Source organism: Flavobacterium limi (genome assembly GCF_010645075.1).
GTDB lineage: Bacteria > Bacteroidota > Bacteroidia > Flavobacteriales > Flavobacteriaceae > Flavobacterium > Flavobacterium limi.
Map to the genome: position 1 here is coordinate 115,343 of NZ_JAADZV010000001.1, position 57,671 is coordinate 173,013.

Consider the following 57,671-nt stretch of genomic DNA (forward strand, 5'->3'; position numbering starts at 1 on the left):
GTTTTTCGAATATACCAGAGTTATTGCCAGGGGTTTTTGCAGACAGGTTTGGTTTTATTATTCTGCTTTTTATGGCTCCGATATTGGTTAAATTGGTGATAATTAGTTTTTTAATTTTTAAAGGATCAAGCAATCTAAAATATTATCTAATAATTGTGCCGGCATTATTGTTAAGCTTGCTGAGCTATAAAAGAAGTCTGGAATGGAAAGATTCAGAGACATTATTTGAAGCAGATCTTAAATCTTATCCGGAAAATTATAAATTACTGTTAGAATTGGGGAATTTTTATTTTGAAAAATCACTAGCTGAAAACGATTTTAACGAAAAGGAAAAATCACTTATTTTAGGGAAGAAATATTATGAAAGATATGCAAAGATTCCTTTTGACAACCATGCGATAAAATCAAATTTGGCTGTAATAAATTGTATGCTGGGTAAAGAAGCAGAGTGTAATGATGTTATTTCAGTCAGCTTGTCCAATAGAGAAAAAGAGCAGTATTTAATGTATTTACATGAATATTTTTTTAATAAAAATGACACTTTAAAAGCAATACAATATCTGGAGAAAGTTTTGGTATTTAATCCTGATTATCAAAAAGGGTATGAAACATTAAATCGTCTTTATTTTAAATCCGGGTATAGGCAAAAGGGAATAGCAATTCTTTCAAAGTTTATTTCAAAATATCCCGAGTCTCCGTTAGGATATGCTGAGATGGCTAATTATTTGTTAACGCAAAAGGATACTCTCAATGCATTACCTTACATTGAAAAAGCAGCTATCAGGAAACCTTATAATCCGGGGGTATTATCTTTTTTGATTGATTACTATCAAAAAAAGGGTAATCATGCCAAGGCTGGTTATTACAATTCGATGCTGTCAGAAAGGGAGTAAATTGCCTAAAGTTTTTTCTTATAAATAGTTGATTATCATGTAATAATTTATTGTTTTTAACTAAAATTTAAGTTTTGTTTAGGGTAATTTAGTTCTAAATATTATTTTTGCCACAATCTGTTTTGCCACATTATATCCATTTAGAATTCAGTACTTATATGCAGAAACTCTACTTTTTTGTACTCTTATTTTTCCTTTTTATAGCCGGTAATAAAATTACTGCACAAACCTTTCAATATGATTGGACAAATGCACATGGAGAAGGTGTTTCCACACCTTATACCGGAAGTTGTTGGGCATCTTCCTATACCTATCCGTGTACTCAATATGATTCGCCGCAATACAATTTGAAAAAATTAGCGTCAGATCAATCCAATAATATATTTCTGGCAGGTAGAACAAACAGACCTTTTGATATAAATTCTGGGACCGGAACAAACATGATAACACCTTCGACTTATCTTTATAATTCCGGTTATGGTGCTTCAACTCTGTATCATCACGCTAGTTTTATTGCAAAACATGATAAAAATAGCGTTTTACAATGGGCAGGTAATATTAAAGCACCAACCAGTTCAGATTATGCAGATATAATTTCTATAATCCCTATGGACGGGAATAATCTTCTTGTAGCCGGAAATTTTTATGGGACTGTGAACTTTGACATAAATGGTACAAATTCTCAACTCAGAACTACAATTGGTAGTTATGATGTTTTTTTTGCTAAATACAATAGTTTAAATGGTGACCTGATTTGGGTAAAAACAATGGGAGGAACCAACCAGGATTATTTGACAGATTTAAAAACAGACAGTTTAAATAATATAATACTGGCAGGTTATACTTATTCAACAAATCTTGATATTGATGCTGGCGCAGGAGTTTCCTTAATTAATACTGCAGGCGGACAAGGCTCATTTATTATTAAATATGATGCTAATGGAAATCTTATTTCATCTTTAGAAAGAGTTTCCACTACTAATAATACTAAAATTGGTATCGATTCAGGAAATAATATTTATGAGTTATCCAGCTTTTCCGGCACCAGGGATTTAAATGGAACCGCAGGTACAACAAATTTTACGGCAAATGGAACCCATACTTTTGTTTCAAAATATTCCTCTTCCGGAAGTTATCTTTGGACAAGAGAAATCAAAAGAGATAATAATGCATCAACATCTAGTAATCCAGTTGATTTTGTGGTTAAAAATGATCATTTGTATTTTATATTGTTAGCATCCTCATCAATCGTAGATGTGGATCCAAACCCTTCAGCTGAGGCTTTGTTAAGTACCGGTGGGTATGGTAAAACATGTATAGTTGAATGGGACTCAAATGGAAATTATTTATGGAGTTTAATTCACACTGGTAATTTTTCTACAAATATTGAGCATATAGACGTAAATACTCAAGGACAAATAAGTTACATAGAAAAGTCTTATACTGGTTATGATCTAGATCCAGCTTCAAGCGTCATGAATGTGACAGGAAATGCATATTGGGCAAAATTAAACGCAGATCACAGTCTTAATTTTGTAGCTGCCCTTAATTTTCCGAGTAGTAAAGTATTTAATGATATTATTTATGACAATCACGGGAGTATAATTTTTGGAGGAAATTCAGCGACTGCAAGCGCTAATCTAAATACTTTCAATTTATCAGAAAATAGTTATTCAACTCAAAATGTAGGTGAACAGAATTATTTCATTACTAAATATCTGTTAGATTGTCCAACTCCGGCTCCATCGGCCACGGCAACCCAGCCGTTCTGCAGCGCAGCTACGGTAGCGAATTTATCAGCGACAGGCACCGCCATCAAATGGTACGATGCAGCAGCTTCAGGAGCACAATTACTGCCGACATCGGCATTGGTCAACGGCACGAAATATTACGCTTCACAGACCCTTAACGGCTGCGAGAGTGTATTGCGAACCGAGGTAACGGCAGTCATCAACACCACAGCCGCCCCGACTGCTTCAGCCACCCAGCCATTCTGCAGCGCAGCTACGGTAGCCAGTTTATCAGCGACAGGCACGGCCATCAAATGGTACGATGCAGCAGCTTCAGGTGCACAATTGCTGCCGACAGCGGCATTGGTGAACGGCACTAAATATTACGCTTCACAGACCCTTAACGGCTGCGAGAGCATATTGCGAACAGAGGTAACAGCAGTGATCAATACCACGGCAGCGCCATCGGCCACGGCAACCCAGCCGTTCTGTAGCGCAGCGACAGTAGCCAGTTTATCAGCAACAGGCACGGCCATAAAATGGTATGATGCAGCAGCTTCAGGTACACAATTATTGCCAACAGCAGCTTTGGTGAACGGCACTAAATATTACGCTTCACAGACCCTTAACGGCTGCGAGAGTGTTTTGCGTACAGAGGTAACGGCAGTCATCAATACCACAGCCGCCCCGACTGCTTCAGCGACCCAGCCATTCTGCAGCGCAGCTACGGTAGCGGATTTATCAGCAACAGGCACGGCTATCAAATGGTATGATGCAGCAGCTTCAGGAGCACAATTACTGCCGACAGCGGCATTGGTGAACGGCACTAAATATTACGCTTCACAGACCCTTAACGGCTGCGAGAGTGCTTTGCGAACCGAGGTAACGGCAGTCATCAACACCACAGCCGCCCCGACTGCTTCAGCCACCCAGCCATTCTGCAGCGCAGCTACGGTAGCCAGTTTATCAGCGACAGGCACGGCCATCAAATGGTACGATGCAGCAGCTTCAGGTGCACAATTGCTGCCGACAGCGGCATTGGTGAACGGCACTAAATATTACGCTTCACAGACCCTGAACGGCTGCGAGAGCATATTGCGAACCGAAGTGACAGCAGTCATCAATACCACAGCCGCCCCGACTGCCACAGCGACCCAGCCATTCTGCAACGCAGCGACAGTAGCGAATTTATCAGCGATGGGCACGGCCATCAAATGGTATGATGCAGCAGCTTCAGGAGCACAATTGCTGCCGACAGCGGCATTGGTCAACGGTACGAAATATTACGCTTCACAGACCCTTAACGGCTGCGAGAGTGCATTGCGTACAGAAGTGACAGCAGTGATCAATACCACGGCAGCGCCATCGGCCACAGCGACCCAGCCATTCTGCAGCGCAGCCACAATCGCGAATTTATCAGCGACGGGCACGGCCATCAAATGGTATGATGCAGCAGCTTCAGGAGCACAATTACTGCCCACAGCGGCATTGGTGAACGGTACGAAATATTACGCTTCACAGACCCTTAACGGCTGCGAGAGTGCTTTGCGTACAGAAGTGACAGCAGTGATCAATACCACGGCAGCGCCATCGGCCACAGCGACCCAGCCATTCTGCAGCGCAGCCACAATCGCGAATTTATCAGTAACAGGCACGGCCATCAAATGGTATGATGCAGCAGCTTCAGGAGCACAATTACTGCCGACAACGGCATTGGTGAACGGCACTAAATATTACGCTTCACAGATCCTGAACGGCTGCGAGAGTGCATTGCGTACAGAAGTGACAGCAGTGATCAATACCACGGCAGCACCATCGGCCACAGCGACCCAGCCATTCTGCAGCGCAGCCACAATCGCGAATTTATCAGCGACAGGCACGGCCATCAAATGGTATGATGCAGCAGCTTCAGGTACACAATTATTGCCAACAGCAGCTTTGGTGAACGGCACTAAATATTACGCTTCACAGACCCTTAACGGCTGCGAGAGTGTTTTGCGTACAGAGGTAACGGCAGTCATCAATACCACAGCCGCCCCGACTGCTTCAGCGACCCAGCCATTCTGCAGCGCAGCTACGGTAGCGGATTTATCAGCAACAGGCACGGCCATCAAATGGTATGATGCAGCAGCTTCAGGTGTACAATTACTGCCGACAACGGCATTGGTGAACGGCACGAAATATTACGCTTCACAGACCCTTAACGGCTGCGAGAGCATATTGCGAACAGAGGTAACAGCAGTGATCAATACCACGGCAGCGCCATCGGCCACGGCAACCCAGCCGTTCTGCAGCGCAGCGACAGTAGCCAGTTTATCAGCAACAGGCACGGCCATCAAATGGTATGATGCAGCAGCTTCAGGTGTACAATTACTGCCGACAACGGTATTGGTCAACGGCACTAAATATTACGCTTCACAGACCCTTAACGGCTGCGAGAGCATATTGCGAACAGAGGTAACAGCAGTGATCAATACCACGGCAGCGCCATCGGCCACGGCAACCCAGCCGTTCTGCAGCGCAGCGACAGTAGCCAGTTTATCAGCAACAGGCACGGCCATCAAATGGTATGATACAGCAGCTTCAGGTGTACAATTACTGCCGACAACGGCATTGGTGAACGGCACTAAATATTATGCTTCCCAGACCCTGAACGGCTGCGAGAGTGCTTTGCGTACAGAAGTGACAGCAGTGATCAATACCACAGCCGCCCCGACTGCCACAGCGACCCAGCCATTCTGCAGCGCAGCCACAATCGCGAATTTATCAGCGACAGGCACGGCCATCAAATGGTATGATGCAGCAGCTTCAGGTGTACAATTACTGCCGACAACGGTATTGGTCAACGGCACTAAATATTACGCTTCACAGACCCTTAACGGATGCGAAAGTGCATTGCGAACAGAAGTGACTGTAATTATAAATGTAGTTGCTGCTCCAACTGGAAATACAAATCAGGAGTTTTGTAACAGTGCTAAAATTGAAGATTTAGCTGCTGTTGGTTCAAATATACAATGGTTTGCTGGTGCAACAGGTGGAATAGCTTTGAGTAGTAATATAACATTAGTTAACGGAGTAAAATATTATGCTTCTCAGACAATTAATGGCTGTCAAAGTGCAAGCCGTTTAGCAGTTACAGCTGTAATAAAAACTGTTCCGAATCCAACAGGACCTGGAATTCAGCAATTCTGTTCAGAAAGTAATCCTACACTGGCAGATGTATATGTAAATTCAAATCAGGTAATTTGGTATGATTCATTCATCAATGGTAATATCCTGTCATTAGATTATCGTTTAACTGATGGTGAAACTGTTTATGCCGGAATTTATGATAGTACCACAAAATGTGAAAGTGCTTCAAGATTAGCAGTTACTGTAACAATTATGGACAGTAAACTGGAATATTATAATTTAATTACCGTTAATGGCAATAATCTGAACAATAAACTTACAATAAAGGGAATAGATAAATTTCCTGTGAATAATATTGAAATTTTTAATCGATATGGAAATTTAGTCTGGAAGACTGACAATTACAATAATGAAAACAATTTCTTTGAAGGAAAATCTAATTCAAGGGATGTGTTTATGAAGAATAATTTTTTGCCAACTGGAACATATTACTTTGTTTTAAAATATAGAACAAATTGTAAATCCAATCAATTAAAAGGATTCCTGCAAATTGACAACAACCAATAAAAATGAATAATTTTTTTAATTTAAAAATAGCAGTATTAATATTTGTTGTTTTTTCTAAAGTATCTGCTCAGGCAGATGCAAAATTGTCCAGTTATTTTTTTACACCTATGACGTATAACCCGGCCTACGCAGGAAGTTATGAAGGTATTTCCTTGTCAGGAGTTTATAGCTCCCAATGGGTTGGATTTGAAGGTGCACCTACTACACTTGTGTTTTCAGGTCATGGAACTTTTATCAATTCTCACACTGGTATGGGACTTGATGTTATTAATGATGAAATCGGAGCAAGTAAAGAAACGAGTGTTACAGGTAATTACTCCTATCATTTTAACCTAAACAGTAAATGGAAGATTGCATTAGGAATAAAAGCAGGAGTCAATAGTTATACACTTGATTATAATTTATTAGCCATTGAAAATCCTGAAGAATATAGTGGATTTTCAGGAACCGTAAACAATATGAATTTTAATTTCGGAACCGGTTTTTATATTCATGATGACAAATTTTTTGTAGGTCTTGGGATACCTAATATTTTAGCTGAAAAAAACCGTAATGATCAGGTTTATGTTTTATCGAATAATAATAAGTATTATATTACTTCTGGTTATAAATTCGAAATGAGTGAATATGTTTCACTACAGCCAACTATTATGACAAGACTTTCAAAGGGAGAATCTCAAAGTACTATGTTTGCGCTTAATTCAATATGGTCAGAGAAATTTTATGCCAGTTTAAACTTTGAACCAAGTGTTTCAGTTGGTTCATTTATTGGGGTAAGATTTTTAGAAAAATATATGATTGGTTATTCTTATGATGCATCCATCAATAGTTTTTCAAGATATAATGATGGTTCGCATTCTTTCTTTGTGAATTTTAGATTAGAAGATTTTTGGAAACGGGAACGATGCAGTTGTTATTCATTTTAAGTTCATCTTAAATATGAAATTGAATTATTTTCTGTAAAATACTCAGAAAAAAAACCGGTAAGTGTTAAAACTTGCCGGTTTTGTGTTTATATAAATGGACTCTTATTTTACAAATCAAATCCTAAATTCACACCTAATTTTGTAGCAATGATTTTAGTGATACGTTGTTTTAATTCCGGTATTTTGATGCTTTCGATAACGGCATTTGAGAATGCATACATCAATAAAGCTTTAGCTTCTTTTTTCGGGATTCCGCGAGACTGCATGTAGAACATTGCTGTTTCATCCAGCTGTCCAACTGTGCAACCATGAGAACATTTTACGTCGTCAGCAAAAATTTCCAATTGTGGTTTTGCGTTGATTGTAGCTTTATCGCTCAATAAAATGTTGTTGCTTTTTTGGAAAGCATTTGTTTTTTGAGCTTCTTTTTCTACCAAAACTTTTCCGTTGAAAACTCCTGTCGAACGATCAGAGAAAATTCCTTTATAATCCTGGAAACTTTCGCAGTTTGGCTGTGCGTGGTTCACCAAAGTATAATGGTCAACGTGCTGTTTGTCATTCAGGATAGAAATTCCGTTAAGCGTACTCGTTAATCTTTCTCCGAAATGGTAAAAGTTTAAGTTGTTACGAGTTAAGTTTCCTCCAAATGAAAACGTATGAACATAAGCATGGCTTTCCTGCTGTTGCGAAACATAAGTGTTATCCACTAAGTTTGCTTCGCTATTGTCATTTTGAATTTTGTAATAATCAACAATGGCACGTTTTTGAGCGAAAATCTCTGTAACAGAATTTGTCAAAACCGGATTTTCATTCAAACTTTGGTGGCGCTCGATAATCTGGACATGTGAATTCTCGCCCACAATAACTAAATTTCTTGGCTGAACCATTAAAGCGGCTTCGTTTCCTGTTGAGAAATACATAATCTCAATTGGTTTATCGGCTACTTTCTTTTTTGGAATATTGATAAAAGCACCTTCAATTGCAAAAGCAGTATTCAATGAAGTTAAACTGTCGTCTTTGCTCGCAATCTGATTGAAGTACGTATCAATAACCATTTTATATTTTGGTTTGGTCAATGCCGATGACATCAAACAAACATCGATTCCGTCGTGTGTTGTAGAAGACAAATGCGAACTGAAAACACCATCAATAAATACTAATTTATAGGTGTCAATTTCGTGTAAAAAGTATTTTTTTACCTGATTGAATTCGATTGCATTTTCCTGTTTTGGAAAAACCGTAAAGTCATTTTTTAAGATGGCGTTTAGCGATGTATATTTCCAGGCTTCTTCTTTTTTGGTTGGGAAACCTTTATTTTCGAAGTTTTTTATAGCATTTGTACGGATGTCATGCAAATCTGAATGCACATCAACACGCTCCTCAAAAGCCATAAAAGACGATACTAATTTTTCTTTTAAATCCATTTCTTTTTTAGTCTTAAAGTCGAAAGTCGAAAGTCGAAAGACCTCAGATTGTCGACTGTTTGGCAAAAGGTTAAAAGTTTAAATATAAAGTTTGAGACTTTATGACTTTAGACTTTATGACTTTTGACTTAAATATTTAATGAAACCGCTTAATAATTTCGATATTTCTGTAACCGACTCTAAAAGCATTTCAAATTCTTCTTTTATAATATATTCTAAATCAAAAGCTAAATACAATTGAGATCTAACTTCTCCGGCAGATGCTTTGGCGATATACAAAAAGTAAATAAACTCTTTGTCTGTATTTCTCCAAAGCCTTCTGCTATGTTTGATGATATAGAAAGCGATGCTCGTCTTATTTGTCTAACGAAATCAAAGTCTTTTTTAAAAGTAGAATTTTCAGTAGTCAGATATATTTTTTTATTGAAGATTCTTGATTTTTGCCAAGAATTTATTTCTTCAAAAGATCTGAATTTACTCATCTAGTTTTGGACTTTATGACTTTAGACTTTAAAACTTTACGACTCAGAATTAATTCTCTGCCTTAATCCAGTCGTATCCTTTTTCTTCTAATTCGTAAGCCAATTCTTTTCCTCCTGATTTTACGATTCTTCCGTTATATAATACGTGAACGAAATCCGGAACGATATAATCTAACAAACGTTGGTAGTGTGTAATTACGATAATGGCGTTTTTGTCGCTTTTCAGTTTGTTTACACCATTTGCCACAATTCTTAAAGCGTCGATATCAAGACCAGAATCGGTTTCGTCAAGGATTGCCAATTTTGGCTCTAACATCGCCATTTGGAAAATCTCGTTTCTTTTTTTCTCTCCTCCGGAAAAACCTTCATTTAAAGAACGGGATAAAAATTTACGGTCGATTTCTAATAATTCCGATTTCTCACGAATCACTTTTAGCATTTCGTTTGCAGGCATTTCTTCCTGACCGTTTGCTTTACGAGTTTCGTTGATAGCCGTTTTCATAAAGTTAGTTACGCTAACTCCAGGAATTTCTACCGGATATTGAAACGAAAGGAAAACACCTTTGTGTGCTCTTTCTTCCGGAGCTAAATCGCCAAGATCTTCTCCGTCAAGAATTACCTCTCCGTCTGTAACTTCGTAGTTTTCGTTTCCTGCAATAACTGCAGAAAGGGTACTTTTTCCGGAACCGTTTGGTCCCATTATCGCGTGAACTTCTCCAGCTTTAACTTCTATATTAATTCCCTTAAGGATTTCTTTATCACCAATTGCGGCGTGAAGGTTTTTTATTGATAACATCTTTTCTTTGTTTAAAGTTTCAAGTTTCAAGTTTTCAGTTCTGCTGAAAAACTAAACTTTGAAAAATCTTTTTATTTTAATTGATATAAAATTCTTTTTTTAATGGTTGTAAAGCATAAATTTTCAGATTAAAACCTGAAACCTGTGACTTTTTTAACCTACAGATCCTTCTAAAGAAATCTCTAATAATTTTTGAGCTTCAACAGCAAATTCCATTGGGAGCTTGTTCAAGACATCTTTACTGAAACCGTTTACAATTAAAGCAATCGCTTTTTCAGTCGGGATACCTCTTTGGTTACAGTAAAATACCTGGTCTTCTCCAATTTTACTTGTAGTTGCTTCGTGCTCGATTTTTGCTGACGGATTTTTACTTTCGATATAAGGGAAAGTATGTGCTCCGCAATTATTACCCATTAATAAAGAGTCACACTGCGAAAAGTTTCTTGCATTTTCTGCTCTTGGAGAAATCTGCACTAAACCACGGTAGCTGTTTTGTGATTTTCCGGCCGAAATACCTTTAGAAATAATAGTCGATTTAGTATTTTTTCCTAAATGGATCATTTTTGTTCCGGTATCAGCCTGTTGGAAATTATTGGTAACAGCAATAGAATAAAATTCTCCAACTGAATTATCTCCTTTCAATACACAAGAAGGATATTTCCAGGTTACAGCAGAACCTGTTTCAACCTGTGTCCAGGAAATTTTAGCGTTTGTCTCGCATAAACCTCTTTTAGTTACAAAGTTATAAACCCCGCCTTTTCCTTCTTTATTTCCTGGGAACCAGTTTTGAACTGTTGAATATTTAATTTCAGCGTCATCTAAAGCGATTAATTCAACTACAGCAGCGTGTAATTGGTTTTCGTCACGGCTTGGTGCTGTACATCCTTCAAGGTAAGAAACGTAGCTTCCTTCATCAGCAATAACCAGAGTTCTTTCGAATTGTCCAGTTCCAGCCTGATTGATTCTGAAATAAGTTGAAAGTTCCATTGGGCATTTTACTCCTTTTGGAATATAACAGAAACTTCCGTCAGAGAAAACAGCTGAGTTTAATGCTGCGTAGAAGTTGTCTTTTTGAGGTACAACAGTTCCTAAATATTTTTTTACTAATTCCGGATGTTCCTTGATAGCTTCAGAAATCGGACAGAAAATAATTCCTTTTTCTGCTAAAGTCTTTTTGAAAGTAGTCACTACTGAAACAGAATCGACCACAATATCCATTGCGATATTGTTCATTTTTTTCTGTTCATCAAGAGAAATTCCAAGTTTTTTGTACATCTCTAATAATTCCGGATCAACATCGTCCAGAGTTTTATTAGGATCTACTTGTTTTGGAGCTGAATAGTATGAAATAGCCTGAAAGTCCGGTTTTTCGTAACTAACGTTTGCCCATTCCGGCTCGATCATTTCTTTCCAGGCACGGAAAGCCTCGATGCGCCATTCAGTCATCCATTCAGGTTCTTCTTTTTTAAGTGAAATAGCTCTTACAATTTCTTCGTTTAAACCAATAGGAAATGTTTCAGATTCTATATTGGTATAAAATCCGTATTCATATTCTTTGGTTTCCAGTTCGATTTTTAAATCGTCTTCTGTGTATTTGCTCATTGTTTTTTTATTGAAAGATTTTAAAATTGAAGGATTTAAATATTAAAATACTTCTGTAATTAAATCTTTAAATTTTGCAATTATTTATTGTTTATAGAGAAAATGATTCGCCACATCCGCAAGTTCTGCTTGCGTTTGGGTTATTGAACACAAATCCTTTTCCGTTTAAGCCGCCTGAAAATTCCAGTATTGTTCCGGCTAAATAAAGGAATGATTTTTTTTCAACTGCGATTTGTATATCATTGTCTACGAATATTTTGTCATCATCGCCTTTGGTTTTGTCAAATTTCAAATCATATGACAAACCAGAGCATCCACCGCTTTTTACTCCTACGCGTACGTAGTCATGTGCGGCATCAAAACCATCATCAGTCATCAAATCGATGATTTTCTTTTTGGCTGTATCAGAAACTTTTATCATTGTTTATGGTATTTATATTTTTCTTCCGTTTTTCATCCAAATCCAAAAAAACAGGATTTTTTTAAGATGCTGGATTTCAATGCTGAAATGAAATTATTTGCAAAGATACGACTTAAAAACCTTTTTACATAACGGTTCACATTATTATAACAAATGTTAAAATAGATATAACTTATTTCTAAAAGGTTATAATTTAATTATCGCTGTATCCTCCCACTTTATAATTTTAATATTACTAGTTTTAATATTCGTCTGAAAAAACGTGATTATACGTGTTTTTAGTAGTAAAATATCGTTATTTTTGCACCAAAATAAAGAGATCTATGAATAAACAAAATAAAAATTGGGTAAAAGCTGTTATTTCAATATTACTTGTTTTTGGATTTGGTATTACATTTTATATTTATAATAATGTGTCGACTAATGATTTTGGCCTGTTTTATGGGGAAAAATTAACTGTTAAAGATAAAAATTCATATGCTCAAAAAAATATATTAGACTCTCTAAATACTTTAAAAATAGCTTATGATGAGGTTTTATCAGAAAGAACATCTTTGTCACAAGAACTGGAACTGGAAAAAAAGAATGTCGAAAATCTGATGGAAATCATAAAAGCTTCAAAAAACCCTACTTTCTCGCAATTAGAAGTGTATCGAAAGCAGCTTTCGGATTTAAAGATTTCATTACAATCAAAAATTTCGGAAATCAAAAAACTTAAAGATCAAAATAAAAACCTTCTAACCGAAATTGAAAGCCAAAATTCAGCCATGCATCAACAAAAAATCAAAAATGATACATTGGCATCGCAGCGAAAAAAACTTGAATATACCTTAAAATCAGCTTCTAAATTAGAGCTGGATAATTTTAAAGTTGTAGCAATTCATGAGAAAAAATCGGGAGAAGAATTTGAAACGGACAAAGCTAAAAGTACCAACAGGATTAAAGCTAGCTTCTCAATTGCCGGAAACCCTGTAGCTAAAACGGGCAAAAGAGTTTATTATGTTCAGGTTTTAGACCAGAAAAACACTGTTTTGGGTGCCAACAAACTCGTTGAATTTAGCAACGGCAAAGCATTAGTTTATAGTTTTATAGTTGGTATAGATTTTCAGGGACAGCCGGTAAATCTTTATGGTGTTTTAAATTCGGATGGAAACGGATTTGCAAAAGGAACCTATTTTATTAATTTCTTTGATAAAAACGAAATTATTTCCAGCACATCTATAACGCTGAAATAATTTATTTTAGTTTTTAATTAAATTTCAGCAATACAAAAATTGTATTTCCTAGCTTTGTTTCATCTTAATGAATTAGAAAATGAAACTTTATCCCATTGAATCAGGAAATTTTAAATTAGACGGGGGCGCCATGTTTGGAGTCGTGCCCAAAACAATCTGGAATAAAACCAATCCTGCTGATGGTAATAATTTAATTGATATTGCCGCCCGTTGCCTTTTAATCGAAGAGGGAAATCGTCTGATTTTGATAGATACCGGAATGGGAAACAAACAATCTGAGAAATTCTTTGGCTATTATTCACTTTGGGGCACTCATTCTTTGGATGGTTCTTTAGCAAAATATGGTTTTCACAGAGATGATATTACGGATGTTTTTATGACCCATCTTCATTTTGATCATTGTGGAGGGAGTGTTCAGTGGAATGCAGATAAAACCGGATATGAACCGGCTTTTAAAAATGCCAGATACTGGACCAATGAAAATCATTGGGAATGGGCAACAAAACCCAATGCCCGTGAAAAAGCTTCTTTTTTAGCAGAGAATATTTTACCAATGCAGGAAAGCGGTCAGTTAAATTTTATTGAAAGGCCAAATAGTGATTTTGGTTTTTCAGAAGAATTGGGATTCGAAATTTTTTATGCTGATGGGCATACCGAAAAGCAAATGATTCCACATATTCAGTATCAGGATAAAACAATAGTTTTTTGTGCCGATTTATTGGCTACTGCCGGCCATATTCCGTTGCCATACGTTATGGGATATGATACAAGGCCTTTATTGACGATGCCGGAAAAATCTAAACTGCTAACTGCTGCGGCTGACAAAAATTATTATTTGTTTTTAGAACACGATGCACATAACCAAATTATCACGGTAGAACATACTGAAAAAGGAGTTCGTTTAAAAGAGGTTTTTACCTGTGAAGATATTTTATAGAAGTTACTCAACTATAATTTTCTTAACAATAGTCGCCCCTTCATTTTCCAAATAAATATAATAGATACTATTTCTGAATCCTGTCAAATCAAAGGTGTTATTATTTGAATAATTTGTATATTTCTTTTTGTAATTAGTTTTACCAGCGCATCGTATACAGTTGCCTTCTCAAGAGGACTATTGTGAACATGTAGTTCTCCATTTACAGGGTTGGGATAAACCGCTATTTAATCAAAACCTGTTTCTGATAGTCCTAAAGTAGGAAAACTTAAATTATAAGATGTTTTGAAAAATATAATCTAAAAAAATCCCATTTTCATTTAGTAGAAAATGGGATAGTTTAGTTTTTCAATAATTTTAATTATTCCACTATTACTTTTTTAACTGTAGCAGCATCTTTATTTGTTAAGTATACATAATATACTCCTCTTGGCAAACCAGATAAGCTGATTGTGTTATTAGAATCGAATGAGTTCAAACTAAAGGATTTTACCAATTGTCCTAATGTATTATAGACTGTTGCTTTTTCTAATGAAATATTTGAAATAGTAACTTCATCTTTAGTTGGATTTGGATATAGTGCTACTTTATCAAAAACAGAATCTTCAACTCCTAAAGTACAACTCGTGGAATAAGTAGTGGAAGGCTCTTTAATCTTAGACCAGTTGGTGTTTGAAAAAGCGGCGTCATCTACCTTAATACATGAAAGCTGATTGAGTCCAAGAAAAGAGGTTGCCATAGGAGCAGCTGCTTTTTTTCCGTTTACATTGAGTATAATCATGTTTGTATTATTTCCGTTTTGCAGATTTAAAAATATAAGCGGGTTTGATACAACATATACAATCGTAAGTTTGCTGTTTTTAGATAAATCTAATGATGTAATCTGATTTGAAGATGCGTTCAATGTTTCTAAAAGAAGATTATAAGAAAGATTCAAATTTGTGATTTGATTGTTACTGCAATCCAAATTTATCAGAGACGTGAATTTTTCTATTCCGGATAAATCTGTGACGTTACTGTTCGAAAGGTTTAAGGAAGTAACTGTACTTATGTCTAAACTGGATATTTTACCATTTAAGCCATCGGTATCAATTCCTAAATCAATTAATTTTTGTTCAAAATGACTGTCTTTTAAGGCTATGTATTCTACAGTACAATTGGTATTATAAGTAGCAGTTGCATCTTTTAAAGATGCCCAATTAGTATTTGAATATGCTGCATCGTCAACCTGAATACAACTTAGATTTGGATTTTCGGTAAAATTTACCGAATTCCCTAAAAGTAAATTATTTCCATTTTTAAGATTTAAACTGGTCAGGTTGTTTGACGTTACGTCGAGATTTTCAAGGACTGTATTGTCAGAAATATCTAATGTAGAAAGTTTATTGTATGAAATGTACAAACTATGTAACTTTTTGTTCTTAGAAAGATTTAGGGAAGTCAAAAGATTTCTCTGCGCAGATATTGATTCTATTGAATCATTTTTTGTCAAATTTAAATCTGTTATTTTGTTATCAGATATTAAGAGATATTGTAGCTTTAGGTTTTTTTCTAAGTTTAATAATGAAATTTTGTTATTAGAGCAATCTAGGTCTCTCAGAGAATCATTTTTAGTGAGATTAATAGTGGTCAAATTATTATTCGTACAATCTAAATACCTCAAATCCTCAAAATCTTCAATTCCTGTTAAATCAGAAATATTACTTGATGAAAGTTGCAGAGATGTTTCATATGTGATATTTTCCTTTAGAACTTTTCCGTCTGGAGTGCCCTCATCAAGCCCAAGCTCAATTAATTTGTTTTCAAAATTAAGATCAGGGATTAATGTATAAAAAATTGGTTTTGGAGCATTGTATATTGCCGTAATTTCCTGTGGTGTTAAAGTGCGGTTCCAAATTCCGATGTCATCTATAGAGCCTTCAAAAAAATTGTTTGATTTGTTTTTTCCTATTCTAAAAAGATTTCCAAAACCTTGGGTGTATAAATCAGCAGATCCGCTTAACTTTAATACATTATTTATATACAATGAAAATGTGTTAGTTTCATCATTAAAAACCATTGCAAAAAATGTCCACTCATTATTAAAATAATTGTCCTGTGATTGAAAAGTTTTTGAATCAAACTGTATGTCTAAATATCCTTTACGATAAAAACTGATTTTAAACCAATAATTAGGATCGGATACATTTCCATAATTTAAAAGACAAAAATCAAGTTCTTCTGATACAGATGGCATATCAGCCTGAAACCATCCGGTAATAGTTCTTGAACCACCTTTTAGAGGATAGTTTTTAACATCAGCTTCTATATTGCTGCTTGTTCCGTTGAAATAGTAAGCACTTCTGCGTTGCCCAAATCTATCGATAGTCGGTTCAACATTTACAGTAATTCCGTGAGAACCATTTCCACTGATGTCATTGGCATTTCCATTAAATGGATAATAGGCAAGCAGTCCATTCAAAGGAAGATAATCCGGAATATCTGAAGATTGTGCATAAATAGAAAGATTTGCCAGTAAAAGAATAAAAAGTAGTTTTGTTTTCATAAATTTCATTAAGAGTTTCAATTTGCAAAAATACAAATTATAAGTTATTCGCTTCATTAATAATAGTATGCATCCTTATTAAATTACTTAGGGTTAAGTTTAAAAAAGTGGTACTGATAAACTTTTGAGGTGTAAAATTCATAACACAGTGTTAACAGTTAGTTTTTTGTAACAAAATATCATAATTTAGTCCCATCTTTAACTTATATTTTATAATTAGATACATGAACAATATAAAACCACTTAATTTATCTGCTTTTGCATTACTTGTTTTAGCAGGCTGCAGCGCTACTATGCAAGCGCAGGTTTCAGCTCCAAAAGAATTTATAACTGCTCCTTCAGCTGTTGTTAAAAAAGCACCGGTTACTGAAAATGAACTAAAGAGATGGAGTCATCTTGATCTGATCAAAGATTCTATACCAGGAATGAGTGTAGATAAGGCTTATGCCGAATTACTACAAGGAAAAACAGGTAAAAAAGTAATTGTTGGAGTTGTTGATTCAGGAGTTGATATTGAACACGAAGATTTAAAGGGAGTTATCTGGACAAATTCTAAAGAAATCCCGGGTAACGGAATCGATGATGACAAAAACGGTTACATTGATGACATCCACGGATGGAATTTCCTGGGTGATGTTGTCAAAGAAAACCTTGAAATGACCCGTATTGTTAAAAAAGGCGACGACGGTTCTGAACAATATAAACAGGCTTTGGCACAATACACAGAAAAATACGAAAAAGCGTTAAAAGACAAAGAACAGGTTGATTTTTTATTGGATGTTCACAATACGATAAAAACAGCTTTAAACAAAAAAGAGTATAAAGCTGAAGATCTGAATTCAATTACTTCTACAGATCCAAAAATAGCAAGAAGCAAAATGGTAATGACACAAATTCTTACCAATGCAGGGCCAACATTCAATCCTGAGACTGAACTGGAAGATTACAGAGAACACGTTTACAATCAGTTAAATTTTAACCTGAACAAAGATTTTGACGGAAGAAAAGTTCTGGGTGATAATGCAGAAGATATAAAAACAACCAAATACGGAAATAATATTGTATTTGGACCGGATAAAGAAGAAGCTTTGCACGGAACGCACGTGGCCGGAATTATTGCTCAGGTTCGTAACAATAATTTAGGAGGTGACGGGGTTGCCAACAACGTTGAAATTTTGACTGTCAGAGCAGTTCCTGACGGAGATGAGTACGACAAAGATATTGCGTTGGCAATTCGATATGCTGTTGATAATGGCGCAAAAGTGATTAACGGAAGTTTCGGAAAAAGCTTTTCTCCACAAAAAAAATGGGTGTATGATGCCATAAAATATGCAAAGAAAAAAGATGTTTTGATTGTTCATGCGGCAGGTAATGACGGTTATAATATTGATGAAATAAAAAATATTAATTATCCAAACGATTCTGAAGATAACATTAAAGAATTTGCAGATAATCTGATCACAATTGGAGCTATAAATAAGGCTTATGGACAGAATGTTGTGGCAGGTTTTTCTAACTTTGGGAAATTAAACGTAGATGTTTTTGCACCGGGTGAAGAAATTTACGCAACTATTCCAAACAATAAATACAAATATTTACAGGGAACTTCAATGGCATCACCAAACGCAGCAGGTGTTGCAGCATTGATTCGCTCTTATTATCCAAAGCTAAAAGCAGCTCAGGTTAAAAAGATTCTAATGGAATCCGGAGTAGCTCTTCCTGAAAAAGTAGTTTTAGGCGAAGAGAAACCAGAAGCAGTCTCTTCTACAGAATCATCAAAAACGGCTAAAATGGTAAATGCTTACAACGCTTTATTAATGGCAGAAAAAATGTCTAAATAATAAAGACTGATCTTTTTTAATAATCAAATTACAAGTTTACAGGATCGCTTTTGTAAACTTGTAGTTTTTTAAATACCACCGTAATGAAAAAAATTATCCTTCTTTCTTTTTTAAGTTTTGGTCTGAATACCTCTTTTGCTCAAAGTACCTCTTACTGGCAACAACATGCCGATTATAAAATGGAAGTATCGATGGATGTAAAAAACTATCAGTATAATGGGAAACAGGAGTTGGTTTATTCCAATAATTCTTCCGATACTTTAAAAAAAGTCTATTACCATTTATTTTTTAATGCTTTTCAGCCCGGAAGCGAAATGGATGCACGTCTGCATTTTATAAAAGATCCGGATGCGAGAATGGTGGCCAAGGTTAAAGGTGCAGACGGAAAAGAAGTGAAACAAAGCCGTATCGAATCTCTGAAACCAAATGAAATTGGTTTTTTAAAAATTACTAATTTCAAACAGGATGGAATCACTGCCCAAACAAGGGTTTCTGGAACAATATTAGAAGTAACTTTGCCAAAGCCAGTTTTACCGAATTCTAAATCAACTTTTACATTAGATTTTGACGGGCAGGTTCCGGTTCAGGTACGCCGTGCAGGAAGGAATAATTCTGAAGGAGTTGAGCTTTCCATGTCGCAATGGTATCCAAAATTAGCCGAATTTGATTTTGAAGGCTGGCATGCAGATCCTTACATCGCAAGGGAATTTCACGGAGTTTGGGGGAATTTTGATGTAAAAATCACCATTGACAAAGACTACACCATTGGAGGCTCAGGATATTTACAGAATAAAAATACAATTGGTCACGGTTACGAAGATGAAGGTGTGAAAGTCGTTTATCCTAAAAAAACAAAAACACTAACCTGGCATTTCATCGCACCAAATGTGCACGATTTTACATGGGCTGCAGATAAAGAATATACGCATGATATTGTAAAAGGGCCTAACGATGTCGATTTGCATTTCTTTTACAAAAACAATCCAAAAACCACCGCAAACTGGAAACAATTAGAGCCTTTAATGGTCAAGGTGATGGATTACTACAATCACAAAGTAGGACCGTATCCGTACAAACAATATTCCTTTATTCAGGGTGGAGATGGCGGAATGGAATATGCCATGTGTACACTAATGTTAGGAAACGGGACCCTTGAAGGAATTTTAGGAACGGCAACTCACGAATTAGGACATTCCTGGTTTCAGCATATTTTGGCTTCAAACGAGTCAAAACATCCGTGGATGGATGAAGGTTTTACAACTTACATTGAAGATAGTGCTTTGAATGAATTGGCAGGGGATAAAAAAGTTTCAAATCCGTTTAAAGGAAATTATGCGGCTTATTATAGCTTGGTTAATTCGGGTAAAGAACAACCACAAACGACTCATGGTGACCGTTATGACGAAAACCGTCCATACAGTATTTCATCTTATATCAAAGGAAGTATTTTCCTTTCGCAGTTGGAATATGTTATCGGAAAAGAGAATGTAGACGCGACTTTAAAAAGATATTTTAATGATTTTAAATTCAAACATCCAACACCAAATGATATCAAAAGAACAGCAGAAAGAGTTTCAGGTGCTGAATTAGACTGGTACTTGACAGACTGGGCACAAACGACTAATACAATTGATTACGGAATTAAGGAAGTGGCCGATAAGGAAGGAAAAACAGCTGTTTCATTAGAAAGAATCGGAAGAATGCCAATGCCAATTGATTTAAAAGTGGATTATACAGATGGAACTTCGGAAACATTCTATATTCCGTTACGAATGATGAATTTCATCAAGCCAAATCCGAATCCAAACGAAAAAAGAACTGTTTTAGAAGATTGGGCGTGGGCACAATCAAACTACAATTTTACAATTGATAAAAACAAAACGGCAATCAAAAAAATCACTATCGATCCAAGCGGATTAATGGCTGATGTAAAAGCTGCAAATAATGTTTTTGAAGTAAAATAATCTTCACATTAGAAAATAAAAAGTCCCGTTAGTATTTCTAAACGGGACTTTTTATTTTGGGAATAATCAGAAAGGAGAACTAACTCAAATGTTCCAGCATATCCTTCGTCATCGATTCTAAATCAAATTTGTGGTTCCAGTCCCAATCCGTTCTTGCTGCACTATCATCTATACTTGCCGGCCAGCTGTCCGCAATTTTCTGGCGGAAATCAGGATTGTAAGTAATTTCAAATTCAGGAATATGTTTTTTGATTTCAGCAGCAATTTCAGTTGGGGTAAAACTCATTGCCGCTAAATTATAAGAAGAATGAATTTTAATTTCTTCAGCCGGGGCTTTCATGATGTTGATCGTAGCGTCAATTGCATCATCCATATACATCATTGGCATTTTGGTTTCTGAGGATAAAAAGCATTCGTATCTTTTATCGGCAATTGCTTTGTAGAAAATATCAACAGCATAATCTGTAGTTCCGCCGCCGGGAGGTGTTGACCAGCTGATTAAACCGGGATAACGGATACTGCGAACATCTACACCGTAAGTGTTATGATAGTATTCGCACCATCTTTCTCCCGCTTGTTTACTGATTCCGTAAACCGTTGAAGGTTCCATTATTGTATATTGCGGAGTATTTTCTTTGGGAGTTGTAGGTCCAAAAACAGCGATACTAGATGGCCAGAAAATCTTCTTGATTTTTTTTGATTTAGCCAGATTCAAAACATGAAATAGTGAATTCATGTTTAAGTCCCAGGCAAAGGCAGGATTTTTTTCAGCTGTAGCAGATAAAAGCGCCGCCATTAAATAAATATCTGTAATGTGATGGATTTCTACTAAATGCTCAATCTGGTTGAAATCCAGAGCATTAATTACTTCAAAAGGACCCGAATTAACCACATCTGTATTTAATTTTCGAATATCAGAAGCAATCACATTTTCTGTTCCGTACAGCTTACGTAATTTCACAGTGAGTTCTGTCCCAATTTGGCCACAAGCACCAATGATTAATATTTTTGGATTCATTTGAGTAAATTTATACAGCAAATATAATTTATTCGTAAATAAAGACCGTTTTTATAATGTTAAATTATGAATTATATAATAAATAATATTGTTTTTTGTTTAATTCGTTTTCACAAAGCTTTCTTAAATTGGAGCAAATTGGTTGTAAATCAAAATTCATAATTATAAATTTACTTGTAACTTTGTAGCTTAATGTTTTACCAGATAAATCGCTATTGACAAAAGTTTGCAGACAACAGGAATAAATAAAAGGCGATAACATATAGGACATTAAAAATAAAATTTTACATATATGAAATACAAAATAGCTCTTTTTATACTATTCATTTTTATACTGAACTCCTGTCAGGATCAAAATGAACAACGTATAGCTGAAAATAAAAAAGAAGCCAAAAAGAAGGAAATCATTTTTAATAATATAAATAAAGAATGGTCGTTTATTGATGAACCAATCAATGAAGTTTCAGAAAAAAACGTAACTGAATGGAAAGAATGGCGTGAATTTTTGAAAGAGCTGGGCGGAAAACCAAGAAAAACGATTGGTGCATTCCAAAAAAAATCTGCGGCTATTGCAAAAAAAGCCATGGCATTAAATAATAATATTCCGGCACAATTCAATCAGCCTCAAATCAGAAGCCGAATTTCTATTTTGATTACCAAAGTAAAAATGATGGATTTATTCATTCATTTGCATAAAATTCCGGATGATAAAGTCACTTTTTTAATTGGGGAAATCAACAAAGAACTGGTTTCACTACAAAGACAAATGGATAAAATTGTCGAAAAAAGCAAAATTCCACAAGAAGAAGGAGAGTCCGATTTTTTAAGAATGTTAGATACTGCACGAGCCATTCCGAATTCAATGCCGCCAGTAGATCAAAATTTGCCTAAAGTTGAGTAAAAACGCCTTATATACTACCTACGACAATCTGCCTAAAGCACAGCAGATTGCATCAAATTTACTGGAAGGAAACCAGATAAAAATGCATGTCAGCGGATTGTTGGGATCTGCAGTTTCATTTGTAATCCGTTCTGTTTTCAAAAAAACCGAACTGCCTTTTTTGATTGTTTTAGACAATAAAGAAGAAGCTGCTTATTACCTAAACGATCTGGAGCAAATGATTGGCGAAGAGGATGTATTGTTTTATCCCGCTTCATTCCGTCGACCATATCAGGTTGACGAAACTGATAATGCGAATGTTTTGCTTCGTGCTGAGGTTTTAAACCGAATCAATTCACGTAAAAAACCGGCTGTAATTGTTACGTATCCCGAGGCACTTTTTGAAAAAGTGGTTACCAGAAGGGAACTGGATAAAAACACTTTAAAAGTAGCTTTGAATGATAAAATTTCGATTGATTTTATCAACGAAGTTTTATTTGAATATGAATTCAAGAGAGTTGATTTTATTACAGAACCGGGAGAATTTTCAGTCCGTGGCGGAATTGTCGATGTATTTTCTTTTTCAAACGATCATCCATACCGAATTGAGTTTTTTGGCAACGAAGTAGACAGTATCAGAAGTTTTGATGTCGAAACGCAATTGTCGGTTGAAACTCATAAAAAAATCACGATTATCCCGAATGTCGAAAACAAACTTTTTCAGGAAAACCGCGAAAGCTTTTTAGATTACATTGCAGAAACAACCGTTCTTTTTATCCAAAACACAGACGGACTTTTCAGTCAGTTAGACAAACAGTTTGCAAGGGCAGAAGAAGCTTTTGAAAAGCTTTCGAAAGAAATTAAACATGCAACGCCTGAACAATTATTCTTAAATCAGGCTGCCTTTATAAAACGGGCTTTGGATTTTTCGATTGTTGAACTTTCAAAACCCATTTTTAAAAGTACTCAAAAATTCGAGTTCCATATTCAGCCTCAGCCATCTTTCAATAAACAATTTGATTTGCTGCTGAATAATCTGAGCGAAAATCATTTTAACGGCTATAAAAATTATTTATTCTGTTCGAATGAAACACAGGCAAAACGTTTTCATGATATTTTTGAAAGTTTGGATGAAGCCAATTCCGAGGATATCCGAAAGCAATATCACACTATAGTTTTACCATTATACCAAGGTTTTATTGACGAAGAAAATCAGATTACAGCTTACACAGATCATCAGATTTTTGAACGTTATCATAAATTCAATATCAAAAATGGTTATTCGAAAAAGCAGAATATTACTTTAAAAGAATTAACAGCGCTATCTGTGGGCGATTACGTAACACACATCGATCACGGAATCGGGAAATTTGGCGGTCTGCAAAAGATTCAGGTCGAAGGCAAAACACAGGAAGCCATAAAACTGGTGTATGCGGATAATGATATCGTTTATGTAAGCATTCATTCGCTTCATAAAATTTCCAAATACAACGGAAAAGACGGAACGCCTCCAAAAATATACAAATTAGGCTCAAACGCCTGGAAAGTTTTAAAACAGAAAACCAAAGCGCGTGTCAAACATATTGCATTCAATTTGATTCAGCTCTATGCAAAACGTCGTTTAGAAAAAGGTTTTCAGTTTGCGCCGGATAGTTATCTTCAAAACGAATTAGAAAGTTCATTTATTTACGAAGATACGCCAGACCAAATGAAATCGACGGCAGAAGTAAAAGCGGATATGGAAAGCGATCGTCCAATGGATCGCTTGGTTTGTGGGGACGTAGGTTTCGGTAAAACAGAGGTTGCGATTCGTGCCGCTTTTAAAGCCGTGGATAACAGCAAACAGGTTGCCGTTTTGGTTCCGACGACTATTTTGGCGTATCAGCATTACAGAACTTTTTCAGAACGTTTAAAAGATATGCCCGTCACAATTGGCTATTTAAACCGATTCAGAACCGCCAAACAAAAATCACAAACTCTAAAAGATTTAGCCGAGGGAAAATTGGATATTGTAATCGGGACACATCAACTGGTAAACAAAAATGTGGTTTTTAAAGACCTTGGTTTGTTGATTGTCGACGAAGAACAAAAGTTTGGAGTAAACGTAAAAGATAAACTGAAAACCATTGCGGCAAATGTCGATACACTGACATTAACCGCAACGCCAATTCCGAGAACTTTACAGTTTTCATTAATGGCGGCGCGCGATTTATCAGTTATTACAACGCCTCCGCCAAATCGTTATCCAATTGAAACGAATGTCGTTGGTTTTAATGAAGAAACAATTCGTGATGCGATTTCGTATGAAATTCAGCGAAACGGACAGGTTTTCTTTATCAATAACCGAATCGAAAATATAAAAGAAGTGGCCGGGATGATTCAGCGTCTGGTTCCAAATGCAAGAGTCGGAATCGGTCACGGACAAATGGAAGGCGCCAAACTCGAAGAATTGATGTTAGGTTTCATGAACGGTGATTTTGATGTTCTGGTCGCAACCACCATCATTGAAAGCGGATTGGACGTTCCAAATGCCAACACGATTTTCATCAACAACGCCAACAATTTTGGACTGTCAGATTTACATCAAATGCGTGGCCGTGTTGGGCGAAGCAATAAAAAAGCGTTCTGTTATTTCATCTGTCCACCGTATTCTTCCATGACCGAAGATGCCAGAAAACGTATTCAGGCTTTGGAACAATTCAGCGAATTGGGAAGCGGTTTCAATATTGCCATGAAAGATCTTGAAATTCGTGGTGCAGGAGATTTATTAGGGGGCGAACAAAGCGGTTTCATTAACGAAATAGGCTTTGATACGTACCAAAAAATCATGAACGAAGCCATCGAGGAATTGAAGGAAAACGAATTCAAAGATTTATATCCGGAACAGAATGATATCGATACCAAAGAATACGTAAAAGACATTCAGATCGATGCCGATTTCGAATTATTATTTCCGGATGAATATATCAATAATGTATCGGAACGTTTGGTTTTATACAATGAACTTGGGGCTGTAAAAGACGAAGCCGGACTAAAAGAATTCGAAAGAAAACTAATCGACCGTTTCGGACCATTGCCAAAACAAGCAATAGCATTATTAAACAGCATCCGTATAAAATGGATTGCCACAAAAGTCGGAATTGAAAAATTAGTTTTGAAACAAGGCAAAATGATTGGCTATTTCGTATCCGATCAACAGTCTGATTATTATCAATCGGCTAAGTTCAGAAACGTATTGAATTTTGTTCAAAAACAAAGCTCACTCTGCAAAATGAAAGAAAAACAAACTGTCAATGGATTACGCTTGCTACTGACTTTTGAAAATGTAAAATCAATAAAACGGGCTTTGGAATTGATGGAACTTTTTGAAGAATAGTTTTTTAATTTTTTAGAAGCAGATAATTTAGCTTCAGAAGACCATCAGTCCCGCTATCCCTTAAACACGAGCGATAGCGAACCGACGAAGTAATCTTTTATGCCGAACCCCGGCACAAAAAGATTTCCAGTCCTATCGGGGCTAAAATAGAAGTTTAGTAATTCTATTAGCAAATACTATTAATTATTTGAAACAATGTAATTATATCTTAGATATGTTAATGTTGATAATTTTTATTTCTTTTTTCTTTACAATTTTCATGAGCTTCATGCAAATCCATACAGTATTAAGAAATAATAAAACCTATAAAACCTTATTTATTTTCGCTGCCTTATTGCCTTTTGCTTTGTTGCTCGATGATTTAGATTTAAAAAAAGAGATAATAAACTCACTTGTTTCATTAGGACCAATTTCTTACCTCATTGCGTACAAAATATTTGATAAAAGAATTTTAGCAAAGTATAATAGACACCTCTATTTTTACACGAAATATTCTTCAGAAAAAGAATCTATAGAATCTACTTGGCAGGAATTTTTATACCAAATGTTTCTATTTTTTATCCCTTTTTTATTAATTGGGATTGGAGAATTAATATTTATACTGATTGAATAGATTTTGGGTTAATGTACTCATTTTATTAATCGATTTAAGTAGAAGAAATTTTGAAAACAAAAAAAATCACCCGGGGGAAGGTGATTTAATTGGTCAATTGGTTTTTTGGTTTAGATAGTTCATCATGAACCCAAAAATGCTCGCATCTATTCTATGCGATCTGATTGTTTTCTGATAATATTTATAGAGATGCCGGTTCCATATGATTTATCTCAAGAACTCATGCCTTTCTTTCCTGGTTTTTAAAAAATTTGATTGCGGTTGTAATTTTCAATTCACTTTACCGGAATGTACCTAATGTAATTCGTTTCGGTACGGCAAATATATAAAAATATTTTTCGCAATGATTGATATATAAAAAAACTTATTTTATTTTTTTTATCATTAAATTTTTTAATAATTAAAATATGAAGCTTATTTACTGAGATATTTTTAATACAGATAATTTGTTTTAACACTAGTAAACGTTTTTTTTAGAAATAAAATAAAATTTCAAATTTTCTTAAAAAAAATCGGTCATTTTTGATAACTCACTTTTATATGTTCTTCTTTAAATTTGTAGTATGTCTGAAACAACAATTTATCGAAAAATAATCCATATCGATATGGATGCTTTTTATGCTTCGGTAGAGCAAATGGATAATCCTGCTTTACGGGGAAAACCTATTGCTGTTGGAGGCTCAGAAAATAGAGGAGTGGTTTCTGCAGCAAGTTATGAAGCCAGAAAATTTGGTGTCAGAAGTGCTATAAGTGGTGTTTTGGCCAAAAAATACTGTCCTGAAATTATATTTGTACGGCCTCGTTTTGATCGTTACAAAGAAATTTCATCAAAGATTCATAAAATTTTTCATGAATATACTGATATGGTAGAGCCGCTTTCGCTTGATGAAGCCTATCTTGATGTAACTCAAAATAAAAAAGGAAATCCAAGTGCCTCTTTATTGGCTCAGGAAATCAGATTACGAATTTTAAACGAGGTCGGACTTACAGCATCTGCAGGAATTTCTGTAAATAAATTCGTAGCCAAAATTGCGAGTGATTACAATAAACCTAATGGACAAAAAACGGTGAATCCTGATGAGGTAATTCCTTTTTTAGAAGAATTACCGATCAGAAAATTTTATGGGGTTGGAAAAGTGACAACAGAAAAAATGTACCAATTGGGTATTTTTACAGGTTTGGATTTGAAAAGCAAATCACTTGAATTCTTGGAAAAACACTTTGGTAAATCAGGAAAGTTTTATTTTTACGTAGTAAGGGGGATACATAACAGCGAAGTAAAACCTTCACGGAATACTAAATCTGTTGCGTCAGAACATACTTTTGATGTTAATCTGACGTCAGAAATTTTTATGCTGGAACAGCTCGAAAAAATAGCTGCTTCGTTGGAAAAACGATTAAAGAGGTACAATGTTTCAGGAAAAACAGTAACACTTAAAATTAAATACAGCGATTTTACGCAACAAACCAGAAGCAAAACGCTGCCTTATTTTATTTCTGATAAAAGCTTAATTTTGGAAACGGTTGAAGAGCTATTGTATCAGGAACGAATGAAAGATTCGGTGAGATTATTGGGTATTTCTTTGAGTAACCTCAATACGGAACAAAAAAAAGCGGTAGTTGTACAGTTAAAATTTGCTTTTTAGAATGAATTTTAATGAGCGTTAAAAAATAGAAAAACGGAATGTTACAGGGATTTTTGGTTAACTTTAGATATAAATTGTTTTTATGAATTCTGTAAATAATTATGGAGAGCTTTTCAAAGAATCTGATGCAAATTTAAATTGCAATTCAGTTCCAATACTTTGTTGGGATTTTCATTATGAATTGATGAATGAGCTGAAAACATTTTCTTCTGACTTAAAAAAGATCAAACAGATTTCTAGACAATTCAAATGGCATGTGACGGATTTTGATATAAAGGAAAGAATGAAAGATGAGGTTGTTTTAATTACAGATCCAAAACTAAAAATAATTTTTGCTTCTGAAGGAATTGCTAAAATGACAGGTTATACAGAAAAAGAAATTCTGGGAAAATTTCCAAAAATGTTTCAGGGGCCTATGACTTCAGCTTTAGTTTTAAAAGAAATCAGAATTGCAATTGAAAAACAAATTCCTTTTGAAAAGACACTTTTAAATTATAAAAAATGCGGAGAAACTTATGATTGTAACATTAATGCTTTTCCTGTTTTTAATAATAAAGGTAACTTGTCACACTTTATAGCATTTGAAAAAGCAGCATAAAAAAAGCCTTTCTGAATCAAAAAGGCTTTTTTATTATTGGAAAGAAATTAATCTCTGCTTGCAAATTTTGATAATAATCTAAGGAATTCAATGTATAACCAAACTAATGTGATCATTAATCCCATAGCGCCGTACCACTCCATAAATTTTGGCATTCTCTGTTGAGCACCTTTTTCAATTTGGTCAAAATCTACAAATAAGTTTAGTGCAGCAACTATGATTACAAAAACGCTAATTCCGATACTCATAAGTGAATTTCCATGATGAACAGGCGTGAAGCTTGTGAACAGAGAAATGATCCACGAAATTAAATAATAAGTTGCAATTGCTAATGTCGCTGCTATAACAACAGATTTAAATTGTTCTGTAACTTTTACAATTTTAAATTTATATAGTCCCAGGCAAACTAAAAATGTAACTAAAGTAGCTCCAACAGCATTAATTACGATTCCGGGAAATTTAGCTTCGAAAATGGCAGAAATCCCTCCAATAAATAACCCTTCAAACAAAGCATAACCAGGAGCTAAATAAGGAGAAGCTTGTGGTTTGAATGCTGAAATTAATACTAAAATAAAGGCAACAATAGCACCGCCAATGGCTGGCAGCATTGCGTTCATTCCGTTAAATGCCATCCACCATGTCAGCATTGATCCGGCACATAATAGTAAAAACAAAATAGCTGTTTTATTGATAGTTCCGGATATTGTCATATCCTGGTTATAATCAATAATTTGTGCCTGTTGCAGGTTTCCAGCTTTTGAAACAGCATTTGATGAAAAACGCTTGTTGCTTAAAAATGGATTTTTCGAATTGAAGTTCATAGTTCTAATACATTTAATTGAATTCAAATATATGGAGTTTTTTTGATGTTCAATTGCTTCTGTAAATTTTTTAACATGATTTTTTCTTCAGAAGAGACATATGCAAAATAAAAAATCCACCCTTGTTTTGGATGGATTTTTAAATATTTGAATTGAAATTTTTAATTCAATAAATCTAAAACTAATGACGGGAATAAACCTAATGCAACATTCAAAGCAATAGAAATAATGGCTACAGCATAAATAAGAAATGGTTTTCCTGTGCGCTCCTGATTTGGTTCTTTTGAATACATAGCTAATATTAGTTTGAAGTAATAACCAACACTAATAATAGAATTAATAACAGCTACAATCACTAAGGCAATATGACCCGTCTGGATCGTTTGATTAAACAAAAATAATTTGGCAAAAAATCCTGAGAAAATCGGAATACCTGCCATTGATAGAAGCGAAGCAGTTAGTATTGCTGCCAATAACGGATTTGTTTTTCCTAAACCATGAAAGTTTGCGATATCCTCGTCATCCTGATTTTTGCAGACATATAAGATAACACTAAAAGCCGCGATTCCTGCCAAAGCATAAGCTGCAGTATAATAGAGTAAAACACCAGCTGAAGTGGCTACAGTTAAGAAAGTCATTAACATAAAACCTGCATGAGAAATTCCTGAGAAAGCCAGCATACGTTTTACATTTACCTGACGCAATGCCATAATATTACCAACGGTCATGGAGGCAATTGAAATAAATACAATGATATTTTCGAAAGTATGTAAATGGTCCTGATTTTCTAATGACGGAATGAAATTTAATCCCGAAATTAATTTAAAAAGAGTCGCAATTGCTACTACTTTTGCCAAAGTACTCATTAAAGCTGTCGTTAAGGCAGGAGATCCCTGATAAACATCCGGAGCCCAAAAGTGAAAAGGAACTGCAGCAATTTTAAATAACATTCCGATTGTTACTAAAACCATTCCGATTGGGAACCAGATTGGCAATTCGGCAGACAAGGAATATTCACTTATTTCAACTACATCGAAACTTCCCATAGCTCCGTAGATCAAACAAATTCCGAATAAAATAATTCCTGATGCGAATGAACCCATCAAAAAGTATTTCATTCCAGCTTCGTTGCTTTTCAAATTCAAACGCTCACTTGCTGCCAATACATATAACGCAATGGATAGAATTTCGATGCCTAAGAAAAACATAGCTAAATTTCCAAAAGAAACCATTGCAACACCACCTGCCAATAAAAATATTTTTATAGCAACAAAATCTGAAATTTTAGTGGGATGATTTTCATAGAAATTATGACTTAAAGCCACTAAGAAAATGGTCAGGATAATAAACAATGATGAAAAGGAAGTAGAGAACTTACTCACTGTAATCATATTGTTATAATAACTTTCTGTTGATCCAAATTCACAAAAGTTAAGTGCCAGTACACCCAATAAACCCAAGATGGTAAATGGAATAATGCCTTTTCTAAAATTCAGAATTTCAAACAATAGGCAAAAAATACCCAATCCTGTTATAGCTATTAATGTATTCATTTTTGTCTTTTTGAGTTAGGATTTCAGTTGAAAAGAATCCTAATTTATTTTTGTTTAAAATTAATTCTTATTGATAACTTGTAAAATCGTTTCCAGGCTTGGGGTAATCAAATCTGTAATTGGTTTTGGATAAAATCCGAAGAACAATAAAACAGCGATAATTACGGCAAAAGAAATTCCTTCGTTAAGCGTTACATCTGCAAAAACTTTTGAGTTTGTTTCACCCAGCATTACGTGCTGGAACATTCTCAACATATAGTAAGCTCCTAAAATTATAGTTGTTCCTCCTAAAACAGCGAACCAGATATTGATTTGAGATAAGCTGTATAAGACAGTAAATTCTCCAACAAAGTTAAAAGTACCCGGCAAAGCAACAGAAGCTAAAACTAAAATTAAAAACATCGAGGTAAATTTAGGAGACTGAGTACGAATACCGCCTAATTGTGCAATTTCTCTGGTTTCAAATCTTCTGAAAATAACTTCAGCAGCAAAGAATAATCCAACAACTACAAAACCGTGAGCGATCATTTGTAAAACCGCACCTCTTAAACCGTCAAGAGTTAAAGTGTAAGATCCAGCAGCAATTAAACCAACGTGAGCAAGAGAAGAATAAGCTAATAATTTTTTCAAATCATTTTGTCTTAGAGCTACAATAGAACCGTAGATTACTCCGGCAATTCCTAAAGCGATAAAGATGTACATATATTCTTTAGCAGCAAGCGGAGCAATTGGCAACTGCCATCTGATAACACTATAAAGTCCCATTTTTAACATGATACCAGATAAAAGCATTGTTCCAACAGTTGGTGCTTTTTGATATACATTTGCCTGCCAGGTGTGGAAAGGAATAATTGGAATTTTAATAGCATAAGCCAAGAAGAAAGCCAGGAAAATCCAGAATTGCTCGCAAGCAGATAATTGTACTTTATATAAATCTTCAATTAAGAAACTTCCATTTGCTTTTTGAGATAAATAAATAAATGCAGTTAACATAAATAATGAACCAGCAAGTGTGTAAATAAAGAATTTAACCACTGCTTTTCTGCGTTCTTCAGCATCTCCGTTACCCCAGATCAAAGCAATAAAGTAAATTGGAATAAGTGCTAATTCCCAGAAAATATAGTATAAAAGTCCATCAGAAGCCAAGAAAGTCCCAGTCATTGCAAATGCCATGAAAAGAATTAATCCGTAGAAAGCTTTTGAGTTTTTATAGTCATTTCCAAAAGAAGAAAATATAATAACTGGAGTAAGGGCAGCACTTAATAAAACCATTGCTAATCCTAATCCGTCAGCATTTAAGGCGAAAGAAATTTTAGGCTGTGCAATCCAGGCGTTGATTAAGCTGATATTTTCGCCGGCATTATAATTATTCAATAATACAATTGAACATCCTAAAGCAGCTAAACTAAAAAGCAAAGCAACTTTTGAAGCTAGTTTGTCACCAGAAAAATAAGTGGCAAAAGCACCAATTAAGAGTATAATTAATATAGTAGAAACGTTCATAGTTATAATATTATTGAGCTAAAAATATATAGGAAATAATGGCACACATTCCTAAAACAAAAACAAATAGATATAATCCGATACTTCCTGATTGTAATCTCCTTCCCTGAAAAGCAATTTTATTCGTTACTTTACCTAATCCAAAAACAAGAGCAGATAAACCGGTTTCTATATAATCTCTAAAGAATTTAGACAAAGCATTAATTGGCTGAACAAATATTGCATTATAAGCTTCATCTACATAATATTTGTTGTATAAAACTTTTGCTACGCCAGTAATATTTTCGTCAGATTCCGGAACGTTATCTTGTTTAAAATATTTGATGTAAGCAATCAAGATTCCTAATAATCCACCAACAACTGCAACACCCATTAAAGTATATTCAGTTGTTCCTAAATGATGTTCTTCGCCAGCAGCTTTTGTGAAAAGAGGAGCAAGGTATTCATTTAACCAGCTGTTTCCCGGTAAACTAATTAATCCTCCAAAAGTTGCTAAAATAGCTAAGATGATAAGCGGAATCGTAATTAAAGAACCACTTTCGTGTAAATGATGTTTTTGCTCTTCTGTTCCTCTAAATTCTTTGAAGAAAGTCAGGAACATTAAACGGAACATATAGAATGCTGTCATGATTGAAGCCACAGATCCGACAACGTATAATGGAATACTGTGGTGGAAAGCCGTCATTAAAATTTCGTCTTTAGAGAAGAATCCTGAGAAGAATGGAACTCCTGAAATTGCCAATGAAGAAATCATCATTGTCCAGAACGTAATGGGCATTGCTTTACGCAAGCCACCCATTTTGCGCATATCCTGTTCCCCGTGCAATCCGTGAATTACAGATCCAGATCCTAAGAATAAACAAGCTTTGAAGAAAGCATGAGTAATTACGTGAAAAACGGCTACTTCATAAGCTCCAAATCCTAACGCTAAAAACATTAAACCTAATTGTGAAACCGTAGAGTAAGCCAATACTTTTTTGATATCGGTTTGAACCAGTCCAATTGTAGCGGCAACTAATGAAGTGATTGCTCCAATAATGGCAATTACATTTTGTACATCATGAGCTAAATCAAACACAAAGTTTAATCTCGTTACCATAAAGATACCGGCTGTTACCATCGTTGCTGCGTGAATCAATGCAGAAACCGGAGTTGGTCCGGCCATCGCATCAGGCAGCCATGTGTATAAAGGAATCTGCGCCGATTTACCACAAGCGCCAATGAATAGACATAAAGCAGCTAAAGGTATAATTGTAAATGATTCGTCAGATAAAGTAGCTCTGTAATGAATACTTTCATACATTAATTTATAATCTAAAGTATTACAGTAATATCCTAAAAGAAAGATTCCGATCAAAAGACCTAAATCCCCAATTCGGTTCATGATAAAAGCTTTTTTCGCTGCATCGTTGTAATCCTGGTTTTTATGCCAGAATCCGATAAGCAGATATGAACAAAGTCCAACGCCTTCCCATCCAATAAATAGTACTAATAAGTTGCTTCCAATTACAAGTGTAATCATGAAAAATATAAACAAATTCAGGTAAGAGAAGAATTTGTGTATGTTTTCATCATCATGCATGTAGCTGATAGAGTATAAGTGAATCAAAGATCCGATTCCGGTAACAAAAAGCAACCAAAGAACAGACAACTGATCTAATAAAAATCCAAGATTGATTTTTAAGTTACTAATCTGAATCCAGTCAAATAAAGTAACTTCTATCGCTTTTCCGGTTGACGTAATTTGATTAAAAAGTAAAACAGAAACTATAAAAGAAATTGCTACAGCCACAGTTCCGATTGCTCCTGAAACTGTTTTGCCTAAGCTTTTTCCAAAGAAAACATTAATTAAAAATCCTAAAAAAGGAGTAAGTACTAATAGTAAAGCTAAATTGGTATCCATTTCCATTTATCCTTTTAAATTTTTTAAATTATCGATACTAATCGAACCTAAATTTCTAAAGATCGAAACTAAAATAGCCAATCCAACTGCAACTTCAGCTGCAGCAACTGCCATCGAAAAGAACACAAAAACCTGTCCCTGTGCATCCTGATGATAAGTAGAAAAAGCCACAAATAAAAGGTTTACCGCATTCAGCATGATTTCAATAGACATAAAAACAATAATTGCATTTCGTCTGTACAATACACCAAAAATACCAATACAAAAAAGTACAACACTTAAAAAGATGTAGTTTTCTATACCTATTTGATTTAATATATTATCCATTATTTATTTAATTTTTCTTTTTTAGACAATAATACTGTTCCAATCATCGCCACCAAAAGTAAGATTGAAGCAAATTCAAACGGAACCATATACTCATTCAGTAATATTTTTCCTAATACTTTAATAGACTGGAAATCTTCTCCGGTTGAGTCATAATCCCCAACAATTGGTTTTGAGTTAATGAAAATTGTAATTAATACAATAACAATCAAACAGAAAGAAACAATTGCGCCCAAACGGGTAATTCTTGGTTTGTGTACCTGATGGCGCTCGTTCAGATTCATCAACATGATTGTAAACAGGAACAGAATCATAATCGCACCCGAGTAGACAATAATATGTACGATAGCCAAAAACTGGGCATTTAATAATAAATAATGACCTGCTATCGAGAAAAAACAAATCACTAAATAAATAGCAGAGTGAATTGGGTTTCTGCTAAAAATGGTCAAGAACGCTGTAATTACCGTGATAAACGCTAAGAAACAAAATATTACTTGCACAGTAGTTGCGTTTGCAAAATCAGGAATATGTATCATTTAGTTAGCATTATTAAGTTGAGCATTTTTGATCGCCACATCAAGAGGCATCACTAATCTGTCTTTTCCAAAAATGAAATCTTCTCTTTCATAGCTGGAAGGAACTAATACTTTTGATGTAGTCAAATAAATAGCATCTTTCGGACAGGCTTCTTCACACAATCCGCAGAAAATACAACGTAGCATATTGATTTCGTAGATTTCAGCGTATTTTTCTTCTCTGTACAAATGCTTTTCATCGGCTTTACGCTCGGCTGCTTTCATGGTAATCGCTTCAGCTGGACATGACAAAGCACATAATCCACAAGCCGTACAGTTTTCACGTCCCTGTTCATCACGTTTCAGCATATGCTGTCCACGGTAAACAGGACTCATTTCACGAACTTGTTCAGGGTAATGAATAGTGGCTTTTTTCTTGAAAAAGTGTTTGATAGTAATAAATAAACCTTTTACAATCGCCACAAGATACAATCGCTCCCAAAAAGTCATCTCTTTGTTAGAGACCACTTTTTTTCTACCCGATAATGATATAGTTTCTATTGACATTTAAAGTATAATTTGTGATTCAATTTGATAATTAGATCAAATCCAATCTATTTCGTTTTTTATTTAGTAGCTAATCCTGCTATCCGCTATATCTTTTATGGTGAACCCCACCATAAAAGGATGCCGCTGCTATCAGGGCTAGGACGTTTACGGTTCTTTAGAACCCTAAGAAAGCAGCCAGATCGTGTCTTAAAATTACAATTCCGGTCACAATAATGTTTGCTATAGAAAGCGGGATCAAAATTCGCCATCCCAAATTCATTAACTGGTCATATCTAAATCTCGGAATCGTCCAGCGAACCCACATATAGAAAAAGATCCAGAAACATATTTTAGCAAATAAAACGGCTATTCCTAAAATGTTAGCTGCGTTAACACCAACATTTTCTACCATCCACTGCATTCCCGGATAGTTGTACCCTCCAAAGAACAATACTGAAATAATAGTAGCAGAGATAAACATATTCGCATATTCAGCAAACAAATAGAATCCCATTTTCATGGATGAATATTCTGTATGGTAACCACCAATCAACTCAGATTCACATTCTGCCAAATCAAAAGGTGTTCTGTTCGTTTCTGCAAAGGCACAAATAAGAAAAATTAGGAAAGATAATGGTTGATAAAAAACATTCCAGTTCATTCCGGTCTGTTGTAATGAGATTTCTTTCAAACTCAAAGTTCCGGTCATCATCAACAAAGCAATCATGGATAATCCCATGGCAACTTCATAAGAAACCATTTGCGAAGCAGCACGAACCGCTCCCATCAAAGAGAACTTATTATTCGAAGCCCATCCACCAATCATAATTCCGTAAACTCCAACAGAAACAACGCCAAAGAAGTATAACAAAGCAATGTTAATATCGGTAGCCTGTAATAAAATATCTCTTCCAAACAAATGCAATCTGTCTCCCCAAGGAATAACAGCGCTGGTCATCAAAGCTGTACTCATGGCAATTGCCGGTCCTACAACGAATAAAAATCGGTTTGGTGTATTCGGGAAAAATTCTTCTTTCGAAAATAATTTCAAACCATCAGCAAGAGGCTGTAATAATCCTCCCCATCCGGCGCGGTTTGGTCCTACACGATCCTGAAGAAAAGCAGCTACTTTACGCTCTGCCCATGTAGAATACATCGCCATAATCATCGTTATAGCAAAAACCACTACAATAACAACACTTTTCTCTATAATAAATGCACTATCTACCATGTCTAAGAATTTTTGTCGTTAGTGTTTAACGGAATTTCAGCCATACTGATTTTTTTACGGTCAACATCTCTTCCTAAAAGAATATTCTTTTCGGTATCGATTTGTACTTTCTCTAATTTCTGAGTGTAGTTGTTTTGATTGATAACAGAATCTTTTTCAAATTCTCTTGGTCCTTCAATCACCCAGTCATTTACATTTTTATGATCAAAACGGCAGCTGTTGCAAATAAATTCCTCAACTTCATGGTACTCATCTTTACGACCTGTTACACGCTGAATTTCTCCACCAAACATCCAGACGGTAGTTTTGCCGCAGCATCCAGGAGTCGTACATTCTCTGTGCGCATTGTAAGGTTTGTTGAACCAGACTCTTGATTTAAAACGGAAAGTTTTGTCAGTCAAAGCTCCAACCGGACAAACATCAATCATGTTTCCTGAGAATTCATTGTCGATAGCTTTTGAGATTCCGGTAGAAATATTAGCGTGGTCACCACGGTCTAATACACCGTGAACTCTGTTGTCTGTCAATTGATCTGCCACTTGTACACATCTTTGACATAAGATACAACGGTTCATATGCAGTTGAATATTCGGACCAATATCTTCTGGCTCAAATGTTCTTTTTTCTTCGATAAAACGTGATTTTGGATTTCCGTGCTCGAAACTTAAATTTTGCAAATCACATTCACCTGCCTGATCACAAACAGGGCAATCCAATGGGTGATTGATCAATAAAAATTCCGTTACAGATTTACGGGCTTCTGTTACTCTGTCAGAAGATTTGCTGTTTACTTCCATTCCGTCCATGCAGCCGGTTACACAAGATGCCATTAATTTTGGCATTGGCCTTGGATCCGCTTCGCTTCCTTTTGAAACTTCAACTAAGCAACAACGGCATTTTCCGCCGCTTCCTTTTAATTTGGAGTAATAACACATGGCTGGCGGAACTAAATCTCCTCCAATCATACGCGCCGCCTGCAGGATGGTAGTTCCTGGTTCTACGTCAATACTTTGACCGTCTATGGTTACTTTCATCTCTTTATTTTGTTTTTTTAGTTTCAGGTTTAATGTTTCAGGTTATTGAACTTGAAACTAAAATAACTTGAAACTTGAAACGATCTTAAATTTTTTGTTGAAAGTCGGAATATTTAAAAGAGTTTGCTGTCCTTTTAATACTATTAACTTTATAACTTATTTTATACGATTATTTTACCGCCTACTAAATGTTTTACTTGAGAAAACGGTTCAGCAACAAAATGATCTCTGTGTTTAATTTTTTCAGGGAAACGAACATGGTATTCAAATTCATCTTTGAAATGACGGATAGCTGCTGCTACTGGCCAAGATGCCGCATCGCCAAGCGGACAAATCGTGTTTCCTTCGATTTTACTCTGAATACTCCATAATAATTCGATATCCTCTTCACGGCCATGACCGTTTTCAATACGATGTAATATTTTTTCCAGCCAGCCTGTTCCTTCACGGCATGGTGTACATTGTCCACAAGATTCATGATGGTAAAAACGGGCAAAATTCCATGTGTTTCTTACAATGCAAGATGTATCGTTGTAAACGATAAATCCTCCTGAACCTAACATTGATCCGGTAGCAAAACCGCCGTCACTTAAAGATTCGTAAGACATTAAACGGTCTTCACCATTTGCTGTTTTGAATATCAATTCAGCTGGCAGAATTGGCACAGAAGAACCTCCGGGTACCAAAGCCTTTAAAGGTCTGCTTGATGACATTCCGCCTAAATATTCATCAGAATTCATGAATTCGTCAACACTTAAGCCTAATTCAATTTCATAAACCCCAGGATTTTTAATATGTCCTGAAGCCGAAATTAACTTAGTACCTGTAGAACGTCCAATACCGATTTTAGCATATTCATCACCCGAATTATTGATAATCCATGGCACTGCAGCAATCGTTTCAACATTGTTTACTACTGTTGGATTTGCCCAAAGTCCTGAAACTGCCGGGAATGGTGGTTTAATACGAGGATTTCCTCTTTTACCTTCCAATGACTCAATAAGTGCAGTCTCTTCCCCGCAAATATAAGCACCGGCTCCACAGTGAACATACAAGTCTAAATCGTAACCTGTACCTAATATATTTTTTCCTAACCAACCTGCAGCTCTTGCTTCGTTGATTGCTTTTTCTAAAATTTTGAAAACCCACATGTATTCTCCACGAATGTAGATATACGAAAGGTTTGCGCCTAAAGCAAAACTGGAAGTAATCATTCCTTCGATCAATAAGTGAGGAATAAATTCCATCAGATATCTGTCTTTGAAAGTTCCCGGTTCAGATTCGTCAGCGTTGCAGACTAAATGTCTTGGTTTTCCTGATTTTTTATCAATAAAACTCCATTTCATTCCGGCAGGGAAACCAGCTCCACCACGACCACGAATTCCTGATTTTTTTACTTCTTCAACAACTTCGTCTGGAGTAAGGGTTTTCAAAGCTTTTTCTACAGAAGCATAACCACCGTTTTGGCGATATACTTCATAGGTTTTGATACCCGGAATATTGATTTTGTCTAATAATATTTTTTTGGACATCTTATTTATCGTGTAATATTATTTTATCATCTTTGCAATCAGCAATTAACTGATCGATTTTTTCTTCTGTTAGTTTTTCTTTGTAGAAATCACCCAGCTGCAACATCGGAGCATATCCGCAGGCACCTAAACATTCTACACCGGCAATGGTAAACATTCCGTCCGCAGTTGTTTCGCCCATTTTAATGCCTAGTTTTTCAGAAGTATAATCCATTAAATTTTCGGCACCGCTTAAACAACAACAAGAAGTCTGACAAAACTCAAACATGTATTTCCCAATTGGTTTTTGGTTGAACATGGTATAAAAAGTAACCACTTCATAAACCTCGATTGGTTTTATCTGAAGAATCTCAGCCACTTTATCCTGTAGTTCAATACTCAACCAGTTGTGATGTGCATCCTGAACTTCGTGTAAAACAGGCAATAAAGCCGATTTTTGTTTTCCTTCAGGATAATGACTAATCAGTTCATTGATGCGGTTCATCAATGACTCGGTCATGTTTATTTCTTGTTTGTAATGTTTACGTTCCATTTTTTATTATTTTGAATCTTAAATTTTAAATTTTAAATGTTTGTAGCATTTATAATTTACAATTCAAAATTTATAATTCATTTTATGCGTCTAATTCTCCTGCAATTACATTTAAACTTGATAAAATAACAATTGCATCAGATAGTAAAGCGCCTTTAATCATTTCCGGATAAGCCTGGTAATAAATAAAACAAGGTCTTCTGAAATGTAATCTGTACGGGGTTCTGCTTCCGTCTGTAACTAAATAAAATCCGATTTCTCCATTTCCTCCTTCAACCGGGTGGTAAATTTCTGCAACAGGTACAGGAACTTCTCCCATAACAATCTTAAAGTGATAAATTAGAGATTCCATTGAAGTGTACACATCTTCTTTTGGAGGCAAATAATAATCAGGTACTTCTGCATGGTATTCGTTTCCTGGAGGCATTTTATCCAAAGCCTGGCGAATAATGCTTAAACTTTCCCAAACCTCTGCATTACGAACACAAAAACGATCATATGTGTCACCTGATTTTCCAACAGGTACAATAAAGTCAAAATCTTCGTAAGACGAATAAGGCTGGGCAACACGAACGTCGTAATCAACTCCCGCAGCACGCAAGTTTGGTCCTGTAAATCCGTAAGCCATTGCTTTCTCTGCCGAGATTGCACCTACGTTTACAGTCCTGTCAATAAAAATTCTGTTTCTTTCGAATAAGTTTTCGAATTCTTTCCATGCTACAGGAAATTCTTCAAGGAAAGTATCCAGTTTTTTGAAAGCTTCCGGAGACCAGTCTCTTTCAAATCCACCGATTCTTCCCATATTGGTTGTCAAACGGGCGCCACAAATTTCTTCGTAGATTTCGTAAATCTTTTCTCTAAACTGAAAAACATATAGGAAGCCGGTATAAGCACCAGTATCAACTCCCAAAATCGAGTTACAGATTAAGTGGTCTGTAATTCGTGCCAGCTCCATTACGATAACTCTTAAATATTGTGCTCTTTTTGGAACTTCAATACCTAATAATTTTTCTAATGTCATCCACCATCCCATATTATTAATAGGAGAGGAGCAATAGTTCATACGGTCTGTAAGAGGGGTAATTTGATAAAAAGGACGGTTTTCAGCAATTTTTTCGAATGCTCTGTGGATGTAACCAATAGTTGGTTCAGCTTCCAGAATTCTTTCACCATCCATCAACAGGATATTTTGAAAAATACCGTGAGTAGCCGGGTGAGTAGGACCTAAATTCAATACAGAAAGTTCGCTTCCGTCTTCGTTTAGTTTCTCCTTTATTATTTTAGCATATCGATGCTCTGGTGATAATAATAGTTCTGACATTTTATAATGTTGAATTATTTATTTTTTAGCAATTTGTTGTTGTTCTTCCAAAGAATCTGTCATCCTTATCTGTTCTTCCGCTGTCTTCCATTGGAAATTCCTTTCTCATAGGAAAAGAGACCATTTCGTCCATATTCAAAATACGTTTCAATTGCGGATGACCAATAAAGTTTATCCCAAAGAAATCGTATGTTTCTCTTTCCATCCAGTTTGAACTTAAGAAAATATTTGTAATGGTTTTGATTTCCGGTTTTTCACCATTAAGATATACTTTAATTCTGATACGTTTGTTGTCGTACCAGTTATGCAGATGATATACAATGGCAAACTGACGTTCTGATTCGTTATCCGGGTAGTGAATACCGCATAAATCAGTTAAAAAGTGAAAACGCAAATCAGCGTCATTTTTCAGGAAAAGAATCAGGGCTGTAATTTTATCAGCTGAAGCTTCTAAAGTAAAAATATCTCTTTCTTCGTGAAAGTTGAAAACATCATTACTGAATGTTTGTACAAGTTTTTCCTGGATCAGTGTATTTTCTAAAGCCATTTTTATGAGATATTATAGGAAGCTAATAATTCCTGGTATTCCGGAGAGCTTCTTCGTCTCACAGATTCGTTTTTTACCAATTCCTGAAGTTTCATTACACCGTCAACAATTTGTTCCGGTCTTGGAGGACATCCCGGCACGTAAACATCAACCGGAATAACTTTGTCAATTCCTTGCAAAACTGAGTAAGTATCAAAAATTCCGCCTGATGAAGCACAAGCCCCAACAGCAATTACCCAGCGTGGCTCAGACATTTGTTCGTAAACCTGTCTTAAAATTGGTGCCATTTTTTTAGAGATGGTTCCCATTACCATTAACATATCTGCCTGACGGGGAGAAAAACTTACACGTTCAGAACCAAATCGTGCCAAATCATAATGTGAAGCCATAGTTGCCATAAATTCGATTCCGCAGCATGAAGTTGCGAAAGGCAATGGCCAAAGAGAATTCGCGCGTGCCAAACCTACAACGTCATTTAGTTTTGTGGCGAAAAAACCTTCACCAACAACACCTTCCGGAGGGGCAACCATATTTACATTTGAATCGCTCATTTTGTTATTTTGAATTTTGAATTATAAATTTTGAATGTTCAAATAATTTATAATTCAGCATTTATAATTTAAAACAATATTTTTATTCCCAGTCTAAAGCTCTCTTTTTGATGATATAGAAAAAACCAACTAAAAGCAAAGCCATAAAAACAATCATTTTCAGCATTCCTTCAATTCCCAGCTCTTTAAAGTTTACAGCCCATGGGTAAAGGAAAATTACCTCTACATCAAACAATACAAACAAAATAGCTACAAGGAAATATTTTACAGAAAACGGAATGCGGGCATTTCCAACAGATTCGATACCGCATTCGAAGTTTTTATCTTTTGTTTCAGAAGTTCTTTTTGGACCTAATTTTCCGGAAATAATGATAGTTCCCACTACAAAACCAACAGCCAGAATAAGCTGCATTAAGATAGGAAGATAGCTGTATTGATCAGATTGCATAAACTTAGGGTTTTTTACTTAAAAAAATAGCCACAAAGATAGCTTTCAACTCTGTAAATCACAAGCTAAAAAATGATTTAAGAGAGTGCACAATATAGTTTAAGTCTAATTTTTATTGATTATAAATAAAAGGTCAGACTTTTGCATTTTTTTAACAAGAATGCAAAAAAAAACGTTTCGAAATAAATCGAAACGTTTTAACCATTCAGAGGCAAAAAAAATAAATTGCTATATTTTTCTTAGATTACTGCTACTTTAGCAGCAACTTTCCCTTTTCTTCCTTCTTCTTCTTCGTAGCTTACACGGTCACCTTCGCGTAATTCTTCCGCGTTAATTCCTGAAGCGTGAACGAAGATGTCTTTTCCTGTTTCTTCGTCTGTAATGAATCCATAACCTTTAGACTCATTGAAAAATTTTACTGTACCTGTACGCATTGTAATTGTAATAATAATTTATAATAAAGCAAATGTAACATATAAATTCATACAAAAGACACTCAGGTGTTAATTTTTTGTAAAAATTATTGATTTACAGTGATTTCTGTGTTTAAATTATATTAAAATTCATATGAATATCTTTAAATTTAGATTCATTTATTAAAAATAAAGCATTTCTACAGTCTTTTTATTGTAATAAACGGACTACTTATTAAAAATTGAATTATTTGAAATTCTTACAATAAATTTGGAAAAAGTCCAAAAAAAGAGTGGCAAATTTAATTGCCACTCTTTTTAATCTATCGAAATTAGTATGGAACTATTTTAAATCCAGTTTAATTGATAATTCCTGCAGTTGCGTATTGTCAATAGCAGCTGGAGCATCAATCATTACATCACGCCCGGAATTGTTTTTAGGGAATGCAATGAAGTCCCGAATGGTTTCTTGTCCTCCTAAAATAGCTACCAATCTGTCCAGACCAAAAGCCAGACCTCCGTGTGGTGGAGCCCCAAACTGGAAAGCGTCCATTAAGAAACCAAATTGTGCTTTCGCTTCTTCTTCAGTAAATCCTAAATATTTAAACATTAACTGCTGGGTTGCTTTATCATGAATACGAATTGATCCTCCGCCAATTTCGTTTCCGTTCAAAACCATATCGTAAGCATTTGCACGAACTTTTCCAGGTTCTGTTTCCAGTAAAGCCATATCTTCCGGTTTTGGCGAAGTAAACGGGTGATGCATCGCATGATAACGGCCGCTTTCTTCGTCTAATTCCAGTAATGGGAAATCTACAACCCATAAAGGAGCAAATTCTTCTGGTTTACGCAGTCCTAAACGAGCCGCTAATTCCATACGAAGCGCTGAAAGCTGAGCACGAGTTTTATTTGCAGGCCCAGAAAGTACGAAAATCATATCCCCGGCGTTTGCTTCTGTAGCTTTTGCCCAGTTGGCCAAATCTTCCTGATCGTAGAATTTGTCTACTGATGATTTGAATGTGCCATCTTCGTTACATTTTACATAAACCATTCCGGATGCACCAACCTGAGGGCGTTTAACCCAGTCAATTAACCCGTCGATTTCTTTACGGGTGTAATTTCCGGCTTCGGGAACCGCGATTCCGACAACTAATTCTGCTGTATTGAATACAGGGAATTCTTTCTGCTGTGCAAATTCATTCAATTCGCCAAACTTCATTCCGAAACGAATGTCCGGTTTGTCGTTTCCGTATGTTTTCATGGCATAGTCATAGGTAATTCTTGGGAATTTATCTACTTCAATACCTTTAATTTCTTTTAATAAATGTCTTGTCAGTCCTTCAAAAATATTTAAGATATCTTCCTGCTCCACAAATGCCATTTCGCAATCGATTTGCGTAAACTCTGGCTGACGGTCTGCACGTAAATCTTCGTCACGGAAACATTTCACGATCTGGAAATATTTATCCATTCCGCCTACCATCAAAAGCTGTTTGAAAGTTTGGGGAGATTGTGGCAAAGCATAAAACTGACCTTGGTTCATACGGCTTGGTACGACAAAATCCCTTGCTCCTTCCGGAGTGGATTTGATTAAATAAGGAGTTTCAACTTCGCAGAAATCCAAATCAAATAAATATTTACGAACTTCCATTGCCACTTTGTGTCGGAAAAGCAAACTGTTTTTTACCGGATTTCTACGGATATCCAAATAACGATATTTCATTCTGATGTCTTCTCCGCCGTCTGTTTCATCTTCAATAGTAAATGGAGGAGTTAATGCCGAATTCAAAACAGTTAACTCAGAAACTAAAATTTCGATTTCACCGGTAGGAATATTTTTGTTTTTGGCTTCACGCTCAATAACAGTTCCTTTTACCTGAATTACAAATTCACGTCCAAGTGTTTTGGCTAATTCAAAAACGGCATTATCAGTGCGGCTTTCGTCGAAAATAAGCTGTGTAATTCCATAACGGTCACGTAAATCAACCCAGTTCATAAATCCTTTATCACGAGATTTCTGAACCCAGCCGGCAAGTGTAACTTCGGTATTAATATTTGAGGCATTTAACTCGCCACAATTATGACTTCTATACATTGATGAAAATTTTAGACTGCAAAAGTAAACACAAAATTCAAATTAATATAATAAAGTAATAACTTGATGCTTATAAAATTGAAATATTTTGTTAATGCCTAATTTTCTCACATATAATTTCTCTAGATTTGATCTATCTAAATAAAATCAATTATGAAAAAAATTTTTCTTTTAGCACTGATTATGTTCAGCGTTTTTAATGTTGATGCACAAACAAATAATAAAATCAAGTTTACGGCTAAAATTGCTAACAGAAACAGCGATACTTTAGTGATACGTGGAGCTAATAATTTTACCCAAATAATTCCAATCGATAAAAAAGGAGTTTTTAGTGCTACATTTGAAGCTCCAAAAGGATTTTACCAATTTTCAGACGGAACTGAAGTTTCCGGTTTGTATTTAAAACCAAATTCAGAAATTAATCTGACAATGGATGCCAAGCAATTTGATGAAACTATCGTTTATAAAGGAAAAGGGGTAGAGGAAAGTAATTTTCTGGCTCAGTATTCTTTGAGTAATGAGAAATTTCAAAATGAAGCTTTTTCAAAAGAGGAAGGCGAATTTAAGGCGCTGCTGGATGCAAAGACAAAACTGGACAATGAAAGTATTGAAAAAGGAAAATTTGATCCTGAATTTCAAATGGCATTAAAAAATTCGTTTGCACAATTTAATCAATATGCAGTCCAGTCGTATGAAAGTACTGCTAAAGCTAATAAATTAAAAGGGAAGCCTTCACCTGAATTTGATTATGAAAATTATAAAGGAGGAAAAACAAAGCTTTCTGATTTAAAAGGCAAATATGTGTATATCGATCTTTGGGCTACGTGGTGCGGACCGTGCAGAGCTGAAATTCCTTTTTTACAAAAAATAGAAGAGAAATACCACGGTAAGAATATTGAATTTGTAAGTATCTCAATTGATAAGGCAAAAGATAATGAAAAGTGGAAAAAATTTGTGTCTGATAAAAAATTAGGCGGAATTCAGTTATTTGCAGATAAGGATTGGGAATCTGAGTTTGTAACAAGTTATGGTGTAACAGGAATCCCAAGATTTATATTGATTGATCCAAAAGGAAACATTTTAAACCCTGATGCCGATAGACCATCATCGCCAGAATTACAAACACAATTAGATGCTTTGTTGAAATAATTCTTTCAAATTACAACGTTATCGTAATTTTAGCTATTTTCTAAAAATGTCAATAAAACCAATGCTTGAGCATTGGTTTTTTTATATCCGGCTGATTTCCAATGTTAAGTTTTTATCTAATGTTACCAAATTGTTAAGCAAAAGTTTTTTTAATGTAAACTATTAATTATATTTGATAAAGATTTGATAACATTAATACCTAAAAATATGAAAAAATGTGTGATTTTAGTTGCAATATTGTTCTCTGGAATTTTAGTTGCACAAGAGACAAAACCTGAGTTGGAAGCTGTTGGAAACAAAGTAAGAGCTACTTATTATTATGAAAATGGCAAAGTACAGCAGGAAGGTTTTTTTAAAGAAGGTAAATTAGATGGTGTTTGGGTATCTTATGATGAAAATGGAAATAAGAAAGCGATCGCAGAATACACAAACGGATTAAAAACCGGAAAATGGATTTATTTTAATGACAAAAATATTTGCCAGGTAGATTATTCAGACAGCAAAATTAAATCGGTTAAAAACTTAGAGGAAAAAGTTTTAGCACATACAAATTAAGAGATATTTAGTTAATTAAAAAAAGGAGAAAATTGAATTCAATTTTCTCCTTTTTTTGTTTTTATAGTTCTTTTATTTTCTCTTCTTTTGGTTTTAATGAAAAAGCAACATACAATGTAATTGATGCCAAAACAATCCAGAAAAAATCAATAAAGAAAATCTGAATCCTGTTTTGAAGGAAAGAATTCCAAAACCAATTTCCACTCACAATTCCATTAGCAATAGGAATTATGAATCCCAAAATACTTCCTGAAATCAAACACCATTTGTTAGTAAAAGCATCATTCTTTTTGATAATAAAAAAGAGGGTAAGCAATAGCCATCCAATAAAATAAATGCTGTACAAATTTGACTGTGTTAACGGATGGAATAATTTGGTGGTTATAAAAGCTAATGCTGTAATTGGATACATGCTTAAACAAATGGCAAGATAAATACGAACAACGCCTTCGTTAAAACGACGGTTCTTTTCGGGCATGTTTTTTTTATCTCTTGCGATTAACCAAATCATTACTCCAGAAATAATTACAAAGCAGGTAATAATTCCAAGGATAAAGCTTACTATTTTTAAGACATATCCGCCATAATCACCAAAATGAATTCGATATAAAACATTTTTGACAACATCTAAATACTGGTTTTGGGTTTCGGGATTTTTCCTTGCAACTTCTTTGCCGTCAGCAATACGGTAAACTACTTTTCCTATTCCGGTAAATTTTTTGGTACTTAACAATTCACCTTCAACCAGCAAATGCATGTTGGTATCACCGTAATTCTGAATCATGACACGGGTAATTTCAAAATCCTTCCAGTTGCTTTTCGCTTTTGAAACTAACTGATCAACACTAAAAGGAGCTGTTAATTTTTTATTGTGAAACTTAAATTCAGGATCTGTGTATTCCAGTTCTTTATATAATTTATCCTGATCCCCTTTGTAGAGTGTCATTACAGCAGGGGCAACGATAAGAAGTTTAATCATAAAAAAAGCACCTGTTACGGCATAGACAAACTGAAAAGGTAAACCAATCATTCCTAAAGCGGTGTGAGCATCAGTCCATAATGTTTTAAGCTTTTCTTTCGGGCGGAAAACATAAAAGTTAGATACAATTTTTTTCCAGTGTAATAAAACGCCTGTTACTATTGCAAATAAGAAAAACAACGCAATAAAACCGGAAAGATAATATCCGACAGGATAAGGAACCTGAGCAAGGAAATGCAAACGGTATAAGAACTCTCCCAGAGAATAGGACTCTTCGTAAGTAGATGTTTTATAATTTTTGGTATCTAAATAAAAAAAGCTTCCTTCTTTTTGTTTTGCAGGAGCAAGAGTATCTTTGGTTCCTTCGGCATAAATGTTTACTCTACTTTCGTTACTGTGTTTAGAAATGGTAATATTTCGTCCGTGCAAAATATATTCTTTGTCCAGTTTTTTTAAGGCAGCGTCGTAGTTTAAATCAATTTCCCGTGAAATAGGAGCTGATTCATTTCTTTCCCAATTGATAATTTCATCCCTAAAGAAAGAAAATGATCCGGCAAAGAAAATTACAAAAAGCACGACGCTGATAACAATTCCGCTAACTGTATGTGTGTGAAAATAAATATTATAATTACGATTACTCATGGTTTATTTTGCAGTTGGATTATAGGTTTCCCCAATATATGAAAAGAAAGAAAATGAGTGAAAGGAGTATGTAAACCATCCAGATTTTCCATCCGTTTTTGGCTAGAAAAGCAATTACCATCAATGCTACCCAGAGAATAAAGCCGCTAAAAGCCATTGTGATAAGAATATCTGCTCTGTTAAACCAGGAAGCTAAAGCCAAATGAAAAGTAACCGAAACAAAATAACCGCCCAGAATGGCAGCTGTGATTTTGGCAAACCGTTGCCATTTAGACTGTGTTAAGTATTTAGGATTTGCAGGCATGGTTTAGGCGTAATAAAATTCTAATAAAGCTATAATTATAAAAAGGCTCAATAATGTTATGCGGCTTATTTTTTTTAACGGAGTTAACAATACAATTAAACTTCCTACTGCCATAAGCTGAATAAAAAACATTAAAGTACCACAACCCAAGGATTGTGAAAACAGCCAAAAACCATAAGCAGTCAAAAGTAGAAATAATCCAGTAATTTTGGTTTGTTTCGGATTTTTCTGCATCCATTTTTCAAAACCCAAATCATACGATAAAACAGCTTTTTTGGAAGTATAATAAAGGGTGTAAAATGCTAAAAAAACGATAAGGCTGGCTATTGTTATCATAGTTTTAAAATTTAAAAAACACCTTTCTGTTGATTAGGAAGGTGTTTTTATGTTGTTTTTAGAATTTATAAGAGAAACTTGCCGCAACAGCTCGCATGTTTCTTGGATGTATTGTTGACCAACCATCGTATGTATCGACATTGGCAATATTATCTAATTTTAGTGTCAATGTGTATTTCTCTGTCCCGTAGAAAACAGAAGAATTTAAAACAGTATATTGGGGAATAGTGAAAGTTCCTGTTGCAAGGCTGTGCGTGATTTTGTTTTCGCCCGAGAAGTTGCCTCCAAAGCCCAAACCAAATCCTTTTAATGCATTGTTTTGAAAGCGGTAATTTGCCCATAAATTAGCCGTATTATAAGCACCGGCACTTGTTGGTCTGTAACCTACTGTATTGATATCTCCTTTAATCACACCGGCATCTACATAACTGTAACCTGCCACAATGTTCAATCCCTGAATTGGATTAGCTATGATTTCTGCTTCGAAACCTTCATTTTGCTGGGCTCCATCCTGATAATATGTTATGTCTGTTGCTGAGTTACGAATGTTATAAACACGGTCAGTTACTTTAATTTTGTAGTAGCTAAAAGTAGCGTATAGTTTTTCTTCGAATAAATTTAATTTAGTTCCAAATTCCAATTGATCAGCATGTTCGGGATCAAGCACACGAGGGGTTCTGGTTGTACCATTAATGTCTTCTACAGGAGCTACATTTGTAAATCCGTTCATGTAGTTGGCAAAAAGAGATATTTTATCCAGGACAGGCTGGTAAACCACACCAAATTTAGGTGAAAGAGTTGTCTGGTTGTAACCTCCATTCTGAGCATTCATAAAACGGTCTACACGCAAACTTGCCATAGCAGATAAATTAGGCAAGAAATTAATTACATCTGATAAATAGGCACTATATATTTCTTGTTTTTGTTTGGAATTATTAACTGATGCTCCGGCTAATAAGGCATCAGTAGCATTCTTGCTCAGTTTGCCATTGTCGCCGGTTCTTATGTATTGTGATGGAGTTGTAATTTTAAATACTACTTCATTTACTGTTTGCAGATTATCATCTCCAATATAAACGGCCCCATTTTGTATATAGCCCGTACCATTATCGATAATTTGACGATTAAAGTAATCCAATCCTGCAACAAGGCGGTTTCTCATTTTTCCAATTTTGAAATCACCAATGAAATTTTGTTGAATATCTGTAGCTAATGTAGTTGAGTTCTGATAATTTATAAATCTTTCGAACACAAGACCGTTGTCAATTCCCTCATATTTGCGTACAGTAGAATTAGGTATTAATAAATCAGTATTGTCAAATAGGTAGCTGTAATATCCTTCTGATTTAGCAGATGTTCTTGAAACTGCTGTATGAGAAGTCCATGAATCATTAATTTTGTAAAACATTTGTCCCTGCAAATTGAACGAAGGTGTTTTTATCGATAATTGATTATTGGTGTAGGAGCGTTTGTTGTTGTATCCTAATTCATCCATGTTATTAACTCTTAATGGTGTTGAGCGTGTTAAAAACAACATGGTTGCATTGGTAGATTCATTGCTTAAAAATTCAGTATTTATTAAGAATGAAAGTCGGTCTGAAGCCTTGTACGACAATGACGGAGCTACAAATAAAGCCTTTCTGAATCCGGCATCCTGAAAACTGTTTTCGTTGTGGTAAGCAGTATTCACTCTAAGATTAATCGTTTTCTCTTCGTTTAAAGGTGTATTGATATCTGCTGTTACTCTATTCAAACCATAGGAACCAGTTGTATAGTTTATTTCTCCGCCAAAATGATCGTAAGGCGTTTTCGTAGTAATATTAATTAAGCCGCCATAAGAAACGATGGTGCTTCCAAATAAAGTTCCAGAAGGTCCTTTGATTACCTCAATTCTATCGATGTTTGCCGGATCTAAACTACCATTTGAAAGTCCTGGTAGTCCGTTAAGAGCTCTTGGCTGTACAGCAAAACCACGCAATGAAAAATAACCTGCACCGTCTGAACCACGACCTGTTGAAGTCCATAAAGGCTGTATACCAGGAGCATTTTTTAAGGCGTCATCTATATTAGTTACTACCTGATCCTTTAAAAGTTCGCTTGAAATAGTAGTATAAACCTGTGGGTTTTCAAGGTTTTTAAGCGGTAACCTTGATACTTGCTGATTTTCTTTGCGGGCAAATGTATTTTTCTTTGTATTGTTTACAACTATTTCATCTAGTTCCTGAGAATTTGGACTAATTGTAAAATTTTCAATTATTTCATCTCCGGTATTTAGTGAAATGCTTTTTTCTTTTGAAGAATAACCAACAGAGGATACCTTAATAACGTAATTTCCAGGTTTAATGTTTTTAATTTCGTAATTACCCTGACTGTCTGTATTGGTGCCAATTTTGGTTCCTTTTAATACTATAGAAACGTTATCTGCCGAAGCATTATTTGTTAAACTAATTTGTCCTTTGACAGTGGCTTTTTCCTGGGCCAGGACATTTATATTTGTTAGCAAAATAAAGAGCAAAGATAATAGTGGTATTGTAAACCTAATTTTCATGATTATTTAGAATTGTTTTTGATAGCGCAAATTTAAGAGTTGATTATCTAATACACAAGACTATCTTTATTTATTCTAAATAAAATATTTTTAAACCATAAAATTTAAATTTATTTAAGGAATTAACATCTTAAGCAAATATTAAGGCTATATTAATCAAAAAAACCTGCTCAAATTAATGAACAGGCTTTTCAGGTTTAAATCAAATCAACAATTAATTAATGCGTATGTTTAGGGTTAAAACCGTCCTCGCTTACTTCAGTTGGTGTATAATCGGCAACCATTTCAGCTTCGTAATCGATTTTATCTCCTTTAGAGAATTTTTGAATTAATTTCTCCATAATATTATAAATTACAGGAACTACGATTAAAGTTAGGAATAAAGAAGAAATTAATCCTCCGATAATTACCCATGCCAGACCGTTTTTCCATTCAGCTCCTGCTCCGGATGCCAATGCAATTGGGAACATACCAAATACCATCGCAATAGTAGTCATCAAAATTGGACGTAAACGAGCATGGTTTGCCTGAATTAAAGCTGTTCTGATTGATTCTCCGGCAGCTCTTCTTTGGTTAGTATAATCGACAAGCATGATCGCATTCTTACACACCAGACCAATCAGCATGATGATACCCAAAATGGTAAAGATATTTAATGAGTTATTTGTTAATGCCAAAGCTAACATCGCTCCAATAAACGAAAGCGGAATAGCAAACAATACCACAAATGGATGCGCAAAACTGTCATACAAACTTACCATTACAAGGTAAACCAAAATAATAGCAGCTAATAAAGCAATTCCTAAAGTACCAAATCCTTCAGACTGGTTCTCCATGTCACCACCCCAGATGTAGTTAACTCCGGCCGGTTTTTTAAGTTTATCTAATTTCTCCTGCCATATTCCAACAATCGTTCCTGATGGTACCCCAACGTTTTGTCCTTTTACCGTTACCGAAGCCGATTTATCTCTTCGCTCTAACTGGCTAGGGCCTGAACCTTCTGTAATATCTGCAAACTGAGACAATTTAATCTGTTGACCGGCTGCATTGATGAAAATCAAATTGCTTACATCAGTAATACTTTTTCTGTCAAAAGCATTATATCTGATGTTAATGTCATATTCGTATTCACCTGCACGGTATTTACCATCTGTATTACCACTAAAAGCAGTTTGCATCGTTAGACCAACTGTTTGAAGTGTTAATCCTAAAGCAGCCATTTTATCGCGGTCCACTTTTACATTAATTTCAGGATTTCCGTCTTCAACAGTTAATTTAATCTCTGTTGTTCCCGGAATAGTACGTAATTCTGCTTCAGCTAATTTTGCAAAAGCCATTGCTGCTTCAGTTGAAGGCCCTGTTACAATTAAGCCTAATGTTGCATCTTCAGCAGTACCTAAAATACCAACCGGAACTGTTTTTACTTTTGCTCCAACTAATACTTTTTCCAGTTTACGTTTCATTTTTGCTGCGTACACATTCGCATCATCTGTACGATCTTTCTGTTCGATCATTTTTACATCGATCTCAGCTTTATATGCTGTTGCCTGAGAGGCACCAAAACCTTCACTTGTTTGTCCAACTGTTGTAATCTGACTGTGAACATATTCCTGAGATTTTAAGAAAGCTTCGGCTTTTTGAGTCATAAAGTTGGTTTGTTCTAATGAAGCATCTTTTGGCATTTCAATCTGCACTAAGAACTCTCCACTATCAGATGAAGCAAAGAACTCTCCGCCAATGAAACCTCCGCCCATTAATCCAATGGTAGAAGCAAAAAACAATATAATTACTACGACGAAAGTCTTAATATAATGATCCAGACACCAGGTTAATAAATGTGAAACCCAGTTGGTAAAACGTGTTAGGTAATCTTCGAAACCAAGAATGATTCTTCCAAATAAATTTTTTCCTTCAATATGTTCTAATTTTCCGAAACGGGAAGACAACCATGGAATAATAGTGAACGAAGCTAAAAGCGATAACATCGTTGAGATAATTACCGTAACACAGAATTGTGTAATAATGTTTGAAACTAATCCGGAACTCATAGCAATTGGAAGGAATACTACCACAATTACCAAAGTAATCGAAGTTACCGTTCCGCCAATTTCAGCTGTTCCATCATAAGACGCACGAATTCGGCTTTTACCCATTTCCATGTGCCTGTAAATATTCTCGAGTACCACGATGGCGTCATCTACAAGAATACCTACAACCAGAGATAGTCCTAATAAACTCATTAAGTTCAGCGTGTATCCCATCAAATAAATTCCGATGAAAGTAGCAATCAACGATGCCGGAATCGAAACCATTACAATCAATGAGTTTCTGATACTGTGAAGGAAGAACAACATTACGAATGCTACCAGAATTACCGCAATCAATAAGTCGTGTACTACAGAGTCAGCAGCTTCTAATGTAAAAATTGTACTGTCTTTTGCAATTTCTAATTTAAGGTCATTTACTTTATAATCTTTTTCAAGAGTAGCAACTGTTTGTTTTAATTGCTCACTTACCGCAACCGCATTTGCATCAGATTGTTTTACGATTTGCAAAACAATGGCACTTTTTTGATCTACACGTGAAATTTTCTCTGCAACTTTCTGTGTATCCTGAACATCGGCAATTTCGCCTAAACGAATCTGGATTCCGTTTTGAGAAGAAACCACCAGATTTCTTAATTCTTCTACACTTTTGTATTTACCGGCTAAACGAATTAATATTTTTTGATCACGAGTCTGAATGTTTCCGGTTGGGAAATCCAAATTTGATGTCAGAATATTTTGCTGTACCTGAGGAACAGATAATCCGTAGCCCTGCATTTTTACCGCATCCAGATTTACCTGAATTTCACGTTCAGAACCACCGATGATATTTACCTGTGCAACACCTTGTACACGGGACAAAATAGGGGCTACTTTTTTATCGATTAAGTCATAAAAGGCGGCTTCATCCATTCTTCCGTTAGCACCAAGGGTCATGATTGGTAAATCACTCAATGAGAATTTGGTTAGTGCAGGAGTTTTTACATCATCCGGTAAATCACTAATTATAGCATTTATTTTTCGTTGTGCATCATTCAACGAGAAATCGACTTTTGCATTTGATGTCAGTGTAATCGAAACGATGGATAAACTTTCGTACGATTTGGAGTCAATTTTCTTGACATTTTCTAATGATGCAATCGCATCTTCAATTTTCTTTGTAACTGTATTTTCTACCTCACTTGGAGAAGCTCCCGGATAAATAGTAGAAATTGTAATAACGTTTTGTTCAAATTTTGGGATCAGCTCATAGCCAAGCTGGCTATAACTGAACAATCCACCAAGAGTCAGAATTGTAAACAATACAATTACCAACGACGGACGTTTTATGGATATTTCGGCTAATTTCATATGTTTTTTTATTAAGTCCTTAGTTTTTTAAAGTCACTAGTTCTTAGCTTTTAGGTTTAGTCTTGCTATTTACCCAATTCTAGGGACTAAGGACTAGTTACTAAGCACTAATCACTCTTATTTAATAATTTCTACTGTATTTCCGTCCTGTAAGTTGATCTGACCTGTAGTGATAACTTTTTCTCCATCAGACAATCCATTGATGATTTCTACTTTATCACCTAAAATTCTTCCGGCAGTTACTTTTTTCAGTTTGGCTTTACCATTTTCGGCAACAAAAATTTCATTACTGCTTACACTCCCAACGAATGCATTTCTAGGGACAACCATTAAGTTTTGTTTCTGTTGTTTTGAAGCAAAATTTGCAGTTCCGTACATACCGGCTTTCAGGTCATTGTTAGAATTATTTGTGATTTCGATTTCAACAGGGAAATTTAAAGACTCATCTGCTTTTGCGGCAATAAAAGTAATTTTTCCTGAAAAAGTTTTATCAGGATAAACACTAGCAGTTATAGTGATGTTATCCCCTTTTTTAAGACTTGCCACCTGATTTTCATTAACAGTAACTGTTAATTTTAATTTAGATGTATTTACAATATCAAATAAAGCAGTGGCTGGCATTCCTGTTAGGATAGAACCTGGCTCAATATGTTTTTTATTAATAAATCCGTTAATTGGAGCTTTTACTTTTGTATCTCCAACGTTGATGTTTGCCTGTTTTAAATTAGATTCTGCATTTGTTAAAGCTAATTTTGCCTGATCTAATTGCTGTTTAGTAACACCGCCTGTTTTAAAGGCATTTTCGTATCTGCTGTAATCAGATTTTGCATTTTGGTAAACTGCCTGGGCTTGTTGTGCACTTACATTAATTACATCACCTCTCATAGTTAATAGTGTCTGGCCTACTCTTACATAGTCACCTTCTTTTACTAAAACGCTGATAACCTTTCCTGATTTTTCTGCTGAAAAAGTCAATTCCTGAATGGGAGCAAAATTTCCGTTAGCAACGAAATCTAATGAAATTTCTTCTGTTTTCACAGGTGTAACTTTTACAGAAACAGCAGCATTTTTCTCTGCAACAATATCTGTTTTTTCTTTGTTCTCTTTTTTGTTGTTATTTAAAACATATCCAATCACACCCAGAGCTGCGATTATGATTACGATTGTTATAATAGTTTTCTTCATTGTAATTAGTTATTTAATAAGAGTTTTTAGTTCGCCTTTTGATTTGATTAGAGATATTTCAGCAATTTTATAATTTAGAACTGCTCTGCTGTAATTGTTCTGAGCTTCCTGATTTGCATTTTCAGCATCTAATAAGTCAGTTAATGATGCTAATCCCTGTAAGTAATTGTTTTTGGTATTGCTTAAGATTTCACTTGCAAGTCGCATATTTTCTTTTTGGTTCTCAATAGTCACCAGATTATTGTTGATTTGCGTCATCGCATTTCTATAGTCCAGATCAAGTGAAAGTTTGGTGTCTTTCATATCTTCCTGAAGCGTTCTGATTTCAACATCTGCCTGTCTTACTTTTGCACGGGTTCCAAATCCTGTGAAAATTGGGATATTTAAATTTAATCCAATCGCAGAGAAGTCAGACCAGTAAACCCCGTCTTTTGGCTTTTTAAACCAAGGCATTTCAGGCCCCTGACCAATATAATTGTAACCTGCAGTTAATGAAAGTCTAGGATAATATCCTGCTTCAACAGCTTTTTTGTTAAATATTAAAAGCTCTTCCTGCTTTTTCAAAAGCAGATATTCTGTTCTGTTTTCTGCATTTGGAGTTTCGGTCAATGCTGCCGATGTGGCTTCAAACTCTTCAGAAGGAATTTCTATTTGAGTTTCGATTGGCATACCCATATAAAATTTCAAAGCATTTTCCTGTAATTCAGCCTGATTTTTAACTTGTTGGCGCTCTGTGTCAATGTTTGATAGTTTTACAATAATACGGTCTAAATCAATTTTCTTGGCTAAACCATTGTCAAATTGCCCCTTTACAATATCACGAACTTTAGTAGTATTGGCGTATGTACTGTCTAATAAAGTTAAAAGATCTCGTTGAACATATACTGAGTAATAATTATTTGCTACTCTTTCAATTACCTGCTCTTCTGTCAACTGATCGTTTATCTGGTAAAATTCGCGTGTAGAACGAGCGGCTCTCAATCCTGTAAAAACAGATTGGTCAAAAATCGCCTGAGTTAAAGAAAGTCCTGCAGTAGAAGTCCATTTTTGGCCTAATGGCGCTAAAAGTGTAGT

Annotated in this window: 44 protein-coding genes and 1 pseudogene (2 of these 45 running past the window's edge); 14 read left to right on the top strand and 31 right to left on the bottom strand. The window is 35.2% G+C overall.

The annotated features are described in order from the left end of the window. The 3 genes from GXM16_RS00540 to GXM16_RS00550 form a co-directional block, all read left to right on the top strand. Window positions 1-893: the 3' end of a glycosyltransferase family 39 protein gene (locus GXM16_RS00540; protein ID WP_163391688.1), read on the top strand. The gene continues 1,009 nt to the left of window position 1, outside the view; 893 of the gene's 1,902 nt are visible here — the last part of the coding sequence; the start codon falls outside the window, past its left edge; it ends in the stop codon at window positions 891-893. Window positions 894-1,051: 158 nt separating this feature from the next. Beyond that, window positions 1,052-6,322: a T9SS type B sorting domain-containing protein gene (locus GXM16_RS00545; RefSeq protein WP_163391690.1), complete on the top strand. Its 5,271-nt coding sequence runs from the start codon at window positions 1,052-1,054 to the stop codon at window positions 6,320-6,322. Between the two features lie 2 nt (window positions 6,323-6,324). Further along, a complete protein-coding gene (locus GXM16_RS00550) occupies window positions 6,325-7,248 on the top strand; it encodes a PorP/SprF family type IX secretion system membrane protein (RefSeq protein WP_163391692.1) in 924 nt (307 codons plus the stop codon). Between the two features lie 107 nt (window positions 7,249-7,355). Here the strand turns inward: GXM16_RS00550 and sufD are convergent, their stop codons facing one another. From sufD to GXM16_RS00575, 5 genes and pseudogenes are all read right to left on the bottom strand, one after another. Further along, window positions 7,356-8,672 carry a Fe-S cluster assembly protein SufD gene (gene sufD, locus GXM16_RS00555; protein WP_163391694.1) on the bottom strand — a complete coding sequence of 439 codons (1,317 nt, stop codon included), beginning with the start codon at window positions 8,670-8,672 and terminating at the stop codon, window positions 7,356-7,358. Between the two features lie 114 nt (window positions 8,673-8,786). Further along, a pseudogene (locus GXM16_RS00560) lies at window positions 8,787-9,154 on the bottom strand (four helix bundle protein). 49 nt (window positions 9,155-9,203) lie between these two features. Further along, window positions 9,204-9,950, bottom strand: coding sequence for a Fe-S cluster assembly ATPase SufC (gene sufC, locus GXM16_RS00565; RefSeq protein ID WP_163391696.1), 747 nt, complete (start codon window positions 9,948-9,950; stop codon window positions 9,204-9,206). Between the two features lie 153 nt (window positions 9,951-10,103). After that, window positions 10,104-11,552 carry a Fe-S cluster assembly protein SufB gene (sufB, locus tag GXM16_RS00570; RefSeq protein WP_163391698.1) on the bottom strand — a complete coding sequence of 483 codons (1,449 nt, stop codon included), beginning with the start codon at window positions 11,550-11,552 and terminating at the stop codon, window positions 10,104-10,106. A gap of 91 nt (window positions 11,553-11,643) precedes the next feature. After that, window positions 11,644-11,973, bottom strand: coding sequence for a HesB/IscA family protein (locus GXM16_RS00575; RefSeq protein WP_026727150.1), 330 nt, complete (start codon window positions 11,971-11,973; stop codon window positions 11,644-11,646). Window positions 11,974-12,296: 323 nt separating this feature from the next. Here GXM16_RS00575 and GXM16_RS00580 point away from each other — a divergent pair, with 323 nt between their 5' ends. Continuing rightward, window positions 12,297-13,208, top strand: a complete 912-nt coding sequence (locus GXM16_RS00580) for a hypothetical protein (protein ID WP_163391700.1) — start codon at window positions 12,297-12,299, stop codon at window positions 13,206-13,208. Between the two features lie 79 nt (window positions 13,209-13,287). Next, window positions 13,288-14,145 (top strand): MBL fold metallo-hydrolase, encoded by an 858-nt coding sequence (locus tag GXM16_RS00585; RefSeq protein WP_163391702.1) that lies wholly within the window; start codon window positions 13,288-13,290, stop codon window positions 14,143-14,145. A 361-nt stretch (window positions 14,146-14,506) separates the two neighbouring features. Here the strand turns inward: GXM16_RS00585 and GXM16_RS00590 are convergent, their stop codons facing one another. Next, a complete protein-coding gene (locus tag GXM16_RS00590; protein ID WP_229684176.1) occupies window positions 14,507-16,690 on the bottom strand; it encodes a LamG-like jellyroll fold domain-containing protein in 2,184 nt (727 codons plus the stop codon). Between the two features lie 224 nt (window positions 16,691-16,914). Here GXM16_RS00590 and GXM16_RS00595 point away from each other — a divergent pair, with 224 nt between their 5' ends. Both GXM16_RS00595 and GXM16_RS00600 read left to right on the top strand, forming a co-directional pair. Continuing rightward, entirely contained in the window at window positions 16,915-18,531 is a 1,617-nt protein-coding gene (locus GXM16_RS00595) for a S8 family peptidase (protein ID WP_163391704.1), read from the top strand. Window positions 18,532-18,614: 83 nt separating this feature from the next. Further along, window positions 18,615-20,495, top strand: coding sequence for a M1 family metallopeptidase (locus tag GXM16_RS00600; RefSeq protein ID WP_163391706.1), 1,881 nt, complete (start codon window positions 18,615-18,617; stop codon window positions 20,493-20,495). Between the two features lie 79 nt (window positions 20,496-20,574). Here the strand turns inward: GXM16_RS00600 and GXM16_RS00605 are convergent, their stop codons facing one another. Then, window positions 20,575-21,513 carry an L-threonine 3-dehydrogenase gene (locus GXM16_RS00605; RefSeq protein WP_163391708.1) on the bottom strand — a complete coding sequence of 313 codons (939 nt, stop codon included), beginning with the start codon at window positions 21,511-21,513 and terminating at the stop codon, window positions 20,575-20,577. A gap of 292 nt (window positions 21,514-21,805) precedes the next feature. Here GXM16_RS00605 and GXM16_RS00610 point away from each other — a divergent pair, with 292 nt between their 5' ends. The 5 genes from GXM16_RS00610 (at window position 21,806) to GXM16_RS00630 (ending at window position 28,626) form a co-directional block, all read left to right on the top strand. Beyond that, window positions 21,806-22,414 carry a hypothetical protein gene (locus tag GXM16_RS00610; RefSeq protein ID WP_163391710.1) on the top strand — a complete coding sequence of 203 codons (609 nt, stop codon included), beginning with the start codon at window positions 21,806-21,808 and terminating at the stop codon, window positions 22,412-22,414. Further along, complete coding sequence (mfd, locus tag GXM16_RS00615; protein ID WP_163391712.1) at window positions 22,407-25,769, top strand: transcription-repair coupling factor; 3,363 nt, start codon at window positions 22,407-22,409, stop codon at window positions 25,767-25,769. Before GXM16_RS00610 ends, mfd begins: the two co-directional genes overlap by 8 nt. Before the next feature lie 268 nt (window positions 25,770-26,037). Then, window positions 26,038-26,382: a hypothetical protein gene (locus tag GXM16_RS00620; RefSeq protein ID WP_163391714.1), complete on the top strand. Its 345-nt coding sequence runs from the start codon at window positions 26,038-26,040 to the stop codon at window positions 26,380-26,382. Window positions 26,383-26,945: 563 nt separating this feature from the next. Beyond that, complete coding sequence (gene dinB / locus GXM16_RS00625) at window positions 26,946-28,028, top strand: DNA polymerase IV (RefSeq protein ID WP_163391716.1); 1,083 nt, start codon at window positions 26,946-26,948, stop codon at window positions 28,026-28,028. An 82-nt stretch (window positions 28,029-28,110) separates the two neighbouring features. Beyond that, entirely contained in the window at window positions 28,111-28,626 is a 516-nt protein-coding gene (locus GXM16_RS00630) for a PAS domain-containing protein (RefSeq protein WP_163391718.1), read from the top strand. Between the two features lie 47 nt (window positions 28,627-28,673). Here the strand turns inward: GXM16_RS00630 and GXM16_RS00635 are convergent, their stop codons facing one another. The 17 genes from GXM16_RS00635 to aspS all read right to left on the bottom strand — a co-directional run bounded on the left by GXM16_RS00635 (window position 28,674) and on the right by aspS (window position 45,504). Then, on the bottom strand, window positions 28,674-29,447 hold the full coding sequence (locus tag GXM16_RS00635; RefSeq protein WP_163391720.1) for a Bax inhibitor-1/YccA family protein: 774 nt from the start codon (window positions 29,445-29,447) through the stop codon (window positions 28,674-28,676). 161 nt (window positions 29,448-29,608) lie between these two features. Next, window positions 29,609-31,000, bottom strand: coding sequence for an NADH-quinone oxidoreductase subunit N (locus tag GXM16_RS00640; RefSeq protein ID WP_163391722.1), 1,392 nt, complete (start codon window positions 30,998-31,000; stop codon window positions 29,609-29,611). Between the two features lie 60 nt (window positions 31,001-31,060). Continuing rightward, window positions 31,061-32,503: a complex I subunit 4 family protein gene (locus GXM16_RS00645; RefSeq protein WP_163391724.1), complete on the bottom strand. Its 1,443-nt coding sequence runs from the start codon at window positions 32,501-32,503 to the stop codon at window positions 31,061-31,063. A gap of 10 nt (window positions 32,504-32,513) precedes the next feature. Continuing rightward, window positions 32,514-34,406 carry an NADH-quinone oxidoreductase subunit L gene (nuoL, locus tag GXM16_RS00650; RefSeq protein WP_163391726.1) on the bottom strand — a complete coding sequence of 631 codons (1,893 nt, stop codon included), beginning with the start codon at window positions 34,404-34,406 and terminating at the stop codon, window positions 32,514-32,516. Window positions 34,407-34,412: 6 nt separating this feature from the next. Beyond that, window positions 34,413-34,733, bottom strand: a complete 321-nt coding sequence (gene nuoK / locus GXM16_RS00655) for an NADH-quinone oxidoreductase subunit NuoK (RefSeq protein ID WP_110346628.1) — start codon at window positions 34,731-34,733, stop codon at window positions 34,413-34,415. Then, entirely contained in the window at window positions 34,733-35,272 is a 540-nt protein-coding gene (locus GXM16_RS00660; RefSeq protein WP_163391728.1) for an NADH-quinone oxidoreductase subunit J family protein, read from the bottom strand. Before GXM16_RS00660 ends, nuoK begins: the two co-directional genes overlap by 1 nt. Continuing rightward, complete coding sequence (locus GXM16_RS00665; protein ID WP_163391730.1) at window positions 35,273-35,818, bottom strand: NuoI/complex I 23 kDa subunit family protein; 546 nt, start codon at window positions 35,816-35,818, stop codon at window positions 35,273-35,275. It lies immediately after the preceding gene. A gap of 157 nt (window positions 35,819-35,975) precedes the next feature. Further along, on the bottom strand, window positions 35,976-37,031 hold the full coding sequence (gene nuoH, locus GXM16_RS00670) for an NADH-quinone oxidoreductase subunit NuoH (protein WP_163391732.1): 1,056 nt from the start codon (window positions 37,029-37,031) through the stop codon (window positions 35,976-35,978). A 2-nt stretch (window positions 37,032-37,033) separates the two neighbouring features. Then, on the bottom strand, window positions 37,034-38,065 hold the full coding sequence (locus tag GXM16_RS00675) for an NADH-quinone oxidoreductase subunit G (protein WP_163391734.1): 1,032 nt from the start codon (window positions 38,063-38,065) through the stop codon (window positions 37,034-37,036). Window positions 38,066-38,226: 161 nt separating this feature from the next. Continuing rightward, the gene (gene nuoF, locus GXM16_RS00680; RefSeq protein WP_078226939.1) at window positions 38,227-39,597 is read right to left on the bottom strand and encodes an NADH-quinone oxidoreductase subunit NuoF; all 1,371 of its coding nucleotides are present in this window, start codon (window positions 39,595-39,597) and stop codon (window positions 38,227-38,229) included. Window position 39,598: 1 nt separating this feature from the next. Continuing rightward, entirely contained in the window at window positions 39,599-40,129 is a 531-nt protein-coding gene (locus GXM16_RS00685; RefSeq protein ID WP_163391736.1) for a complex I 24 kDa subunit family protein, read from the bottom strand. 82 nt (window positions 40,130-40,211) lie between these two features. Then, on the bottom strand, window positions 40,212-41,450 hold the full coding sequence (locus GXM16_RS00690) for an NADH-quinone oxidoreductase subunit D (RefSeq protein WP_163391738.1): 1,239 nt from the start codon (window positions 41,448-41,450) through the stop codon (window positions 40,212-40,214). 25 nt (window positions 41,451-41,475) lie between these two features. After that, window positions 41,476-41,997: an NADH-quinone oxidoreductase subunit C gene (locus tag GXM16_RS00695; RefSeq protein WP_163391740.1), complete on the bottom strand. Its 522-nt coding sequence runs from the start codon at window positions 41,995-41,997 to the stop codon at window positions 41,476-41,478. A gap of 2 nt (window positions 41,998-41,999) precedes the next feature. Then, window positions 42,000-42,548: an NADH-quinone oxidoreductase subunit B gene (locus tag GXM16_RS00700; protein ID WP_163391742.1), complete on the bottom strand. Its 549-nt coding sequence runs from the start codon at window positions 42,546-42,548 to the stop codon at window positions 42,000-42,002. Window positions 42,549-42,630: 82 nt separating this feature from the next. Further along, window positions 42,631-42,996, bottom strand: coding sequence for an NADH-quinone oxidoreductase subunit A (locus GXM16_RS00705; RefSeq protein WP_163391744.1), 366 nt, complete (start codon window positions 42,994-42,996; stop codon window positions 42,631-42,633). Window positions 42,997-43,235: 239 nt separating this feature from the next. Continuing rightward, window positions 43,236-43,430, bottom strand: coding sequence for a cold-shock protein (locus tag GXM16_RS00710; protein ID WP_007137066.1), 195 nt, complete (start codon window positions 43,428-43,430; stop codon window positions 43,236-43,238). Between the two features lie 322 nt (window positions 43,431-43,752). Then, window positions 43,753-45,504: an aspartate--tRNA ligase gene (gene aspS, locus GXM16_RS00715; RefSeq protein WP_163391746.1), complete on the bottom strand. Its 1,752-nt coding sequence runs from the start codon at window positions 45,502-45,504 to the stop codon at window positions 43,753-43,755. A 153-nt stretch (window positions 45,505-45,657) separates the two neighbouring features. On the opposite strand from aspS, the gene GXM16_RS00720 reads away from it, so the two are divergent. Next, window positions 45,658-46,653, top strand: coding sequence for a TlpA family protein disulfide reductase (locus GXM16_RS00720; RefSeq protein WP_163391748.1), 996 nt, complete (start codon window positions 45,658-45,660; stop codon window positions 46,651-46,653). A gap of 207 nt (window positions 46,654-46,860) precedes the next feature. Continuing rightward, on the top strand, window positions 46,861-47,208 hold the full coding sequence (locus GXM16_RS00725; protein ID WP_163391750.1) for a toxin-antitoxin system YwqK family antitoxin: 348 nt from the start codon (window positions 46,861-46,863) through the stop codon (window positions 47,206-47,208). A 61-nt stretch (window positions 47,209-47,269) separates the two neighbouring features. Here GXM16_RS00725 and GXM16_RS00730 read toward each other — a convergent pair whose 3' ends face one another. From GXM16_RS00730 to GXM16_RS00760, 7 genes are all read right to left on the bottom strand, one after another. Then, the gene (locus tag GXM16_RS00730; protein ID WP_163391751.1) at window positions 47,270-48,829 is read right to left on the bottom strand and encodes a PepSY-associated TM helix domain-containing protein; all 1,560 of its coding nucleotides are present in this window, start codon (window positions 48,827-48,829) and stop codon (window positions 47,270-47,272) included. 19 nt (window positions 48,830-48,848) lie between these two features. Next, window positions 48,849-49,133 carry a hypothetical protein gene (locus GXM16_RS00735; protein WP_163391753.1) on the bottom strand — a complete coding sequence of 95 codons (285 nt, stop codon included), beginning with the start codon at window positions 49,131-49,133 and terminating at the stop codon, window positions 48,849-48,851. 3 nt (window positions 49,134-49,136) lie between these two features. Then, complete coding sequence (locus tag GXM16_RS00740) at window positions 49,137-49,469, bottom strand: hypothetical protein (RefSeq protein WP_163391755.1); 333 nt, start codon at window positions 49,467-49,469, stop codon at window positions 49,137-49,139. 58 nt (window positions 49,470-49,527) lie between these two features. Further along, a complete protein-coding gene (locus tag GXM16_RS00745) occupies window positions 49,528-52,017 on the bottom strand; it encodes a TonB-dependent receptor (protein WP_163391757.1) in 2,490 nt (829 codons plus the stop codon). 218 nt (window positions 52,018-52,235) lie between these two features. Next, a complete protein-coding gene (locus GXM16_RS00750; protein ID WP_163391759.1) occupies window positions 52,236-55,412 on the bottom strand; it encodes an efflux RND transporter permease subunit in 3,177 nt (1,058 codons plus the stop codon). Window positions 55,413-55,529: 117 nt separating this feature from the next. Next, window positions 55,530-56,597: an efflux RND transporter periplasmic adaptor subunit gene (locus GXM16_RS00755; RefSeq protein WP_163391761.1), complete on the bottom strand. Its 1,068-nt coding sequence runs from the start codon at window positions 56,595-56,597 to the stop codon at window positions 55,530-55,532. A 9-nt stretch (window positions 56,598-56,606) separates the two neighbouring features. Continuing rightward, window positions 56,607-57,671, bottom strand: partial view of a TolC family protein gene (locus GXM16_RS00760; RefSeq protein WP_163391763.1) — the 3' portion only. The gene runs 270 nt beyond the window's last position; only the last 1,065 of its 1,335 coding nucleotides appear in the window; its start codon lies beyond the right edge, outside the window; the stop codon is at window positions 56,607-56,609.

Bases quoted from the DNA above. Each gene is read 5' to 3' on its own strand.
- GXM16_RS00545 (WP_163391690.1), top strand. From the start codon at position 1,052: ATGCAGAAACTCTACTTTTTTGTACTCTTATTTTTCCTTTTTATAGCC.
- GXM16_RS00550 (WP_163391692.1), top strand. From the start codon at position 6,325: ATGAATAATTTTTTTAATTTAAAAATAGCAGTATTAATATTTGTTGTT.
- sufD (WP_163391694.1), bottom strand. From the start codon at position 8,672: ATGGATTTAAAAGAAAAATTAGTATCGTCTTTTATGGCTTTTGAGGAG.
- sufC (WP_163391696.1), bottom strand. From the start codon at position 9,950: ATGTTATCAATAAAAAACCTTCACGCCGCAATTGGTGATAAAGAAATC.
- sufB (WP_163391698.1), bottom strand. From the start codon at position 11,552: ATGAGCAAATACACAGAAGACGATTTAAAAATCGAACTGGAAACCAAA.
- GXM16_RS00575 (WP_026727150.1), bottom strand. From the start codon at position 11,973: ATGATAAAAGTTTCTGATACAGCCAAAAAGAAAATCATCGATTTGATG.
- GXM16_RS00580 (WP_163391700.1), top strand. From the start codon at position 12,297: ATGAATAAACAAAATAAAAATTGGGTAAAAGCTGTTATTTCAATATTA.
- GXM16_RS00585 (WP_163391702.1), top strand. From the start codon at position 13,288: ATGAAACTTTATCCCATTGAATCAGGAAATTTTAAATTAGACGGGGGC.
- GXM16_RS00590 (WP_229684176.1), bottom strand. From the start codon at position 16,690: ATGAAAACAAAACTACTTTTTATTCTTTTACTGGCAAATCTTTCTATT.
- GXM16_RS00595 (WP_163391704.1), top strand. From the start codon at position 16,915: ATGAACAATATAAAACCACTTAATTTATCTGCTTTTGCATTACTTGTT.
- GXM16_RS00600 (WP_163391706.1), top strand. From the start codon at position 18,615: ATGAAAAAAATTATCCTTCTTTCTTTTTTAAGTTTTGGTCTGAATACC.
- GXM16_RS00605 (WP_163391708.1), bottom strand. From the start codon at position 21,513: ATGAATCCAAAAATATTAATCATTGGTGCTTGTGGCCAAATTGGGACA.
- GXM16_RS00610 (WP_163391710.1), top strand. From the start codon at position 21,806: ATGAAATACAAAATAGCTCTTTTTATACTATTCATTTTTATACTGAAC.
- GXM16_RS00620 (WP_163391714.1), top strand. From the start codon at position 26,038: ATGCAAATCCATACAGTATTAAGAAATAATAAAACCTATAAAACCTTA.
- dinB (WP_163391716.1), top strand. From the start codon at position 26,946: ATGTCTGAAACAACAATTTATCGAAAAATAATCCATATCGATATGGAT.
- GXM16_RS00630 (WP_163391718.1), top strand. From the start codon at position 28,111: ATGAATTCTGTAAATAATTATGGAGAGCTTTTCAAAGAATCTGATGCA.
- GXM16_RS00635 (WP_163391720.1), bottom strand. From the start codon at position 29,447: ATGAACTTCAATTCGAAAAATCCATTTTTAAGCAACAAGCGTTTTTCA.
- GXM16_RS00640 (WP_163391722.1), bottom strand. From the start codon at position 31,000: ATGAATACATTAATAGCTATAACAGGATTGGGTATTTTTTGCCTATTG.
- GXM16_RS00645 (WP_163391724.1), bottom strand. From the start codon at position 32,503: ATGAACGTTTCTACTATATTAATTATACTCTTAATTGGTGCTTTTGCC.
- nuoL (WP_163391726.1), bottom strand. From the start codon at position 34,406: ATGGATACCAATTTAGCTTTACTATTAGTACTTACTCCTTTTTTAGGA.
- nuoK (WP_110346628.1), bottom strand. From the start codon at position 34,733: ATGGATAATATATTAAATCAAATAGGTATAGAAAACTACATCTTTTTA.
- GXM16_RS00660 (WP_163391728.1), bottom strand. From the start codon at position 35,272: ATGATACATATTCCTGATTTTGCAAACGCAACTACTGTGCAAGTAATA.
- GXM16_RS00665 (WP_163391730.1), bottom strand. From the start codon at position 35,818: ATGTCAATAGAAACTATATCATTATCGGGTAGAAAAAAAGTGGTCTCT.
- nuoH (WP_163391732.1), bottom strand. From the start codon at position 37,031: ATGGTAGATAGTGCATTTATTATAGAGAAAAGTGTTGTTATTGTAGTG.
- GXM16_RS00675 (WP_163391734.1), bottom strand. From the start codon at position 38,065: ATGAAAGTAACCATAGACGGTCAAAGTATTGACGTAGAACCAGGAACT.
- nuoF (WP_078226939.1), bottom strand. From the start codon at position 39,597: ATGTCCAAAAAAATATTATTAGACAAAATCAATATTCCGGGTATCAAA.
- GXM16_RS00685 (WP_163391736.1), bottom strand. From the start codon at position 40,129: ATGGAACGTAAACATTACAAACAAGAAATAAACATGACCGAGTCATTG.
- GXM16_RS00690 (WP_163391738.1), bottom strand. From the start codon at position 41,450: ATGTCAGAACTATTATTATCACCAGAGCATCGATATGCTAAAATAATA.
- GXM16_RS00695 (WP_163391740.1), bottom strand. From the start codon at position 41,997: ATGGCTTTAGAAAATACACTGATCCAGGAAAAACTTGTACAAACATTC.
- GXM16_RS00700 (WP_163391742.1), bottom strand. From the start codon at position 42,548: ATGAGCGATTCAAATGTAAATATGGTTGCCCCTCCGGAAGGTGTTGTT.
- GXM16_RS00705 (WP_163391744.1), bottom strand. From the start codon at position 42,996: ATGCAATCTGATCAATACAGCTATCTTCCTATCTTAATGCAGCTTATT.
- GXM16_RS00710 (WP_007137066.1), bottom strand. From the start codon at position 43,430: ATGCGTACAGGTACAGTAAAATTTTTCAATGAGTCTAAAGGTTATGGA.
- aspS (WP_163391746.1), bottom strand. From the start codon at position 45,504: ATGTATAGAAGTCATAATTGTGGCGAGTTAAATGCCTCAAATATTAAT.
- GXM16_RS00720 (WP_163391748.1), top strand. From the start codon at position 45,658: ATGAAAAAAATTTTTCTTTTAGCACTGATTATGTTCAGCGTTTTTAAT.
- GXM16_RS00725 (WP_163391750.1), top strand. From the start codon at position 46,861: ATGAAAAAATGTGTGATTTTAGTTGCAATATTGTTCTCTGGAATTTTA.
- GXM16_RS00730 (WP_163391751.1), bottom strand. From the start codon at position 48,829: ATGAGTAATCGTAATTATAATATTTATTTTCACACACATACAGTTAGC.
- GXM16_RS00735 (WP_163391753.1), bottom strand. From the start codon at position 49,133: ATGCCTGCAAATCCTAAATACTTAACACAGTCTAAATGGCAACGGTTT.
- GXM16_RS00740 (WP_163391755.1), bottom strand. From the start codon at position 49,469: ATGATAACAATAGCCAGCCTTATCGTTTTTTTAGCATTTTACACCCTT.
- GXM16_RS00745 (WP_163391757.1), bottom strand. From the start codon at position 52,017: ATGAAAATTAGGTTTACAATACCACTATTATCTTTGCTCTTTATTTTG.
- GXM16_RS00750 (WP_163391759.1), bottom strand. From the start codon at position 55,412: ATGAAATTAGCCGAAATATCCATAAAACGTCCGTCGTTGGTAATTGTA.
- GXM16_RS00755 (WP_163391761.1), bottom strand. From the start codon at position 56,597: ATGAAGAAAACTATTATAACAATCGTAATCATAATCGCAGCTCTGGGT.